This window comes from Streptomyces sp. NPDC030809 (genome assembly GCF_055572195.1).
This window is the reverse complement of sequence record NZ_JBVIDV010000005.1, coordinates 160,594-208,565: the sequence shown is the minus strand read 5'-3', so window position 1 is coordinate 208,565 and position 47,972 is coordinate 160,594. Positions and strand designations below refer to the sequence as shown.

The following is a 47,972-nucleotide window of genomic DNA, read 5'->3' as shown; positions in this document are numbered from 1 at the left end:
TTGGTGGCGGGAGACTCCTTGGCAAGCCTTTCCTTTCGCCCAACCCACCCCTTTCCTCTGTTACCCCACCCCCCCCGGGTCCCCCCCCCCCCCCCCCGGACCCGGCCGGTGACACGGTCACCGGCGGCCGTTCTCGGTGAACGTGCCGATCAGGTCCCGGGCGGTGTCGTGCTCCGAGTCGATTCCCCGTGCGCACCGTGGGGGAGGGACTCCGCCTCGTAGACCGTGGCCGGGATGCCGTGGAGGTGCAGGACGCGGGCGAGCATGAGGCCGCCGACAGCGCACCGGCAGGGCACGGGCAGCCGCCGATGGGCGCCCGACACGGGATGTCGGTCCCGGGTCGGAGGGGAGGCGTGCGTGCGGTGGCGGGGCGTTGGCCTCAGCCGCCGTTGCCACTGCCACTGCCACTGCCACTGCCACCGCTCTCGCTCGTGCCGTTGCCGTTGCCGTTGCCGTCGCCGACCGGCTCGGTCGCGTACCGGCTCATCGCGTCGATGTTGGCCTGCGGACTCAGCGGTCGGCCGCCTGCGAGCGCCTCCCGGAGGTCCCGGAAGTACTGCACGTACAGGTCGGGGGTGAAGGTGCTGAGCATGACGGCGGGCCGGTCGGTCGGGTTGGCGAAGGTGTGCGGGGTGCCGGGCGGAACGATCACGAGCGTGCCCGCGGTCGCGTCGTGGTCCGTGTCCCCCACGGTGAACCTGACCGTGCCGGAGAGGACGTAGAAGCCCTCGTCGTGCAGGCCGTGGCGGTGCTGGGGCGGCCCCTCGGTGTGCGGGGCGAGGACGGACTCGGCGATCGCGAGGCGGTGCCCGGTGTGGCTGCCGTCCTCCAGGACGCGCATGCGCGTGGTGCCCAGGACGATCGTCTCGCCCTCGCCGGGACCCACCACCGACAGGGCGGATCCGGTCTGCGGGGCGCTGTTTCGTGCTTCTCCGGTCATGCCCACCAGTGCACGCCCCGGCCCGCCCCGGCGTCCAAGACCCTTTCCGCGGCGCCGATACCCGCTGGGTATCGTTGCCGCGTGGAGCTACGCACCCTGCGCTATTTCGTCGCGGTCGCCGAGGAACTCCACTTCGGCCGGGCCGCCACCCGACTGCACATGAGCCAGCCGCCGCTGAGCCGGGCCATCAGGCGACTGGAAGCCGAAACCGGCGCCCCGCTCTTCGACCGCTCGCCCACCGGGGTCGAGCTCACCCCGGTGGGCACCCTGCTGCTCGACGAGGCCAGGGCCCTGCTCGGCCAGGCCGACCGCGTCCGGGCACGCGTACGCGCGGCCGCCGGCGCCGCGTCCCTCGCCGTCGGCATCCTGGGCGACGGCACCGACCCGGGAGTGTCCCGGCTGGCCGCCGCGTACCGCCGGAACCGCCCCGGCACCGGCATCCGCATCCGCGAGGCCGACCTGAGCGACCCCACCTGCGGGCTGCGCGCCGGACTGGTCGACGTGGCGCTGACCCGGGCGCCGTTCGACGAAACCGCCCTGACGGTCCGTACCCTGCGGACCGATCCGGTCGGCGCGGTCCTGCGCGCCGACGATCCGCTGGCCCGCCGCGAGGGCCTGCGACTGGCCGAACTCGACGACCGCCACTGGTTCCGCTTCCCGCCGGGCACCGACCCCCTCTGGCAGGCGTACTGGAACGGCGGCACGCCGCGCGAGGGCCCGGAGGTGCGCGCCGTCCAGGAATGCCGGCAGGCGGTGCGGTGGAACGGCACGTTGGGCCTGACCCCGCTCGGGCACGCCCTGCCGGCGGAGTTGGCCGTGGTGCCCCTGACCGACATGCCGCCGAGCCGGGTGGTGGTGGCGTGGAACGCGGGCGACACCAATCCGCTGGTGCGGTCCTTCGTGGAGGCAGCGGCGGCCGCCTACCGCCACTGAGCACCGGGCGGCCGGCGCCGCCCGCCCTGCTCGGCACCGCCGGGTCCGGGGCCCGTTACGCTGCCCGGGTGAACGGTGCGAACGGTGCGAACGGTGCGAACGGAGAGCAGGACGTGCCCGACTGGCGGGTCCTCGTCGTCGGGGGAGCCTCGGGGATGGGGAAGACCGGTGTCAGCCGGGCCCTGGCACGACGCTACGGCGTCCCCGTCGTGGAGGTCGACGACATCGTGGAGGCCCTCCTCGCGGTGACGCTCCCCGAGCACCTGCCGGACGTCCACTTCTGGCGTACGCACCCGGAGGCCGCCCGCCTGCCGGCCGAGTCGGTGGTGGAGCGTCAGATCGCGGTCGCCGAGGCGCTGGTGCCCGCGGTCGAGGCGGTGATCGCCAACCACGTGGACACCGACACCCCCGTGATCCTGGAAGGGGACTACGTCCTGCCGTCGGTGGTGGCGCCCGGCACACCGGTGCGCGCCGTCTTCCTCCACGAGGACGACGAGGCCCGGGTGACGGCCAACTACCTGCGCCGGGAACCCCAGGCCGGGCCGCAGCACGACCGCGCCCGCGCCGGCGTGCTGTACGGCCGGTGGCTCGCCGCCCAGGCACGCGCGGCCGGGGTACCGGTCATCGCTCCGCGCCCCTGGGAGGACCTGCCCGGGCGCGCCGCCGAGGCGGTGAACGTCAACTGGGGCCCGGGAAAGGGAACTCCGCACGGAACGATCGCGTCCGTTGTCGGTGACACGACATACGCTGCACGGACCGCAGCGGGGGACCGTTCACGTACGGACGCGTGTTCCCGGTCACACGGCACGACGTGACCGGGAGGGTTCCCGCATGGCCCGATCCTCAGGGGGGATCTTGATGACACCGCATCGCGGACGCCTGCGCGTGCTGGCCGCCGGGGGCGCGCTCGCCCTGGCCGCCGGCGCTCTCGCCGCCGCCCCGAGCACTGCCGCCACGCACCACCGGACCTCCGGCACCGCCCTCGCGCTGCCCGCATCCGCCCCGGTGCCGGCAACGGCGCCCGAGCCGGCCTCCGATGCCGCACCGCGGCGCGCCGGCGGGCACCCGACCGTCGTCATGCCGCGCCTCGCCTCGCCGGCGCTCCGGGCGGCTGCCGCCGCCAAGCCGCGGCACGACGTCGACGGCGACGGCCGCAGCGACATGATCACCGTGGAATACGACCAGGTCACCGCCATCTACCTGTCCTCGATCCACGAGTGGAGCGAGTACGAGATCTCCAAGCTCGACCCCGCCACCGCGTTCAAGGACCTGCTGCCGGTGGGCGACGTGGGCGGGACGGCCCAGCCCGAGCTGCTCTCTCTCGGCTTCGACGGCATCCTCACGCTCTACGAGGCCGGCGTGAAGAGCACGTCCGCGCCGAAGTGGTCGGGCAGCGGCTGGCAGACCTACAACCGCGTCATGGCCACCGGCGACGTGACCGGGGACCGCCGCCCCGACCTGCTGGCCCGCGACCACACCGGCGGCCTGTGGCTGTACACGGGGACCGGGAGCGTCAGCAAGCCGTTCAACCCGCGGGTCAAGGTCGGCTCGGGCTGGAGCATCTACGACCAGATCGTCGGTGCCAACGACGTCGACGGCGACGGCATCGGCGACGTCGTCGCACGCAACCTCCTCGGCGAGCTGTACTTCTACAAGGGAGCCGGCAGCGCCACGGCCCCGCTCAAGCCCCGCGTCAAGGTCGGCACCGGCTGGAACGCGTACAACATGATCACGGGCTCGGACGACGGCGACGGCGACGGCCGCGGCGACCTGCTGGGCCGCAACAAGGACGGCGTGCAGTACTGGTTCAAGTCGATCGGCGGCGGGAAGTTCGGAGCCCCCGAGTACTTCGGCGACGGCTACGAGGAGAACAGGTTCATCGTCGGCGCGGGCACCACGCAGCTCTACGGCAAGGGTCAGAACCTCATGACCCAGACCGACAACACCCTGGCGAAGTGGTACGCCCTCGCCAACGGCGACTACCTCTCGCCGCCGACCAACGCCGGCAAGGAGACGCCCGGCTCCCGCAACGCGTACGCCACCGCGCTCAACGACCGCAACCACGCCGCCTACGTGCAGAACATCGGCAGCGACCTGTACATCCGCGGCCAGAAGGTCAGCACCTCGTGGAACTACACCATGATGGTCGGCCCCGGCGACCTCACCGGTGACGGCAAGGGCGACCTGCTGAGCCGGGACTCCGGCGGCACCCTGTGGCTGCACCCCGGCGACGGTGCGCTGTACACGAAGCTCGGCGCGCGCATCAGGATCGGCACCGGCTGGAACACGTACAACTCGCTGGTCGGCTCCGGCGACTACTCCGGCGACGGGCGGGCCGACCTGCTCGCGCGGGACACCACGGGCCGGCTGTTCCTCTACAAGGGCACCGGGACGTCCACCGCGCCGTTCGCCGCCCGGGAGCAGATCGCCAGCAACTGGAACATCTACGACGCGCTGGTCGCGCCGGGTGACATCAACGGCGACAGCAGGGGAGACGTCCTCGCCCGCCTCCCCGACGGCGTCATGTACCTGTACACCGCCACGGGCAACGCCGGCACCGCGACCTTCGCCCCCCGCACGAAGTTCGGCACCGGCTGGAACATCTACAAGAGCATGATCTGACCCCGGCGGCCACCGGCCGCGACGACCGGGGGCGCGGGCCCGTTCCACGGCACACCGGCCGGGGGCGGGCCCGCGTCCGTTGCGGCGGGTGATCAACGCGGGCCCCTGCCGCGTTCAGCGTCTGTTGACACGGCCGATCTACGGTGAGCCCCGCTCGCAGGACAGCGAGCAGACGCACCCGAGAGGACAGAGGACCACCATGAAGCGCATGCGCGGGAGTACGGTCGTGGGAGCGGTGGCGGCGGCAACCCTCCTGGGGTTCGGAGCGGCACCCGCCTCCGCGTACGACCTGACCGAAACGATCACGATCGGCGGCCTGTGCCTGGACGCGGTCAACAGCGGTACCGCCAACGGCACTCCCGTGCAGCTGTACACCTGCAACGACACCGACGCCCAGCACTGGGAGGCCCGGGTCTCCGACGGCCTCCACGGCCGCCGCACCCTGGTGAACAAGGTCTCCGGGAAGTGCCTGGACGTCCCGAACAGCGATGCGCGTCCCGGGGTGCGGCCCCAGCTGTGGGACTGCAACGGCAGCGGCGCCCAGCTCTTCGACGTGCCCTCCGACGCCGTCGGGGCCGGGACCTGGGGCCCCATCACCCACGAGCCTTCGGGTCTCGTCCTGGACGTGCCCAACAGCCGCTTCGAGGCGGGCGCCCGGCCGCAACTGTGGAGCGCCAACGGCACGAACGCCCAGCGCTGGTTCTACATGCCCTTCGACAAGACCCCCGGCGGCGACGACGGCAAGCGCCCCCCGTGCAAGCCCCGCTGCTGAGCGGGACCGCCGGATACCGCACGGCCGCGGCGGCCCCGTGGAACCGCCCGGCGGGCCGCGGAGGCCGCTGCCGCGGCGCGGGCGCCGCTCAGTCCAGGTCCTCCGCCGCGGCGCTCAGGTGGTCGGCGAGCACGTCGAGGGCCGCGGGCTGGAGGCGGGCCACTGCCTCCAGGGAGTCCTGCCGCCACGTGCCCAGGGCCAAGGCCTCGGCCACTGCGGCGCGGCGCTCCGCGTCGTCCTCCCGCCGGGCCGCCAGGCGGAGCAGGAGCCGACCGCGCTCCTCGGCATCGACGAGGGTCCGGGCGAGGCCCGCGGCCCGTGCCGCGAGGCCTCGCCGGTCGAGGGCCTCGGCCACGGCGACCAGGGCCCGCGTCCGATCGCGCAACTCCTCGTAGCGCCCGGCCATCGCCTCGGCCTCCTCGAACCGGTCGGCGGCCAGCAGGGCGGTGAGCACCTGGTCGTGCACGAAGCCCCGGTCGAGGGGGCCGTCCGGGGGCAGCAGCGCCACGGCCTCCAAGGCCAGGGCAGCGGCGTCTGCGCCCGCGGCTTCCGACGGGTGAACGCCGCCGTAGGCGTCCGGGCCGTTCGCACGGCCGCCGGCGGCTCGTCCCAGTCCTTCGGCCACCGTCGCGAGCACCCAGGCCCGCTCACCGGCCGACATCTCTGCGGCCGTGTCCCGGGCCCGGGCCGCGGCCTCGGGCGCCAGCCGGACGGCCTCCGCCGGATACCCGGCCGCGGCGAGGGCCCGTACGGCGGTGGCCGCCGCCTGCGCCCCCGTCGGCGACCCGTGGTCTTCCCGGGCGTAGTCCGACGCCTCCTCCACGGCACCGGCCCTTGCCAGTGCCCCCACCACCGCAGGTGGGATCCAGGGGTCGATGCGGCCGCGATGGGCGGCCGCGCGGGCGGACTCCATGGCCAGCCGGGCCCAGTCCCGGGCCGCCTCCGCATGCCCGCACGCCACCAGCTCCCCCACGAGATCGGTCAGCAACTGGATGCGTTCGGGCGGGCGGAGGAGGTCCGCTGCCCGCCGGGCCGCCGTGAGCTCGCCCGAGTGGATCAGCAGGCCGGCGCATTCCACCGCCCACCGGAAGCGCTCCGAGGAGTCTTCGTTGTCCCTCGTGGCGGCCAGGGCATCGTCCACCAGCAGCCCGGCCGCCCACGGCAGATCCAGGGCCCGCAAGGAATCCGCCTGGAGGACCAGATCCGGTGCGTACCTGCGGGCCTCCTGCTCCTCGCCGCCGCGGGCGGCCGCGACCGCCTCCTCGGCCAGGGCGACCGCACGGTCCCGGTGGCCTGCACGGTCGAGCAGCGCGGCCGTGTGGAGCAGGGCCGGCGCAACCGTGTCCGGGTCGGAGGTGCTCCGCACCCCTGCGCGTGCCACCTCCACCGCTCGGTCCGGGTCACCCGCGTTCACGAGGGCCGCAGCGACGGTGACGTGGGCGTGCTGCCGGTCGCCGGGATCCCCCGACTCCGAGCCCACCCGCAGCGCCAGATCGTACGCGCCGCGGTCGGCCAGGAGGCGGACGGCCAGGCGGCGGCGTGCGAACAGACCGGGCTCCGGGACGGCCGCGGTCGGCCGGGACATCCCGAGCGACCGCGCCACGAGGCGGGCCGCCGTCATCGTCTCCCCGGCCGCAGCCAGCTCCCCGGCCAGGAAGCCGAGTTGCTCGGCCAGCCACTGCCGGTGGCCGAGACCGCGCGCCGAGGCCGCCGCCTCCTCGGCGACGGCGGCCGCGGCCGCCAGGAGGTGCGGGCTCGCACAGCGGTTGCCCGTGTCCACGAGCACGTCCGCGAGCACGGTCAGGGCGGCGAGCCGCTGCGGCTCGTCCTCCAGCAGGCGCGCGGCTTCGGCCGCCTCGTCGACGAGGTCTTCGGCCGCGCGGCGGGCGGCGACGGCGCGCGCGTGGACCTCCGGCCCGGCCCCCGGCTCCGTCCGGCCGCCCCAGCCGGCCGCCGGGGCCGCCGTCACCCCGAGGCCGCAGATCACCATGGCCAGATCGAAGGCACGGTGCCGGCCCGAGGTCCTCGACCTGGCCAGGCCGACGGCGGCTTCGCCCAACCCCCAGCCGGCCAGGGCCGCCACGGCAGGGCCGAAGTCCTGCTCGTCGGAGTCGGTCCACCCCTGCGGCCGCACCAGCTCGGCCAGACGGACCCGGAGCGCATCCCGGCCACTGCTCCTCCCGGCGGACCCGGGAGACCCGGCCGCCCCGGGAGACCCGTCCGGAGCACCGGCACCGGGCAGCCCGCGGTCTCCGGCGGCCGAGGCCCCGCCGCCCGGCGGTCCGGGCAGCACAGCCCCCCACCACACCAGGGGGTCCGCCATCGGTCCCGGCGGCCCCGGGTCGGACCGGGCCAGACCCCTCGCGAGCCGCGGCACGACGAGCTCCCTCGTCCTCCCCTCCGTGGAACCGGCGGCCGCAACGGCCTCGGCCGCGAAGCGGGCGGCCTCCTGAGGAGCGCGGACGACCAGAGCACGCGCCAGGACCAGCAGCGCCTCGACTCCGCTCCCTCCCGCCCGGTCGTCGCGGGCGAGTCCCACCGCCTCCTCGACCCGGCCCGCCTCCGCGAGGGCCGCGATCACGTCCGTCCGCCGGTGCGGTGGCACCTCGGCCCCGGCCAGCTCGGCCGCGCGCAGCAGCTCGCCCGTCTCCACGTACACCTGGGCGAGCGCAGCGAAGACCTCGGAAGCGCGGTGCGTGCTGCTGCGCGCCAGCCGTTCCTGCGCCTCGGGTACGAGGGCCAGCGACTCGCTCCGGCGCCCCGCCCGGGCCAGGACCAGGGCGACGGCCGCCAGTTGCAGGGCCCCGGCCTCGCCGTCGGACTCCGCGCGCGCGTGGGCGAGCGCCCGGTCGATGTGGCCCAGCTTGGCCCATACGAGTACCAGCCCGTGGGGTACCCGGTGGGACCGGGTGTGCAGGGCGTCGCGCCGCAGCGCCAGCAGGACCGCCCGGGCCAGGTCGGTCCCGCCGGCCTCCCGCGCCGGTACCGCCGGCATCTGCTGGGCCGAGGCGATCTCCGCAAGCGCCTCCAGATCGGCACCGCTCACCGTCCACAGCCGCTCGTGCCGGGCGTCGTCCACGGCCAGTTCGGTCATGCGGGCGGTGTCACCGAGGGAGCGCAGGAGCCGGGGATATCCGCGGAGCACGTACTCGGGCGTGCCCTCGGGCCAGCCCGCCGTGCGGTACCGGTCCGCCCAGCGGTGCAGCCGCTCCCGGTACGCCGCCAGCTCCGTGCCGCTGTGCAGGGCCAGCGCGGTGCGCTGGATCTCCTCGTGTGCCAGGAGGTACACGTCGGGTGCCGAGGCAGTCCGCCAGTGCGGTCCCCGGATGCTGAAGGACCGTCCCGCCACCGATTCGAGCTGCTCGCGCACGAGCAGCGGAGCACCCCCGCTCAGCTCCGTCAGGTCCGCGGCGCTCAGCCCGCCGCCCGCCACCGCGCACAGCCCGACCAGCTCCCAGCCGAGCCCGCCGAGCCGGTGCACGCGCCGCAGGTCTGCCCGGACGAGCTCCTCACGGCCCCGGGCCCACGGGGACTGTGCCAGCGGACGCCGTACGCCCTCCTGGCGCAGCGGATGCCCCGGCGGGACGTCGGAGGGCAGCGGCGGCTCCTCGCGCCCGGCCACGATCACCCGCAGCCCGGGGGGCGGTACGGCGGGCAGCAGGGCGGCGATGCTGTGGGCGTCGGGGCCCGTGGCCCCGGTGTCCTCGTCGAGCCCGTCCACGAGAAGGACCAGGTGCCGGCCGGCCCCGGCGCACAGCGCGGCGGCCCGCCCCAGCGCGTGGAGCAGGGTCTCGTCCCGGGTGGCCTCGGTGACGAGCGGTTCCGGCTCGCCCAGCAGCACGTACAGCTGGCGCTGGACGACCTCGCAGAAGGCGGACCGGTCGCTCTGGCCCGCCAGTCGGGCGGTGATGAAGAACGGCACGACGGTCGTGCCCGGCGGCGGGCGGAGGGCGAACTCGGCCATCAGCGCGGTCTTGCCCGACCAACGCGGGGCGACCCAGCGCCAGTAGGAGCCGGCGCCGGGCGGGCCGGCGCCGCCGGCTCCGGGGCCCGCGGGCGGCGTGCCGGCGGCTGCGCCCGTGCAGAACGCCGCCATGGCGGCGAGCTCTTCCTCCCGGCCCCGGAAGTCCGCCGCTGCCAGGCGGGCCACCTGGTGCACGTAGCCCGAGGGCGCCACCCGGCCGGGCAGCTGCACCTGGTTGTGGTCCCCCGTGACGACCACGGAGGCGCTCCCACCCACCCACAGCGAGCGGGAGCCGAAGACCGCACCGTGCGCACCCCGCCGTTCCACCCAGGCGTTCAGGCCTGTCTCCGGGCCTGTCTCCGGGCCTGTCTCCGGGCCTGCGCCGGAGCTGCCCGCGCCTGCGCCGGAGGCCTCTGGGCCCGCCCCGGAGCCGTCCCGTGCGCTGCCCGTGCGCGACGGCCACCACCATCGCCGGCTCACGGCGCTGCACCGCCTCCACCGCGCGCGGCGAGTCCGTAAACCGTGCCACCGGCCCCCGCGCCGCCCTCCACGTACGCCGTCAACCCCCACCGCCTTCACGGACCTGCCCGAAGCCCCCGCTGCGCCGCCTCCTTGCCGGGCCCCCGGCGGCCCCGAGGTCATGCCCGCGGCCGGGGCTGCGCCAAACAACAGAGCCGAGTCCGAAGCCGTCCTGCGGGCGGGCATGCTGCCGGGGGCCGGCCGTGATCGACGTCCGAGCCGGGGACGGGAAGCCGTCCGGGGGGAGGCGGTGGACCGGTGGACGGGCCCGGGCATCCGCCGTGCCCCTATCCGCGTGGTCCTTCGCCCGCCGTCCCGGACTGCCTGCGGTAGGCCCCCGGCGGCACGCCGAAGTGCCGCTTGAACGCTTTGGCGAAGGCGAACTCCGAGGTGTAGCCCGAGCGTTGCGCGATGGTGCTCAGCGGGTCCGGCGACCGGTGCAGCAGCCTCGCCGCCGTGGCCATGCGCCAGTTGGCCAGGTAGGTCAGCGGCGGCTCGCCGACCACCGATGCGAAGCGGCGGGCGAACGTCGCGCGCGAGAGCCCGGCGCGGCCGCCCAGGGACTCCACCGTCCAGGGATGCCCCGGATCGTCGTGGATCGCCTTCAGGGCCGGGGCGACCGCCGGGTCGGTCAGCGCCGCCGCCCACCCCCGGGTCCGCTCCTTCGGCAGTTCGGCGTACCACGAGCGGAGGACGTACAGCAGCAGTAGATCGACGAGGGCCGTGACGACCGCGTCCGAGCCCGGCTGCGGGGCGTGGAACTCGGCGCACAGCTGGTCGACCGCCGAGCGCAGCACCGGGTGGCGGCCGGGAACCGCGGGGAGGTGGATGACCTCCGGCAGATCGCCGAACAGCGGGTGCGGGCGGTCCACGTCGATGGCGTACGCCCCGCACACCAGCACCGTGCGCGGCCCCGGCCCGTCCACGGTGACCTGGCCGATCGGCGAGGAACGGTCCACGCGCTCCGGTACGAAGTCCACCGGATCGCGGTCCGGCACGTCGCACAGGGTGTGTCCGCTGCCGCGCTGGAGGAACACGATGTCGCCCGGGGCGAGCGCGAGCGGCCGGCCGTGCGGGGGCAGCAGGTGGCAGTGCCCTTCCACGACCACGTGGAATCCGGCCCCCGAGATGGGCTGGAACTTCAGGGCCCACGGGGCGTGCGCCTCGGTGCGGGTCACCATCGGGCGTCCCGTGCGCAGGACTTCGAGGGTGTCGCTCAGGATGTCCATGGAGCCACTCTAGCGCCCGCCCAGTGAGACGATATGACAAGGGATCGAGACTTCGAGGCATTCACCGTCTCACTCCGGAGACGTACGTTCTTGCCACGGCAGTTGCCGGAACACCGGCAACTCATCGAGGAAGGAACGGGAACGGATCCCATGTCTCTCACCGGCAAGAAGATCGTGATCATCGGCGGAACTTCCGGCATCGGCTTCGCGGTGGCCCAGCAGGCCGCGGCGGCCGGAGCGGAGGTCGTGGTCGCCTCCAGCAATCAGGACCGCGTGGACGCCGCGGCCGAGCGGCTGGGCGGGCCGGCCGAAGGCCGCCGCCTGGACGTCTCCGACGGCGAGGCCGTCGCCGCGTTCTTCGATCAGGTGGGGGAGTTCGACCACCTCGTCTACACCGCGGGCGAATCCCTCCTGATCAAGCCGCTCGCCGACACCGCCCCGCACGAGGCCAGGGCCGTCTTCGAGCGCCGCTTCTGGGGCGCGTTCCTCTCCGCCAAGCACGCCGCACCGCGCCTGCGCGAAGGCGGCTCGATCACCTTCAGCTCCGGCGTCCTTGCGGTCCGCCCCCTGCCCGGAACCACGCTCACGGCGGCCATCACCGGCGGCATCGAGGCCCTGTCCCGGGCGCTCGCCGTCGAACTCGCCCCGCTGCGCGTCAACGTGGTCCAGCCCGGGGTGATCCGCACCGAACTGTGGGACGGCAGCGTCCCCGACCCGGAGGCCTTCCTCCAGGACGCCGGCTCCGCACTCCTCACGCAGCGCGTCGGCACCGCCGAGGAGGCCGCGGCCGCCTATCTCTTCGTCCTCGCCAACGCCTACGTCACCGGCACCACGCTCGCGATAGACGGCGGCGCGGCCCTGGTGTGAGCCGGCGCCGCACCCAGCAGCCCGCGCACGTGCGGGGAGCCGGCCGCCCCGGGGCCTCCTGGCGCCCCTGCTCCTCATCCGGAGGCGGGCAGGAGCGGGCAGCCCTCGGTGAACGGGACCCGGTGGACCAGGGCCTCCCAGCGGGAGCGGGCCAGCGCCCCGCCGGCCCGGCCGCACACGGCTGCGGCGGCCGCCCGCATGCCGATCTCGTACGACCGCACCCCGGTCTGGCGTCCCGCCACCAGGAGGCGGGTGCCGTCCGGGCTGTGGCGGAGCGCGGCGGGGATGTCGCCCAGCCCCGGCAGCGGGTCGCCGAGCGGGCGGCGGGTGGCCGTGTCCCACAGCTGGACCGTGCCGTCGGCCGAGGCCACGGCCAGCCGTCGGGAGTCCGGGGAGAACGCCAGGGCCGAAACGGCACGGGACGCGCCGGAACCGTCTCGCAGGAGCTCGCCCAGCCGGGTGCGGGCCTCCCCGTCCCAGAGCGTGACCCGCCCCGCCTGGTCTCCGGTGGCCAGGAGGGCGCCGTCGGGACTGAACTCCACGGCGATGAAGGTCCCGAGGCGCGCCGGCCCGGCGGGGGCCCTCCCCGAAGGCAGGAGCCGTACCTGCCCGTCGTCCGTGACGAGGCGGCTGCCGTCCGGGCTCACCGCCACGCTCGTGCCCTGGGCCCCCGGCACCGCCGTCCGCACGGTCCGCCGCCGCAGGTCCCACACGTGGACGGAGCCGGGGCTCCCCGGCCGGACCGACGGCGCCTCCATCAGCAGCAGCGAGCGGCCGTCGGGGGTGTGGGCCACGTCGCCCAGGGGACCGGTGGCGTCGAGCGGGAAATCCTGCGAGCCGGTCACACGGCGGCCTGGGACGTCCCAGGTGAACAGCCGCAGGGGTGCCCGCTGCAGCGGCCCTTCGAAACCGTAGACCAGGGTGCGGCCGTCCGGGCTGAAGGTCAGGAACGTGCTGCACCGGCTGAAGATCCGCGGCCCGTCGACCGAGACCGGGCAGGTGGTGCCCGGCAGTTCGGCGGAGACGCCGTCCGGCAGCAGGGCCTGCAGGCGGACGCGGATCCGGCGGCCCTCCGAGCGGGCCGTGGCCAGCAGGGTGCCGTCAGGGCTGAGGACGCTGCGTACGGCCGCCGTCCGGTGCCAGTCCGCATGCGGCAGTTCGGGCAGGTCGAGGGTGCGCACCGTGGCCCCGAACCCGTCGGCACCGTCGGCACCGCTGAGATACGTGAGCCTGCCCTCCCACCGGTCGAAGCGGAGTTGCGCGGCCGTCTCGCCCCGCAGCGGGTACCGCAGCAGCGGGATCCGCGGATTGCCGGTGCGCCAGACGAGCAGGTCGTCGGCGTCGGTGGCGGCCACGAAGCGGCCGTCCTCGCTGTAGTGCACCTCGCGCAGCCGGCCGTGCTCGACGGCGGGGCGTTCCCGGCCCGACGCGAGGTCCCAGCTGCGGAGCGCGTCGGGTCCGGCCAGGGCGAGCCCGCGGCCGTCGGGCGTGAACTGGACGGCCTCGTCCCGGCATTGCTCCCCGGTCACGACCGGTGCCCAGGGGGCCGGGAGCCTGCGGCGGCCCCCGAGGTCCCAGAGCTGCAGGCGGCGCCCCGGCAGGCAGTGGGCGAGGAGGCGGTCGTCCCGGCTGAGGACCACGTCCTGGGACACGGGGAAGATCCGTCCCTCCCCGTCCTGCAGGAGCTGCGCGGACCCGGCGGCTCCGTGCAGCACTTCGTCGGCGCGGGGCGTGGGCTGGGGCTGCAGGGGAAGGGAGAGCAGAACCCTCCCGTCGGTCAGGTCCCGGACCACGGCGCGCTGGTGGAGCCGTGCGGGGGGAGTGCCGCCGTGCGGTCGGCCCGCCTCGTCGACCGCCTCGTACGACACCAGGCTGCGGCCGCTGGGCCCCATCTCCACGCCGAGGCCGGCGGGCGGGAGCAGGCGGCGGGTCCGCCCCGTGGCCAGTTCGCGGACGGCGACCCGGGTCTCGTACGGACGGGCGCGGTCCAGGACGGGCAGCCAGGGCGAGTCCGCCCGCGGCGGGGCGGCGCGGGCCAGCGCCTCCCGCAGGCCGGGCAGCGTGCGGCGCGGCCGGTGGGTGTCGAGGTCCCATTCGGTGACGCTGCCGGAGCCGATGCTGAGCAGCGTGCGGCCGTCCGCGCCGAGCCGGCGCAGGGTGCTGCGGCCCCGGTCGGGATCGTGGAAGACGTCCCGCTCGGGCTGGTTGGCGGCGCTGAGCAGCCCCGCCCGGGTCTCGGGCAGGTCCGCGACGTTCCAGGCCGCCAGTTTCAGCCGCATGGACAGCACCGGATCCGACTGGCGCAGGCTCTCGGCGACGCCGACGAGCCGGCGGGCCTCGTCCTCGGTCCTGCGCCGCTCGCCCGCCCGGGACTGCTGCCACACGAGGGCCCCCGCGATCAGGGCCACGGCCAGGAGCACCGCGAGGACGGCGGTGCCGCCCCTGCGCCGCCGGGCCTCGCGGGCCCGGGCGCGCTGCCCGGCGGTAAGGAACTCCCTTTCCAGCGGGGTCAGGCCGTCGGCGCCGGGGTCCGTGCCCGGCGCCGGGAAGTGCGCCTCGGCAGCCGCCAGGCGCAACCCCCGGTACAGGGCCCCCGGATCGCGGCCCAGGGCCTCCCAGCCGGCCGACGCCTCCGTGAGGCGCCGGTGCTGGCGCAGCCGCTCGCGGTCCTCGTCGATCCAGGCGCGGAGCCGCGGCCAGGCCGCCAGCAGTGCCTCGTGCGCGAGGTCGGCGGTGTCGCGGTCCAGGGTGATCAGCCGGGCGCGGGCCAGCCGTTCGAGGACCACCGCGGCATCACCGCCCGCCCCGCCCGCCCCGGCGCCGCCGCCGTCTCCGCCAAGGCCCCGTCCACTCCCCGTACCCCCGAGCACGAGTTCGGCTCGGGGCGCGGGCCGGCGGGTGTCCCGGTCCCCCTGCCCGGGGGTGACCAGGCGCAGCAGCAGGTGGCGGGCCGTCCGGCGCTGCTCCGGGGTGAGCCGCCCGTACACGTCCTCGGCGGTCCGGGCCAAGGCCCCGGAGATCCCGCCGGCCCGGTGGTACGCGGCTTCGGTGAGGGTGCGCCCGTGGCGGCGCCGCCAGGTCTCCAGGAGGGCGTGCGACATCAGCGGCAGCCCGCCCGGCGCCCCCGCCAGCTCGTCGACGATCCGGGCGGTCAGCGACTTCTCGACGAGGAAGCCGTGGGCGGCGGCCGGTCTGGTGACGGCCTCCCGCAGCTCGCCCGGGCTCATCGGCCCCACCAGGAGCGTGCCGTCCTGCGCCGCTTCGGCCAGACCGGGATGCCGGGCGAGGTGGCCGTAGAAGTCGGTGCGGACCGCGACCACGACGCGGCTGCCGCCCGGCCCGGACCCGGCGGCGGCCAGCAGCGCGTCGAGGAAGCGGGACCGCTCCGCGGGGTCCGCGCAGAGTGTGAAGACCTCCTCGAACTGGTCCACCAGCAGGAGCGAGCCGGGCCGGGCGGCCGCCGGTTCCAGGAGCGCGGCGTGGGTGCGGGCGGGATGTGGGCCGGGGGACAGGATCCGGATCCCGGACGGGCGGAACTCCCCGTCCGCGGCCTCCTGGAGCCGGGGCACCAGCCCGGCGCGGAGCAGCGAGGACTTACCGCTGCCGGACGGCCCGGCCAGCACGGTGAGCGGCTGTCCGGCGACCAGGCCGGCGAGCCGCGCGGTGAGGCGTTCCCGGCCGAAGAACAGGTCCTTGTCACCGGTCTCGTAGCGGGCCAGGCCCCGGTAAGGGGCAGCCGCCGGCGCGTCGTCGGCCGCCTGCCGGTCCCGCTCGGCCTCGTCCTCGGCCTCGCGCCGCCGCTCCCGCCACTCGGCCTCGTCACCGCCGCACGCGCGCACGTAGGCCAGGGTCACCGCCTCCGACGGCAGGCGCTCGCCCGAGGCCGCCTCGGCGAGGGTGGCGGCGGAGTAGTGCGCCCGCTCGGCCATCGTCCGGTAGGTCAGGGGACCCGCGTCCCGGCGCAGCTTGCGCAGTTCCACGGCGAACCGGGCCACCGGCCCGTCCGCCGGATCCAGCTCCCGCTCCTTGCGTCCCACAGCCCCCCCGAGCCCGGCCCCGCGCGCCCGGTCCCGGCACGCCTCGTTCCAGCGATCCAACTGGATTGTCCGGAGCGATGAAAGGGGCCTACCGGACAACCGGACAGACCCCAAAACTCGACGTCGGAGCCGCTTCCGGGCTTCCCGGCGCTGCTGCCGGCTCCGTATCCGGCGCGCTCGTCCGGTGCCCCCGCGCCGTCGCCGTCGCCGACCGCCTCCCGGAACCCGGGAGTCCGCATGGCCGGACCTCCGCGGACCGGCCGTCGGAACACCCGTCCGCCCCGCAGAGAGGAGGGCCGCATGCGAAGCCGCCGCCCCCGCCTGTCCGTGCTCGCCACCGCCGTCGCCGCCTGCGCCGCGCTCACCGGCTGCACCGGCACCGCACCCACGCCCCCGCAGCCCCCGCGGCCCACCGCCGACGTGCGGCTCACGGACCGGCAGGAAGAGCAGCTGTCCCGTGCCGAGGAGATGCTCATCGGCACCTGTATGCGCCGCCGCGGCTGGAAGTACGTGGTCTGGAACCCGCTCACGGTCGACGAGCGGCGCACCGTGGCGTACGTGCTCGACGACCCGGCCTGGGCCCGCGAGCACGGCTACGGCAGCCGGCTCGGCGCCCGAGCGGCCCAGGCCGCCCGGTCCGACCCCAACTCCCGCTACCGCAGCAGCCTTTCCAGCGCGGACAGGCGCGCGTACCACGCTGCGTACAACGGCGGGCCGGGAACGCCGCCGACCACCGCCCGCACCGCGGGCGGCGGTGCCGTCCGCACCCGCCTGGGCGGCTGCAAGGGCGAGGCCCTGCGCCACCTGTACGGGGACCCGGCTACCTGGTTCCGCGCGGACAAGATCGCGGGCAGCCTCACCCCGCTGTACGTGCCCCGGCTGCTGCGCAACCCCCGGTTCACCGCGGCGCAGCGGGAGTGGTCCCGCTGCATGCACGGGGCCAACCACCGGTACGCCTCGCCCCCGCAGGCCCGCGAGGACCTCCCGCGCCTCACCCGCGGCCTGCCGCCGGAGCGGGCCTTCGCGCGGGAACGGGAACTGGCCGCGGCCGAAGCCGGCTGCGCCCGCCGGAGCGGACTGGGTGCCGTCGCCCGGGACCTCGAAGACCGGTACCGGGCCGAGCTGTGGGAGACGTACGGCGCGGAGCTCGGCACCCACGGCCGCCTCCTGCAGCGGGCCCTGGCCCGTGCGGCGACCTTCCCTCCGGCAGCGGGCTGACCCCGCTGCCCCCAAGGACTCCGCGGCACCGACCGGGCCGCGGACACCGCCTCAGTCGAGGCTTACACGAAGGAGCCACCACCATGCGCACGACAGCCCTGACCGCCGCGGCGGTCGCCCTGGCCGCCCTCGGCCTCATCGCGCCGGCCGCCACCGCCCAGAGCGCCACCGCCCGGGCCGCCGCCTCCCCTGCCGTCACCATCCAGGGGGAGACCTGCGACTACTGGTACCGCCGGTACGAGGACAACGGGGACGACAAGGTCCGCGCCTGGCAGCACACCGGCTGCACCGGTGACTACCTCGGGGAGTCGGCGGTGAACGTCAACGACCGGGACTGGGGCGACTCCGCGGGCGACTTCCGCTGGTCCGACAACGACTCCGCGTCCTCCATCATGAACAACAACTACAGCCGCACACGGGTGGTCGCCTTCTACCGCCTGACCGGCGGCAGCTCCAACTACAGCGGCGGCTACATCTGCCTGTCCGGCGACGAGCTGTACGCCGACGACCTCACCGACGACTACTTCACCACCGGCCAGCAGGTCAACGACCGGATCTCCTCCCACGAATGGGTCGACCGCACCGCCTGCACCCGCTGGGCACACTGACGGCCCGCCCCGTGTGCCGGAACCGCCCCGGCGGCTCCGGCACACGGGGCGGCGCGGCGCCGGGTCAGGCCCCGGCCTTGCGCTTGTTGTAGACGTCGAAGGCGACGGCCGCCAGGAGCACCAGGCCCTTGATCACCTGCTGGTAGTCGGTTCCGACGCCCACCAGCGACATGCCGTTGTTCAGCACGCCCAGTACCAGGCCGCCGGTGAGCGCACCCAGGACGGTCCCCACACCGCCGCTCGCGGAGGCGCCGCCGATGAACGCCGCGGCGATCGCCTCCAGCTCGAAGTTGATGCCGGCCTGCGGGGTGCCGGCGTTGAGCCGTGCGGCGAACACCATCCCGGCCAGGGCCGCGAGCACGCCCATGTTCACGAAGGCCAGGAAGACGACCCGCTTGCTCTTGACCCCCGACAGTCGCGCCGCCGCCTCGTTCCCGCCGATGGCGTAGGTGTGCCGGCCGAGGACCGAATTGCGCATCGCGTATCCGAAGCCCACCAGCAGGGCTCCGAGGATCAGCAGGACGATCGGCACGCCGTGGTAGCTGGCCAGCAGCAGCGTGAAGGCCGCCACGGCCGCGGTGATCGCACCGAGCTTCACCAGGAACAGCCCGGCCGGAAGCGGTTCCAGTCCGTACGAGACGGCCCGCCGCCGACCGCGCACCTCCTGGAGGATCGCCACGGCGAGCACCGTGAAGCCCAGGAGCAGGGTGAGGTTGTGGTAGTCGGTGGCGGGGCCCACCTCGGGGAGGAAGCCGCTGCTGATGTTCTGGAAGCCCTTGGGGAACGGCGCCACCGACTGGCCCTGCAGGAGGATCTGGGTCCCGCCCCGGAACAGCAGCATGCCGGCCAGCGTGACGATGAACGAGGGGATCCCCAGGTAGGCGATCCAGAACCCCTGCCAGGCTCCGGCGAGCGCCCCGATCAGCAGCCCGGCCGCCAGCGCCACGGGCCAGGCCGTGTCGTGCTCGACCATCATCACCGCGGCCGCCGCCCCGACGAAGGCGGCGAGCGACCCGACCGACAGGTCGATGTGCCCGGCGATGATGACGATCATCATGCCGATGGCGAGGATGAGGATGTAGCCGTTCTGCTGGACCAGGTTGGTGATGTTGAGCGGCTGGAGCAGGATGCCGCCCGTCCAGAACTGGAACAGCAGCACGATCAGCGCCAGGGCGAGCAGCATCCCGTACTGGCGCAGGTTGCCGCGCAGCGCTCGGGCCAGCACGCCGCCGGCCCAAGGCCGTCGGCCGGTCTCCGGTGTGCTGGTGGGGGTGGCCGGGGTGTCCGGGCTGTCCGGAGTGTCCGGGGTGGTCTTGGTCTGGGCCATGCCTCATACCTGCTTGTCGGGGGATGCCGCGCTCATGGTCATGAGCCGCATGAGGGATTCCTGGGTGGCCTCCGCACGGGTCGCCTCACCGGTGATCCGGCCTGCGGCCATGGTGTAGATCCGGTCGCACAGGCCCAGGAGTTCGGGGAGTTCGGAGGAGATGACGAGTACGGTCTTGCCCTCGGCGGCGAGTTCGGCGATGACGGAGTAGATCTCCGCCTTGGCGCCGATGTCGATGCCCCGGGTCGGTTCGTCGAGGATCAGCACCTCCGGCTCGGCGAAGATCCATTTGCTGAGGACGACCTTCTGCTGGTTGCCGCCGCTGAGCTTGCCGGTCTCGGCGAACACCGAGGGGGCCTTGATGTTCATGGTCCGACGGAACGATTCCGCGACGCGCGCCTCCTCGTGCCGGTCGACCCGGCCACGCCGGCACACCTTGCCCAGGGCGCTGAGGGAGATGTTCCGGCTGATGTCGTCGATGAGGTTGAGGCCGAGCTGCTTGCGGTCCTCGGTCACGTACGCGATGCCGTGCCCGATCGCCTCCGGAACCGTCCGGGTGCGGATCTCCCGGCCGTGCATCCGCACCCGGCCGCCGGTCCACCGCCCGTACGAGCGGCCGAAGACGCTCATGGCCAGTTCGGTGCGGCCGGCGCCCATGAGGCCGGCGATGCCGACGATCTCGCCCCGGCGGGCGTGCAGCGAGACCCCGTCGACCACCTTGCGCCGGTGGTCGATGGGGTGCCGCACGCTCCAGTCCTCGATCTCGAAGGCGACCTCGCCGATCTCCGGGGTGCGCTCCGGGTAGCGGTGTTCGAGGTCGCGGCCGACCATGCCGCGGATGATCCGCTCCTCGGAGATGCCCTCCGGACCGATCGCGAGGGTCTCGATGGTCCGCCCGTCCCGCAGGACGGTGACGGCATCGGCCACCCGGGCGATCTCGTTGAGCTTGTGCGAGATCAGGATGCAGGAGATGCCCCGGGCCTTGAGCTCGAGGATCAGGTCGAGCAGCTTGCGGCTGTCCTCGTCGTTCAGGGCGGCCGTCGGCTCGTCCAGGATGAGCAGCCTGACCTTCTTGGCGAGCGCCTTCGCGATCTCGACCAACTGCTGTTTGCCCACGCCGAGATCGGCGACCCGGGTGTGCGGGCTCTCGGCGAGCCCGACCTGGCGCATCAGCTCGGCGGCGTGGGTCAGGGTCCGGTGCCAGCTGATGACGCCCCGGGTGGCGTGCTCGTTGCCCAGGAAGATGTTCTCCGCTATCGACAGGTAGGGCACCAGCGCGAGTTCCTGGTGGATGATGACGATGCCGCGCTGCTCGCTGGCCCGGATGTCCCGGAACCGGCAGGGCTCGCCCTCGAAGTAGATCTCGCCCTGGTAGCCGCCGTGCGGGTAGACCCCGCTGAGCACCTTCATCAGCGTGGACTTGCCGGCGCCGTTCTCACCGCAGACGGCGTGCACCTCGCCGGGGGCGACGGTCAGGTTGACCTCGGAAAGGGCTTTGACACCGGGGAACGTCTTGCTGATCGACCGCATCTCGAGAACGGGTCGGGTCATGGCTGTGCGTCCGTATCGTCGGGGCGGTGCGGTGCCGCGCGTACCGGGCGCCGTACCGCCGGTTCGGTGCCTGCGGACCCGTCGGCCGGGTCCCGTGGGCTACTTGAGCTGGTCCGCGGTGTACTGCCCGCTGTCCACCAGGACCTTCCGGTAGTTCTCCTTGTCCACGCTCACCGGCTGGAGCAGGTGCGCCGGCACGGTCTTGACCCCGTTGTCGTACTGCTTGGTGTCGTTGACCTCGGGCTTGCCTCCGGTCAGCAGCGCATCGCCCATCTGGACGGCCACCTTGGCCAGTTGGCGGGTGTCCTTGTAGACGGTCTGGGTCTGCTCGCCCGCGATGATCGACTTCACGGAGGCCAGCTCGCCGTCCTGGCCCGTGACCACGGGCAGCGGCCGGCCGGCGCCGTAACCGACGCCCTTGAGCGAGGAGATGATGCCGATCGAGATGCCGTCGTACGGGGAGAGGACGGCGTCGACGCGTGCGGTCGTATACGACTTGCTCAGCAGGTTGTCCATGCGGGACTGGGCGAGACCGCCGTCCCAGCGAAGCGTGGCGATCTGGCTGAGGGAGGTCTGGCCGCTCTTCACGACCAGCTTCCTGCTGTCGATGTACGGCTTGAGGACGCTCATCGCGCCGTTGTAGAAGAACGCGGAGTTGTTGTCGTCGGGCGAGCCGGCGAACAGCTCGATGTTGAAGGGGCCCTTGCCGTTCTTCACGCCGAGCTTGTCGACGATGTAACTGCCCTGGAGGACACCGACCTTGTAGTTGTCGAAGGTCGCGTAGTAGTCGACGTTGCCGGTGCCGCGGATCAGGCGGTCGTAGGAGATGACGGGGATGTGGGCGTCGGCGGCCTTCTGGAGGACGTTGGTGAGGGAGGAACCGTCGATGGCGGCGATCACCAGCAGCTTGGCCCCCTTGGTGATCATGTTCTCCACCTGGGCGACCTGGTTCTCCACGACGTTGTCGCCGTACTGGAGGTCGGTCGCGTACCCCTTGGCCCGGAACTCCTTGACCATGTTGTTGCCGTCGTTGATCCAGCGCTCCGACGACTTGGTCGGCATCGCGATGCCGACGAGGCCGCCCTTCGCGGTGCCGCCCTCGGCCCCGCCCCCGCCTGCTCCGTTGGCGCTCTGGCCGCAGGCTGCCAGGGACAGCGTCAGACCCAGGGCGACAAGGCTCGCTGAAAGCTTCCGCACAGTTCCTCCAGTGGTGTTCCGCGACCGGCACGATGCGACCCGGCTGGGAGGACCGGAAGCGGTCGGGCGGCACCGGCCGGAAGTCGCTGCCCCGCGCTGTGCGCAGTTCGGGTCGTGCAGTGCCGCCGGCCTGGCGTTACCTGAGTGTTAACGCTCACAAGAGCGTCGTCAAGGGTCTGGACGATCAGCGATGGATCAACGGCGGTGCCGGGGACCGGCCTTGTGGCGAGGGTGGACCGGGGCTGTGCGGTGAAGGCTGTGCGGACGGGGCGGCGGCTGCGCTCGGCCCTCGCTTCCCTGGTGCCTCGCCGCTTCAATTGTTAGCGCGCACATTCTCTGGAGCGGAAGGCCGCGCTTCGTGGCCGCAGCCGGGCGGCAGGAGTGCGGGCGCAGCCCTGACGGCGGTCGTCGCGCGGCGGAGCCGGGGCCGTGGGACGCCAGGGCCCCGGCTCCCGGGCGGTGCGCCTCAGCGGGCCCCGATGAGGTGTTCGAGGGCGAGCTGGTCCAGCTGCTCGAAGGCCATGCCGCGGCGGGCGGCGGCATCGAGGCCGAAGTCCTCGAAGGCGGACCGGTCGGCCAGGAGCCCGGCCAGGCCGTCCTCGGCGGTGGGGAGGGCGAGTTCGGGCACCCGGGCGGCGGCGAGCGCGGCCCGGACCTCCGGGTCGGACCGGAAGGCGCGGGAACGCTCCGCCAGGAGCAGGTAGTTGCGCATGCAGGCGGCCGCCGAGGCCCAGACTCCGGCGGAGTCCTCCGTGCGCGGCGGCTTGAAGTCGAAGTGCCGGGGGCCGTCGTAGCCCTCCGACTCCAGCAGGTCCACCAGCCAGAAGGCCTGGCGCAGGTCCCCCGCGCCGAAGCGCAGGTCCTGGTCGTACTTGATGCCGGTCTGGCCGTTGAGGTCGATGTGGAACAGCTTGCCGTGCCACAGGGCCTGGGCGATGCCGTGCGCGAAGTTCAATCCGGCCATCTGCTCGTGGCCGACCTCCGGGTTGAGACCCACCCGCTCCGGCCGCTCCAGCTCGTCGATGAACGCCAGGGCATGGCCGATCGTGGGCAGCAGGATGTCACCGCGCGGCTCGTTGGGCTTGGGCTCGATCGCGAAGCGCAGGTCGTAGCCCTGGTCGGCGACGTACTCGCCCAGCAGGTCGAAGGCCTCCTTCAGCCGGTCGAGAGCGGCGCGCACGTCCTTGGCCGCGCCCGACTCCGCGCCCTCGCGGCCGCCCCAGGCCACGTAGACCGAGGCGCCGAGCTCCACGGCCAGGTCGATGTTCCGGATCGTCTTGCGCAGGGCGTAGCGGCGCACGTCCCGGTCGTTGGCGGTGAAGGCGCCGTCCTTGAACACCGGATGGGTGAAGAGGTTGGTCGTGGCCATCGGCACCTTCAGCCCGGCCGCGTCGAGTGCGGTGCGGAAGCGCTTGACCGCCTGCTCTCGGGCGGCCTCGCCGGCGCCGAAGGGGATCAGGTCGTCGTCGTGGAAGGTGACACCGTAGGCGCCGAGCCCGGCGAGCTTCTCCGCGGTCTCGACCGGGTCGAGGGCGGGGCGGGTGGCGTCCCCGAAGGGGTCCCGTCCCTGCCAGCCGACGGTCCACAGGCCGAAGGTGAACCTGTGCGCGGGAACGGGGGTGAGCGGGTCGCTGGTCATGAGGCGCTCCGGAGCAGGCCGAGGGCTATTTGTAATGACGAAAAACAAATTAGTATGCCGAGAGCCCAGACGGAACCCCGCCGGAGGAACGCATGACTGCCCAGCGTGTCGTGATCGGTGTCGACAGCTCCACCCAGTCCGCCAAGGCCCTCGCCGTCGACCTCGAAACCGGCGCCGTCCTGGGCGAGGGCCGCGCCCCGCACACCGTCACCACGGGCCCCGGCCGCGAGAGCGACCCCGAGCAGTGGTGGCGGGCGCTCGGCGAGGCCCTGGCGGGCACCGGCTGGGCGGACCGCGCCGCCGCCTGCTCGATCGCCGGCCAGCAGCACGGCCTGGTCACCCTCGACAGCGCCGGGCGGCCGGTGCGCCCGGCGCTCCTGTGGAACGACGTCCGCTCCGCCCCCCAGGCCGCCGCACTCACCGCCGCCTTCGGCCCCGCAGAACTCGCGCGCCGCACCGGCAGCGTCCCGACGGCCGCCTTCACCTCCGCCAAATGGGCCTGGCTGCAGGAGCACGAGCGCGCCGCCGCCGACCGGGTCGCGGCCGTCCGGCTTCCCCACGACTTCCTGACGGAGCGGCTGACCGGCGAGGCGGTCACGGACCGCGGCGACGCATCGGGAACCGGCTGGTGGGGCCCGGACGGCTACGACCGGGACCTCCTCGGCCGCATCGGACTCGACCCCGCGCTGCTGCCCCGGGTCCTTCCGCCGGGCGCCCCGGCGGGCACCGTCCGGGCCGGGACGCCCCTGCGCGAGGGCGCGCTCGTGGCCACCGGAACCGGCGACAACATGGCCGCCGCCCTCGGGCTGGGCCTGACCCCCGGCCGTCCGGTGCTGAGCCTCGGCACCTCCGGCACCGTCTACGCCGTCGGCCGGACCCGGCCCGCCGACCCGAGCGGAACCGTCGCCGGCTTCGCCGACGCCCTCGGCGGCTGGCTGCCGCTCGCCTGCACCCTCAACTGCACCCTCGCCGTCGACCGCTTCGCCGCCCTCCTCGGCCGCGACCGCGAAGAGGTCGAAGCGGGCGGCACGGCGGTGGTGCTCCCCTACCTGGACGGCGAGCGCACCCCGGACCTCCCGGGTGCCTCCGGCCTGGTCCACGGCCTGCGCCACGACACCACACCGGGACAGCTGCTCCAGGCCGCCTACGACGGAGCCGCCCACGCCCTGCTCGCGGCCCTGGGCGACGTACTGCGCGCCGGGGGCGAGGACCCCGCCCCCGACGAGCCCCTGCTGCTGATCGGCGGCGGCGCCCGCGGCAGGGCCTGGCAGCAGACCGTACGGCGGCTGTCCGGCCGGCCGGTCCAGGTGCCCGGGACCCGGGAACCGGTCGCGCTCGGGGCCGCCGCCCAGGCCGCCGCACTGCTCACGGGCGAACCCGCCGACGCCGTCGCCCGGCGCTGGGGGACCTCCGCAGGCCGGGTGCTGGAACCCGTCACCCGTGACGAGGACGCGCTCGAACGGATCACCAGTACGCTGCGGCGGGCGCGGGCCCTTCAGGAGGTCCCGCCGGTACGACGGTAGGAGGGACGGCTCGATGGCCGGGATCGGCAGGGCGGGCGGTGGCGCGGAGGCCTCGCCCGCCTCGCAGCAGGGCATGCGCCGGCAGAACCTCGCGGTGGTGATGGGCGCCGTCGCCGCGCACGGCCCGCTCTCCCGGGCGGACGTCGCCGGCCACACCGGCCTGACCAGGCCCGCCGTCTCCTCCATGGTCGACGAGCTCATCGGCCGGGGCGCGCTGACCGAGGCGGAGTCCGCGCCCAGCGGACGCGTCGGCCGCCCCGGTCGGGCCCTGGTCCTGAACGACCGGGGTCCCGCGGGCCTGGGACTGGAGATCGGCGTCGCCCATCTCGCCGCGTGTGTCGTGGACCTGCGCGGTGCACCGCGGGTGTGGCGCCGGGTGGAACGGTCCAACGCGGGACGGCCGCCCGGGCAGGTCCTGGCGGAGGCCGCCGCCCTGGGGGCCGAGGCGGAGGCCGAGGCCGCGGCCCTCGGCCTGCGCCTCGCGGGGCGGGTCATGGCGGTGCCGGGCGTGGTGCCGAACGCCCCGCGCGGGCTGGTGGCCCACGCCCCCAACCTCGGCTGGCGGGCCGTGCGCCCCGCCGACCACTGGCCCGACCCCGCCACCGTGCCGGAGCCGGAGAACGAGGCCAACCTGGGGGCGCTCGCCGAGCAGCGGCAGCAGGGCCACCCCGCCGAGACCTTCGTCCACGTCTCCGCGGAGGCCGGAATCGGCGCCGCACTGGTCATGGGCGGGCAGCTGTTCCGCGGCGCCCGCGGCTTCGCGGGCGAACTCGGCCACCTGCCCGTCCACCCGGAGGGCGCACCCTGCCCCTGCGGGGCACGCGGCTGCCTGGAGCAGTACGCGGGCGAGGCCGCCGTACTGCGCGAAGCGGGACTGGCAGGTACGGGCGACCCGGTGGCCCTGCTGGCCCAGCGGGCCGGGTCCGGGGACGAGGCGACCCTGCGCGCCCTGGACCGCGCCGGACGGGCCCTGGGTCTCGCCCTCGCCTCCGTGGTGAACCTGATCGACCCGGACCGCCTCGTCCTGGGCGGCGCCTACGCGGAACTCGCCGAATGGCTCCTCCCGCCGGTGCGCGCCGAACTGGCCGCCCGCGTCACGGTCCGGCCCTGGCCCCGGGAGGCGGTACGGCCGTCCGCCCTCGGCCGCCGCGGCCCGGTCCTGGGCGCGGCTTGGTCGACCGTCCAGCGCATCATCGCCGACCCCACCCTGCTGCCGCCCCTGCGCTAGGAGGCGTCGTCAGGGTCCGGCGGTGCGTCACGCTTCCGCGATCCGCGATGAGAGGCCGCTCCGCCGGCCGACCCGCCCGCCGACGCCGGCCCGGCGGCAGGGTGGAGTCCGCGGCACAGCGCTCCGAATCCCTCGACCACGGCCGACACCGCGGCGTCGCGGGCCCTCTCGGGCGCTGCGCCGGACATGATGCGGAGCCCAACCTCGACCTCCCGCCGGTCGACGGCAGCATCCCCAACGTCCTGAACGCGCTGGTCCAGGGCGTGGTCGCCGCCAAGGAGGAGGCCCGCTCCCTCGGCCGCCGCGTGGCCGTCGGCTTCAACGCCGTGCCGTCGTTCGACCCCGCCGACACCTTCTGGGCCGACCTCGGAGCCCTGGCCGGCGCTGACTTCCGGGAGAGCCTGGACTACGTCGGACTGGACTTCTTCCCCGACGTGTTCCGCCCCGTCGCCGCCGACCGGCTCGCGGACGCGGTCACCGCGGTCCTCACCTCGTACCGCCGTACCTGTCTGCCGAAGGCGGGCATCCCCGACACCGTCCCGGTCCGCATCTGCGAGAACGGCTGGCCCACCGGACCCGGACGCACCGGGCAGCGCCAGGCCGCCGCCCTGGACACCGTCATCCGGACCACGGCCGCCCTCGCCGCCGAGCTGAACATCGACGGCTACGCGCTCTTCGCCCTGCGGGATGCCGACAGCCGGGCCGAAGGGATCTTCTCCCACTTCGGCCTGCTGTACGACGACTACACCCCGAAGCCGGCCTTCGATGCCTACCGGCGGCTCGTGGCAGAGCTGGGCGGCCAGGTCTGAGGGCCTTTTCCCGGCGATCGCCTCGCGGCCCGGATGCGGCGCCCGAAGACGCACCCGCCCTGCGTCCGGGTGGCGACCCGCCGGGCCCCGAGGTGCACGCCGTGCACGTGCCGCCAGGCGGCGGAGGCGGGCAACTCCGCCGCGCCGCCCCGCCCGACGCCGCCCGGTGTCCTACACCTCGGCCGTCGGCCCCTGGGCCGCGGCGTCGGCGTGCCGGACGTTCTCCGCGCCGAGGGTGCTCTCGCCGTCGGGGAAGTCCTGGCCCCAGCCGCTGGCCATGACGCGGAGCGCGGGCCAGTCGGGGCCCCAGCCGCCGGTCCGGACGGCCGCGGTGGGGGGCGCCTGCCAGCAGTTCGGGCAGGTGTCCCGAGGGCCGGCCGGTGAGGGGGCGTCCCCGGCTCCCGGCCAGCAGCCGGTGCACACGTGCCGCGGGGCCGCCGCGGCGGGGGCGTCCGCGCCCCACCCGTTGGTGAGGGCCGGCGCGGCGGCGAGGACGCCCAGCAGGGGGGCCGTCAGGGCGAGGGCCGCGGCGGCGCGGGCGAGCGAGGTCTTCGTCATGGTGCCGATGGTGCCAGTGCCGGCGCAGCGGACGACAGGGTTCAGCGGGGCGGGCCGCGCGGGACGGCCGAGGCCCGGCGCCCCCCGTGGGCCGGGCCGGTGCCGCGCGTGCGGGGCTACGCGTCGCCGGGGGCGTGCAGCCGGCCCGTCCGGGCCACGAGGGAGTACCAGTGGGCGCTCGATTTGGGTGTGCGCTTCAGGGTGTCGTAGTCGACGTGGACGGCGCCGAACCGCTTGGCGTAGCCGTACGCCCACTCGAAGTTGTCGAGCAGCGACCAGAGGAAGTAGCCGCGCACGTCCGCCCCGTCGGAGATCGCCCGGTGCACGGCGTCGAGGTGCGCGTGGATGTACGCGGCGCGCTCCGGGTCGTGGACCGTGCCGTCCGGGCCGGGCTCGTCCTCGTACGCCGCCCCGTTCTCGCTCACCACGAGCGGCAGACCGGGGTACCGGGCGGCCGTCCGGGTCAGCAGGTCGTACAGCGCGCCCGCGTCCACCGGCCAGCCCATCGCCGTACGTGCACCCGGCGCCCGGTGGAAGGCGACGCGGTCCGCGCCCGGCCACGGGGAGTGCGCGCTGTCGCCGTGCCCGTCGTCCTGCGGCCTCTCCGCGCCCGCCGCGACGTGCGAGACCACCGTCGGGGTGTAGTAGTTGACGGCCAGCAGGTCCAGCGGCTGGTGGATGGCCGCGCTGTCGCCGTCCCGGACGAAGGACCAGTCGGTCAGGTGCGCCGTGTCCACGAACAGGTCCTGGGGGTAGGCACCCTCCAGCATCGGGCCCAGCCAGATCCGGTTGCCCACGGCGTCGATCCGGCGGGCGGCCTCGCGGTCCTCCGGCGAGGAGGTCAGCGGGCGGATCTCGTGGAGGTTGAGGGAGACGGCGAGTTGGGCGTCCGCGGGCAGCGCCGCCCGCAGCGCCCGGACGGCGAGGCCGTGACCCAGATTGAGGTGGTGGGCCGCGCGCAGCGCCGCGACCGGATCGGTACGGCCCGGCGCGTGCACTCCGGAGCCGTAGCCGAGGAAGGCGCTGCACCAGGGTTCGTTGAGCGTGGTCCAGCGCCCGACCCGGTCCCCGAGCGCCTCTGCCACCAGGCCCGCGTAGTCGGCGAACCGCTCGGCGGTCGAGCGCTCCGGCCAGCCGCCCGCGTCCTCCAGGTCCTGGGGGAGGTCCCAGTGGTAGAGGGTGAGCGCGGGCGTGATGTCCGCGGCGAGCAGTTCGTCGACGAGCCGGCGGTAGAAGTCCAGGCCGCGCTGGACGGCGGGGCCCCGGCCGGTCGGCTGGACGCGTGACCAGGAGACGGAGAACCGGTAGGCACCCAGGCCGAGTTCGGACATGAGGCGGACGTCCTCGGCGAACCGGTGGTAGTGGTCCACGGCCACGTCACCGGTGTGGCCTCCGAAGACCTTGCCCGGGGTGTGCGAGAAGGTGTCCCAGATGGACGGGGTCCGGCCGTCCTCGCGGACGGCGCCCTCGATCTGGTACGCCGCGGTGGCCGCGCCCCAGAGGAAGCCGGGCGGGAAGGCGCGGACGGTGGAGAGGGGCCGGGTCTCGGACGCAGTCATGGAAGAGGCTCCCAACGCAGGTGCGGATGAAGTCGTGCCGGACTGGACGGGACCTGTGGAGCCGGTGGCGCTGGGCTGTGGGAGCGCTCCCACGACCTGCCGGAAGGTTGCTGCCTGGCTGCTGCGGGTGTCAAGGGGCCCACGTGAATCCGTCACGAGGGCACGGCCCATGCAGGGGCTGCCTTCGCCCGGCCCGGTCGGGTGGAAAGGCGGCCATGGTGCCGGCAGAGGATGCGCAGTACGCGGGGAGCGCTCCCAACTGCCACTCCGGCGTACGGTGTTCCCCAGCTGCGGGACGGGTGCGCACCGGCTCGTCCCATCAGCCCGCCGGGCCCGCGCCCGGTGCAGCGGGAGACGGCGCCGAGGGGAGTCCAAGAGCGTGAGCGGACGGCAGAGCGGCAGACCCACCCTGGACGAGGTCGCGGCCCTGGCCGGTGTCGGCCGGGGGACGGTCTCCAGGGCCATGAACGGCTCGCCGGGGGTGAGCGAGCGGGCCCGGGCGGCGGTGGCCCGGGCCGTCGCGGAACTGGGGTACGTACCCCATCAGGCGGCCAGAGCCCTGGCCGGCAACCGGACCGATGCCGTCGCCCTGGTGATCCCGGAGACCGAGGCCCGGCTGTTCGCGGAGCCGTACTTCCTCGATCTGATCCGCGGAGTGAGCACCGAACTGGCCGCGGCGGACAAGCAGTTGCTGCTCACGCTGGTCCGCACGGAAGCGGAGCGGCAGCGGTTCGAGCACTATGCGGCCGCGCAGCGGGTCGACGGGGTGCTGCTGGCCTCGGTGCACGGTGACGACCCGCTGCCCGACCGGATCGTGCGGCGGGGGCTGCCGCTCGTCCTGAACGGGCGGCGTTCCGCAGCCGAGCCGGTGGCCTTCGTGGACTCCGACAACATCGGTGCGGGACGGGCGGCCGTCGCCCACCTGGTGGCCCGCGGCCGCAGCAGGATCGCGACGATCACGGGCTCGCCGGACATGTACGTGGCCCGGGCGCGCCTGGGCGGCTACCGCGCGGGGCTGGCCGAGGCGGGGATCCCGCCCGACGAGTCCCTGGTCGCGGCCGGGGACTTCACCGAGGCGGGGGGCCGGCGGGCGATGCGCGAACTGCTGGCGCGCGCCCCCGGGCTGGACGCGGTGTTCGCCGCCTCGGACGTGATGGCGGCCGGGGCGCTGGGGGCGCTGCGCGAGGCGGGGCGGCGGGTCCCCGAGGACGTGGCGCTGGTCGGGGTGGACGATTCCGTGGTGGCCCGGCTGACGGATCCGCCGTTGACGAGCGTGCGCCAGCCCATCGAGGAGATGGGCCGCACGATGACGCGGATGCTGCTCCGGATGATCGCGGGGAGGCCCGGAGGGGGTCCCGCGGCGGGGGAGGAGCCGGGACGGATCCTCCCGACGGAGCTGATCGTCCGGGCTTCCTCCTGAGCCGTGGGCCGTGGGCCGTGGGCCGTGGGCCCCGCGCCGTGAGCCGTGGGCCCACGGCGCGGGGCCGTACGGAACCCCGACGGTTCCGCACGGCCGCGTGTCTTCACCGGCCGTGCGTCAAAGGGCCGGGTACGCGTTCTTCATGAGCTCCTGGAACTGGGCGGAGAACCACTGCCCGGCGAGCGGAGCGTTCGGGAGGGCCCCCGACATGCTGTTCCCGTTGCGCACGTTGCCCGTGTAGGTCGGGTCGCACATCCGGTCGAACCCCTTGCCCTCGTCGTTGGGGATCTCCTTGCTCGCCCCGTCCGACTCGCCCGGCGGCTTGACCCACACGTACGCGTCGATGCCGGGCTCCGGAGCCGCCTTCGGCCGCTCGCCCAGCCCGGCGCCGGACTGGTTGCACCAGTTGCCGAGGTGGATGCGCCGGTCGTACCGGCCGCCGTTGACGTACGTGTCCACGTTGGTCAGGGCGCCGGGGCCGGTGGGCCGGGCGGTGCCGCCCCAGCCGTTGCGGGAGGTGTCGATGAGCATGCCGATGCCCGGGTCGAAGCCCAGGGAGACCAGCTTGGCGCGCATGCCCTGGGCGTAGGACAGCTCGTCGGTGTAGCGGTTCCAGTCGACCCACTTCGACTGGCGCACGGGGGTGCCGTTGACGGAGTCGTCGATCTTGAAGTGATCCTCCTTCAGCGCGCTGAAGTTGGCCGTGTTGACGACGAAGCCGTGCACCTTGGAGAGGGTGGAGCCTTCGGCGGTCGCGGCCTGCTTGAACATCTCGGCGGAGGCGCCGAGGTTGTCGTCCCAGCCCAGCCAGCCGTGGTGGCCCGCGTCCACGTAGTTGTAGACGTTGGGGATCGCGCCGAGCTTGTTCAGTGCGTAGCCGACGCCCTTGATGTAGTTGCCGTTGGCCTTCATCACGTCGCAGTTGGGGGTTGCCGTCGGGCGCCCGGAGACGTTGGTGACGAGGTTCGGCAGGGAGTCGATCTCGATCGCGGTGACGATCCGCAGCCCCGCGTACTTGGGGTCGGCGAGGATCGCGGCGATGGGGTCGATGAACTGCGTCTTGTACTTGTCGATCTCGGTGGGGCCCAGCTCGCCGTTGGAGGCGAGCGCGGAGCAGTCCCGGCCGGGCAGGTCGTATACCACGAACTGGACGACGAGTTCGCCGCTGCCCTTCTGCGCCAGGGCCGCGTCGAGGTGGTCGCGCAGCCCCATCCTGCCGCTCGTGCCGTTGACGAGCGCGATGCGGTCGAGCCAGACCGCGGTGGGCTGCTGGGACACCCTGCTGCCGCCCGGTTCGGCGGCGGCGTGGGCGGACCACTCGGGGTTCACGTACATCTTGGCGCCGGCGTAGGGGTTGTCGACCTTGCCGCCGGTGGGCGGAGGCGTGGTCGGCGGTGTCGTCGGAGGTGTGGTGGGGGGCTGGGTCGGCTCGGTGGCGCCGTTGCAGGTGACGCCGTTGAGCTTGAACGCGGCGGGGACGGCGTTCGTGCCCGTGTGCGAACCGTTGAAGCCGAAGGACGTCGAACCGCCGGTGCCCAGCGACCCGTTGTAGGACATGCTCTTCGCGGTGATCGCGGACCCGGACTGGGTGATGGTGGCGTTCCAGCCCTGGGTGACCTGCTGGCCGTTCGCGTAGGACCACTCCACGGTCCAGGAGGCCACCGGGTCACCGGTGTTGGTGACGGTCACGTTGGCGCCGAACCCGGTGTCCCACTGGTTCGAGATCCGGTACTCGACCTTGCAGCCGGCGGCGGCGGTGCCGGACGGGGTGCCGAACGCCGTGGCGGTGGCGCCGGCGGCAGTGAGGAGACTGAGTGCCGCCAATAAGGCGGTTCGGGGGATCGTGCGGCTCATGGGTGGGGTGCCTTTCCATTCGGGGTGCGCAAGCTTTCGCGCAGTCCGTGGCGGAGGGAGCGGTGCGGTGTCGCAGCCGGCGCGCGCATGGGCCCGTACGTGCGCTTGCCACTGCCTCGTGCGACCGGGGGAACCGGTCCGCGATCGGATGCGAAGGCGGGACAGGGTGGAAAGGGAGGAAGCCGGAAGGGGTGACCGGCCCATGCCCGGGCAGGCACGGCCGATCAGCGCCGAGCAGCGCCGAGAGGCGCAGGGAGGTGATGGAGCGAGTGCGTGCGGCAAGGTGCGCCCTGACGGCGCGCCGACTGGTGGAAGCGCTCCCACTGGTTGCGGCCAGACCGTAGCGCCAACGGCCGCCGAAAAAAAGAGCAGTCGGGTAAATACCTTGCGCATCGCCCCCGGCTCTCCGCGCGTCTTGACGCCGTCCCGTCACATCTGCACAGTGGGAGCGCTCCCACCGGTTCAGAACTGTGCTCGATCGTTTCTGCCCGTACCCGTCTCCCCGAGCCGCGAGGAGAACATCGGCATGTCGGCACATCCCCCACCCGGACTCCACGGACGACGCAGGCTGCTGACCGCGTCTGCGGCGGCCTTCTCCCTCTGCCTGCCGCTGGGCCTCACGGCCGTCGGCACGAGCAGCGCCGCGGCCGCGGCGGTGCAGTGCAGCGTCGACTACAAGACCAACGACTGGGGCTCGGGCTTCACCGCCGAGCTCACCCTCACCAACCGGTCCGCCACCGCGCTCGACGGCTGGACCCTCACCTACGACCACTCCGGCAACCAGCAGCTGACCAACGGCTGGAACGGCACCTGGACCCAGTCCGGCAAGAGCGTCCGCGTCGTCGCCCCGGACTGGAACAGGACCGTCGCAGCCGGTGCGGCCGTCACCACCGGCGCCCAGTTCTCCTACAGCGGGACCAATGCCGCACCCGCCTCCTTCGCCGTCAACGGCACCCCGTGCACCGGAGCCCACCAGCCCCCGGTCGCCGTCCTGACCAGCCCCACCGCGGGGGCCGTCTACACGGCGGGAACTCCCGTCCCGCTCGCCGCCACCGCTGCCGCGGCCGACGGAGCCACCATCGGCAAGGTCGAGTTCTACAGCGGCACCACCCTCCTCGGCACGGACGCCTCCGCGCCCTTCGCCTTCTCGGCCACCGGGCTCCCCGCCGGCGCCCACTCGCTCTATGCCAAGGCGTACGACAGCCTCGGGGCCTCCGCCGAGTCGGCCCCCGTCGGCATCACCGTCGCCGCCGGGCCCGCGCTCGTCGCCACCCCCGCGCAGCTCTCCGTGCGCCGCGGGGAGACGGGCACCTTCGAGCTGAAGCTGTCCAAGCAGCCGACCGCCGACGTCACGGTGGGCATCGCCCGCACGTCCGGCAACACCGACCTGTCCGCGTCGCCCGCATCCCTCACCTTCACCCCGGCGAACTGGAGCACCGCCCAGAAGGTGACGGTCGCCGCCGGGACCACCGGCAGCGGCCCGGCCGTCTTCACCGCCACCGCCCCCGGCCACACCAAGGCCGAGGTGACGGTCGCGCAGCTGGCCGCCGACTCCGCGTACCAGGCCCGCTTCCTCGAACTCCACGGGAAGATCACCAACCCCGCGAACGGCTACTTCTCGCCCGAGGGCATCCCGTACCACTCCGTCGAGACGCTGATCGTCGAGGCCCCCGACCACGGGCACGAGACGACCTCGGAGGCGTACAGCTACCTGATCTGGCTGCAGGCGATGTACGGGAAGATCACCGGGGACTGGAGCAAGTTCAACGGCGCGTGGGACACCATGGAGAAATTCATGATCCCCACCCACGCCGACCAGCCCACCACCGGCTCGTACAACGCCTCCAAGCCCGCCACCTACGCCCCCGAGCACGACCTCCCGTCCCAGTACCCGGCACGGCTCGACGGGGGAGTCGCCGCCGGTGCGGACCCGATCGCGGGCGAGCTGAAGAGCGCGTACGGCACGGACGACCTTTACGGCATGCACTGGCTGCAGGACGTGGACAACGTCTACGGATACGGCAACGAGCCCGGAAAGTGCTCGGCCGGACCGGCCGCGACCGGACCCTCGTACATCAACACCTTCCAGCGCGGCCCCCAGGAGTCGGTCTGGGAGACCGTCCCGCACCCCACCTGCGACAACTTCACCTACGGCGGCAGGAACGGCTACCTTGACCTCTTCACCGGGGACTCCTCCTACGCCAAGCAGTGGAGGTTCACCAACGCCCCGGACGCCGACGCGCGTGCCGTCCAGGCCGCCTACTGGGCCGACATCTGGGCCAAGGAGCAGGGCAAGGGCACCCAGGTCGCCGCGACCGTCTCCAAGGCGGCCAGGATGGGCGACTACCTGCGGTACTCCATGTTCGACAAGTACTTCAAGAGGGCCGGGAACTGCGTCGGCCCGACCGCCTGCCCCGCCGGCACCGGCAAGGACAGCGCGCACTACCTGATGTCCTGGTACTACGCCTGGGGCGGCGCCGCCGACACCTCGGCGGGCTGGTCCTGGCGGATCGGCTCCAGCCACGCGCACAGCGGCTACCAGAACCCGCTCGCCGCCTACGCACTGAGCACGTACGCCCCCCTGAAACCCAAGTCGGCGACCGGCGCCGCGGACTGGGCGACCAGCCTGGGCCGGCAGCTGGAGTTCTACCGCTGGCTCCAGTCCGACGAGGGCGCCATCGCCGGCGGCGCCACCAACAGCTGGCAGGGGCGGTACGCACAGCCCCCGGCCGGGACCCCCACCTTCCACGGCCTCTTCTACGACGAGAAGCCCGTCTACCACGACCCCGCCTCGAACCAGTGGTTCGGGTTCCAGGCCTGGTCCATGGAGCGGGTCGCCGAACTCTACCGGCAGACCGGCGACTCCGCGGCCAAGGCGGTGCTCGACAAGTGGGTCGCCTGGGCCCTGTCGAAGACGACGGTCAACCCCGACGGCACCTACCGGATCCCCGCCACCCTCCAGTGGTCGGGCGCGCCCGACACCTGGAACGCCTCCGCGCCGGGCGCGAACGCGGGACTGCACGTCACCGTCGCCGACTACACCGACGACGTGGGCGTGGCCGCCGCCTACGCCAAGACGCTGACCTACTACGCCGCCAAGTCGGGGCACGCCGAGGCCAAGCGGGTCGCCAAAGCCCTGCTCGACGGCATGTGGGCGCACCACCGGGACCCGCTGGGCCTCTCCGTCGAGGAGACCCGGACCGACTACAAGCGCTTCGCCGACCCGGTGTACGTGCCCGGCACGTGGACCGGCAGGATGCCCAACGGCGACGCGGTGAACTCCGCGTCCACCTTCGCCTCGATCCGCACCTTCTACCGGAACGACCCGGCCTGGCCGAAGGTCGAGGCCTACCTCGCGGGCGGCGCCGCGCCCGTCTTCACCTACCACCGGTTCTGGGCCCAGGCGGACATCGCCCTGGCCATGGGCGCGTACGCCGAGCTGCTCGAATAGCGGCCCGCCCCGCCGGGATGCGGTCCGCGCACGACGAGGCCGGGCAGCCCCTCCGGGGGCTGCCCGGCCTCCGAGCGGTTCAGAGCCCCCGGGCCAGCCGGTGGTACGCCTGGTTCCAGCGGAGGTCGCGCCGGAACTGCCGCGGGGTGGTGGCCCCGTCGATGAGGGCGAGTTCGATGCGGAGCATTTCCGCCAGGTCGTCCAGGTGCTCGGAGGTGAGGGCGGTACTGAGGACGGTGTGGTGCGGGCCGCCGGCCGTGAGCCAGGATTCGGTGGAGGTCCGCAGGTCGGGGCGGGGCCGCCAGACGGCGCGGGCCACCGGCAGCACGGGCAGCGGGTGCGGGGGTGCCACCACGTCGATGTCGTTCGCGACCAGGCGGAAGCGGTCGCCCAGGTCGGCGAGGCCGACGACCACGGCCGGGCCGGGCGCCGCGTCGAACACCAGGCGGACGGGGTCCTCCCGCCCGCCGATGGCGAGGGGGTGGATCTCGCAGGCGGGTCTGGCGGCCGCGATGGTGGGGCAGATTTCGAGCATGTGCGCGCCGAGGACGAGCTCGTTGCCGGACGTCAGGTCGTACGTGTAGTCCTCCATGAAGGAGGTGCCGCCCGGCAGGCCGGCGGCGGCCACCTTGAGGGCGCGCAGCAGGACGGCGGTCTTCCAGTCCCCCTCTCCGCCGAAGCCGTAGCCCCGGGCCATGAGCCGCTGGACCGCGAGCCCGGGCAGCTGGCGCAGTCCCCCCAGGTCCTCGAAATTGGTGGTGAAGGCTCCGAAGCCGCCCGTCTCCAGGAAGGTGCGCAGGCCGGCTTCGATCCGGGCCGCGTAGCGCAGGGACTCGTGCCGGGGGCCGCCCGGCCGCAGTTCCGGCGCCAGGTTGTACAGGTCCCCGTACTCCTCGACGAGGGACGCCGCCTCGGTCTCGTCCGCGCCGTCGACGACGGCCACCAGGTCGTTGACCCCGTAGGTGTTCACGGAGGCGCCGAAGCGCAGCTGGGCCTCGACCTTGTCGCCTTCGGTGACGGCCACGTCGCGCATGTTGTCGCCGAACCGCGCGACCCTGAGGGCGGCCAGTTCCGAGCGTGCGGCCGCCGCCCGGGCCCAGACCGCGATGCGCGCGGTCGTCGCCGGGTCGGAGACGTGGCCGGCCACGGTCTTGCGCGGTACTCCGAGCCGGGCCTGGACGTGCCCGAACTCGCGGTCTCCGTGGGCGGCTTGGTTGAGGTTCATGAAGTCCATGTCGATGGTGTCCCAGGGGAGGGCCACGTTCGACTGGGTGTGGAGGTGCAGCAGCGGCTTGCGCAGCGCGTCCAGTCCGGCGATCCACATCTTGGCCGGCGAGAAGGTGTGCATCCAGGCGATGAGCCCGATGCACCGGTCGTCGGCGTTGGCATCGAGGCACGCCCGGCGGATGGCGGCGGCGTCGGTCAGCACGGGCTTCCACACCACGCGCGCGGGAATGCCGGGGACGTCGGCCAGCGCGGCGGCGACCTGCTGCGACTGGTCGGCCACCTGCTTCAGCGTGTCCTCCCCGTACAGGCCTTGGCTGCCGGTGAGGAACCAGATCTCCTGGGCGGGAAACGTACGGCTGGTCACATGGACTCCTGGGGGTGACGTGGCGCGACGGGGCGGGGGTGAGCGGGTGGGCGGGTGTGCGGGTGTGCGGATGGGGCCGCGGGGCGGCGGTCAGTCCCCGGTGCGGGGCGTGTCGCGGATGCTCCGCAGGCGGTGCAGCAGTCCGCCGGTGCCGAAGTGGTCGTGGAGGAGCCGGTACTCGGCGAAGAGGGCGTCGTACGCGTCGGCCCGCGAGGGGTCGGGCGTGTACACGGCAGGCAGCCGGCGGCCCATGGCGGCGGTGGCGGTCCGGACGTCGGGGTGGGCGCCGGCGGCCACCGCGGCGTGGATGGCCGACCCGAGGGCGGGGCCCTGGCGGGACGCGGCGAGGGAGACGGGGCGCCGCAGCACGTCGGAGTAGATCTGCATCAGCAGTGCGTTCTTCGCCAGTCCGCCGGCGACGATGAACTCGTGCACCGGTACCCCTCCTGCTTCGAGGGCCTCCACGATGACGCGGGTGCCGAACGCGGTGGCTTCGAGCAGGGCGCGGTAGACGTCCTCGGGGCGGGTCGCGAGGGTGAGGCCCGCGATGACTCCGGAGAGGTGGTGGTCGACCAGGACCGAGCGGTTGCCGTTGAGCCAGTCGAGGGCGACCAGCCCGTGGCCGCCGACCGGCTGCCCGGCGGCCTTGCGGGTCAGCAGGGCGTGCAGGTCCTCGCCGCGGTCGGCGGCCTCGGCCAGGTAGTCCGGCGGGAGGCCCTGGTCCAGCACCCAGGCGAAGATGTCGCCGACGGCGCTCTGGCCGGCCTCGTAGCCGTAGGTTCCCTCGACGATCCCGCCGGCCACGACCCCGCAGATGCCGGGGACGTCGGCGAGGACGGGGGCGTTCACGACGTGGCAGGTGGACGTGCCCATGATGGCGAGCAGCCGGCCGTCCTCGACCGCCTGCGCGGCCGCTGCGGTGACATGGGCGTCGACGTTGCCCGCGGCCACGGCGATCCCGGGAGGCAGCCCCGTCCAGGCGGCCGCCTCCGTACCGAGCGAGCCCACGCGCGAGCCCAGGGGGGACAGGGGGAAGGCGAGGCGGGTGCGGGCGAAGTCGCCGAACCGGGGGTTCAGCGCCGCCAGGTACTCCTCGCTGGGGTACTCGCCGTCCTGGTGGATGCCCTTGTACCCGGCGGTGCAGGCGTTGCGGGACTCGGCTCCGGTCAGCTGCCACACGATCCAGTCGGCGGCCTCGATCCACCGCGCGCAGGCTTCGTAGACGACCGGATCCTCCTCCAGGACCTGGAGGGCCTTCGCGAACTGCCACTCCGCGGAGATCCGGCCCCCGTAGCGGGCGATCCACTTCTCCCCGCGGGCGTGGGCGAGTTCGTTGATGCGGTCGGCCTGCGGCTGGGCCGCGTGGTGCTTCCACAGTTTGGGCCATGCGTGCGGCCGGTCGGCGAGCCCGGTCTCGGCGAGGGGAGTGCCGTCGGCCAGCGTGGGCAGGACGGTGCAGGCGGTGAAGTCGGTGGCGATGCCGATCACCGCGGCGGGATCGACCCCGGCCGCCGCCACCGCCTCCGGGACGGCGTGGCGCAGCACGTCCCGCCAGTCCTGGGGGTGTTGCAGGGCCCAGTCCGGAGGCAGCTGTGCCCCGCCGTGCGGCAGCTGCCGGTCGATGACGCCGTGCCGGTACGTGTGCACGGCCGCGGCCAGTTCCCGGCCGTCGCGGACCCGGACCACCACGGCGCGGCCCGACAGGGTGCCGAAGTCGACGCCGACCGTGTACCGCTCCGGTTCCCCGGGAAGCGGGGCGGGTGCGTGCGCAGGGGGTGAGGTCACCACAGTGCCTTTCGAGGGAGTCGGGGGAGGGGCGCCAGGCGCGGCCCGGCATCGGGAGACGCCGTCGCGGCAAGCCCGGAGGTCGGACGGAGGGCCGACGTCGTCCGTCATTGTGAGCGTTAACAATCTCGGGAGGCAAGGGGTCTGAAGAGGCCGGGCGGGGCGCCGCAGCGGCGTGCCGGAGCCCATCACGCGGGCGGACACGCCCCGTTGGCCATCAGATAGCGTGCGCAAGGGGGTTGAGAACCGCCCTTGTTAGCGCTCACAATGCGACGGCACCCGCTTCTCAAGAGCGCCCCGCCCTCGCACGAGCGTCCCGATCCTGACGCCCCACCCCGGCCCCCGGCCGTGCGGAGCCTCTTGCGTACCCCCCGAAAGGACACCCCGCCATGGCTCGCAGAGCAGCCCTCGTCCTCACCGCCGCCCTCCTCGCATCCTCGGCACTGACCGCCTGCTCGACCGAGGGCCCCGACTCCGGCCCCGACTCCGGGGCCAAGCCGCGCTCCGGCGGCACGATCACCATGGGCTTCGCCCAGGTCGGAGCCGAGAGCGGTTGGCGCACCGCCAACACCAAGTCCGTCCGGGAGGCCGCGAAGAAGGCCGGCATCACCCTCAAGTTCTCCGACGCGCAGCAGAAGCAGGAGAACCAGATCAAGGCCATCCGCACCTTCATCCAGCAGAAGGTCGACGTCATCGCCTTCTCGCCGGTGGTGGAGTCCGGCTGGGACACGGTGCTGAAGGAGGCCAAGGACGCGGGCATCCCGGTCATCCTCACCGACCGCGCCGTGGACACGAAGGACACCTCCCTCTACAAGACCTTCCTGGGCTCGGACTTCGTCAAGGAGGGCAAGTCCGCAGGCGAATGGCTGACCGCCGCCTACGCGAACCAGCAGGGCCCGGTCAACATCGTCGAGCTCCAGGGCACCACCGGCTCCGCCCCCGCCAACGACCGCAAGGCCGGCTTCGCCGAGGCCATCCGCAACGACGGCAGGTTCAAGATCGTCGCCTCGCAGCCGGGAGACTTCACCCGCGCCAAGGGCAAGGAGGTCATGCAGGCGTTCCTGAAGTCCCACGAGGACATCGACGTCCTCTACGCCCACAACGACGACATGGCCCTCGGCGCGATCCAGGCCATCGAGGAGTCCGGCAAGAAGCCCGGCACGGACATCAAGGTCATCTCCGTGGACGGGATCAAGGACGCCTTCGTCGCCATGACCCAGGGCAAGATCAACGTCGTGGTGGAGTGCAACCCCATGCTCGGCGACCAGCTGATGGACCTGGCCAAGAAGGTCGTGGCGGGGCAGAGCGTGCCCGCCCGCGTCGAGACCGAAGAAGGCGTCTTCCCCCAGGACAAGGCCGCGGCCGCGCTGCCCTCGCGGACCTACTGAAGCGGCGGGTTCCGGTGCCGGAGGAGACCCGGCACCGGCGCCGCCCCACGATCCGGAGCGCTCCACCACCACCCACGACAGGAGGGCGGATGGCATCCCCGTCCACCCCGCGGCCGGTCCTGGAAGCCCAGGGCATCCGCAAGCAGTTCCCGGGCGTGCTCGCCCTCGACGGAGTCGCCCTGCGGCTCTTCCCCGGTGAGGTGCACGCCCTGATGGGCGAGAACGGCGCCGGGAAGTCCACCTTGATCAAGGTGCTCACCGGCGTCCACCCCGCGGACGGCGGCACCCTGCGGATCGACGGCCGGACCCATGCGTTCGCCGACCCCCTCCACGCGCAGCAGGCCGGCATCAGCACCGTCTACCAGGAGGTCAACCTCTGCCCGAACCTCTCGGTCGCCGAGAACATCCTCATCGGGCGCGAACCGCGCCGGTTCGGCCTCGTCCACGGATCCGCGATGCGGCAGCGGGCAGCCGAACTGCTCACGGAGCTCGACCTGCACCTCGACGTCACCAGCCCGCTCGGCGCGCACTCCCTCGCCGTCCAGCAACTGGTCGCCATCGTACGGGCGGTGGACGTCTCGGCGAAGGTGCTCGTACTGGACGAACCCACGTCGAGCCTGGACCGCGAGGAGGTCGCCCAGCTCTTCACGCTGGTGCGGCGGCTGCGGGACCGCGGGGTGGCCATCCTGTTCGTGACGCACTTCCTCGACCAGGTCTTCGAACTGTGCGACCGCGTCACCATCCTGCGCAACGGCCGCCTGGAAGGCGAGTACCCCATCGGCGAACTCACGCCGGTCACCCTGGTGCAGCGCATGATCGGCGGCGAACTGGCCGCCCTCGACCGGCTGTCCGACCGCTCCTTCGAGGAAGCGGCGGACCGGGCCTCCGGCGAGCCGTTCCTCCGGGCCCGGCAGCTGGCCCGCACCGGCTCGATCGAACCGTACGACCTCGACATCCACCGCGGCGAGGTCGTCGGACTGGCCGGCCTCCTCGGCTCAGGCCGCACGGAGGCGGCGCGCCTCCTGTTCGGCGCGGACAGCGCGGACTCCGGAGAACTGGCCGTCGAGGGCGAGAAGGCGGTCCTGCGCACCCCCCGCCACGCCATCGCCCGCGGCATCGCGTTCTGCTCCGAGAACCGCAAGTCCGAGGGACTCGTGGGCGAACTCACCGTCCGCGAGAACCTCGTCCTCGCCCTGCAGGCCGCCCGCGGCTGGACCCGGCCGATCGCCCGCGCCACACAGGACGAACTCACCCGGCACTGGATCGAAGCACTGGACATCCGCCCGGCCGACCCCGAAGCGCAGATCCGCCACCTCAGCGGAGGCAACCAGCAGAAGGTGCTCCTCGCCCGCTGGCTGCTGACAGCCCCCCGGCTCCTGATCCTCGACGAACCCACCCGGGGCATCGACATCGGAGCCAAGGCGGAGATCCAGAGGCTCGTGGCCCGGCTGGCGGACGAAGGCACCGCCGTGCTGTACATCTCCGCAGAACTCGAAGAGGTACTGCGCCTGAGCCACCGCATCGCCGTCCTCCGCGACCACCGGATGGTGGCCACCTTCGCCAACGACGACAGCAGTACCCCCGACCGCGTCTTCGCCGCCATAGCCACCGGAGCCGCATCATGACCACCCCGCCCGCCACGCCCGAGGCGGCCGGCGGCGCGGGGAGGCGACCGACCGGCCACCGGCTGCTGTGGCCCGCGCTCGCCCTCCTCGCCCTGCTCCTCGGCAACCTCGCGTTCCACCACGACTTCCTCGCCGTCCGCGTACGCGACGGCCACCTCTACGGCAGCCTCATCGACATCCTCCGGTTCGGCGCGCCCCTCGTCCTGGTGGCCCTCGGCATGACCCTCGTCATCGCCACCCGCGGCATCGACCTCTCGGTGGGGTCCACCGTCGCCATCGCCGGCGCCGTCGCCTGCGGGCACATCTCCACCGCCGCCCACCCCGGCAGCGTGGCCACCATGCTCACGGCCGTCGGCCTCGCGCTCGGCACCGCCCTCGGGCTGGGCCTCGCCAACGGCTTCCTGGTGTCCGGGCTGGGGGTGCAGCCCATCGTGGCCACCCTGATCCTCATGGTCGCGGGACGCGGTGTCGCCCAGCTGATCTCCGACGGCCAGATCATCACGGTGACCAGCGCCCCCTACAAGATGATCGGCGGCGGCCACTGGCTGTCCCTCCCGTTCGCCGTCCTCCTGGCGGCCGCCTTCGTCGCGCTCACCGCCCTGGTGACCCGCCGCACCGCACTCGGCCTGCTCATCGAGTCCGTGGGCGGCAACCCCGCCGCCAGCCGGCTGGCCGGTATCCGCGCCGGGGGCCTGCTCACCCTGGTCTACGTCTTCAGCGCCCTGTGCGCCGCCGTCGCCGGACTGATGATCAGCTCCAACGTCTCCAGCGCCGACGGCAACAACGCCGGCCTGTGGATCGAACTCGACGCGATCCTCGCCGTCGTCATCGGAGGCACCGCCCTGACCGGAGGACGCTTCTCCCTCGGCGGCACCGTCCTGGGCGCCCTGACCATCCAGACCCTGTCCACCACCGTCTACACCCTCGGCGTCCCGCCCGAGACCACCCTCGTCTTCAAGGCCTTCGTCGTCATCCTCGTCTGCCTCGTGCAGTCACCGGCCTTCCGGGCCAAGGCCCTGCGCCGCCGCGGCACGGCCGTTCCCCCGTCCCGGCCCACGGCGGGCGCCGCCCCCCAGCAGCAGGAGGTACGCGCATGAGTACCGGCATCGCGAGTGCCGCAGCACGGTTCACCCGCCCCTTCACGACCCCGTCCGCGCGCACCCGAACGCGCGTCCCGCTGATCGTCACCGCCGTCCTGCTGCTCGCCGTGTTCGGCGTCGGATCGGTGCGCTACGAGGGGTTCTTCTCCGCGCAGGTCGCGCTCAACCTGCTGATCGACAACGGATTCCTCCTGGTCGTGGCGGTCGGGGCGACCTTCGTCATCCTCGCCGGCGGCATCGACCTGTCCGTCGGCTCCGTGGCCGCCCTCTCGACCATGCTCACCGCCTGGCTGGTCGAGTCGCACGGCTGGCCCCTGGCCGCTGTCGTCCCCCTGGTCCTGGCGGCCGGGGCCGCCGGCGGGACCCTCATGGGCTGGATCATCCACACCTTCGAGATCCAGCCGTTCATCGTCACCCTGGCCGGGATGTTCCTGGCCCGCGGGCTCTGCTACATGATCAGCACCGAATCCATCACGATCAGCGACCCCGCGACCGTGGGGATCGCGCAGACCCGGCTGTACGGCCCGGGGGGACTCTTCGTCTCGATCCCGGTGGTCATCGCCCTGGCCGTGCTGGCGACCGCCTTCGTCGTTCTGCACCACACGCGCTTCGGCCGCAACGTGTACGCGCTGGGCGGCAACGAGACCTCGGCGCGCCTGATGGGCCTCCCGGCGGGCTCCACCAAGATCGCCGTGTACGCCGTCAGCGGCCTGTGCTCCGCACTCGGCGGCCTCCTGCTGACCTTCTACATGCTCTCCGGCTACGCCCTCCACGCCATGGGCATGGAACTCGACGCGATCGCCGCCACCGTGATCGGCGGCTCGCTGCTGACGGGAGGCTCCGGCTTCGTCCTGGGCACCGCCCTCGGCGTGCTCGTCCTCGGCCTGATCCAGACGGTCGTCAACTTCCAGGGCACGCTGAGCTCCTGGTGGACCCGCATCGTCATCGGAGCCCTGCTGTTCGTCTTCATCGTGCTGCAGCGCCTGACGGGCGGACGCCGCCCCGCCGCCGACTGACCCGAGGGAGGACCGTCATGGAACACGTATGCGAGCCCCCTGGCCGGACCACCGGGACCGGCCGGACCACCGCCGGCCCGCCGACGCACCCTCCCCTGCGCCTGGACGGCGGCGCAACGGGGGAGCGGTGGCGGTTCGGCTTCCCGGGCCGGGCCTGCGCGGAGGTCCACACCCGCGGCGCCCGCCTCCACTCCCTGCTCCTCCCGGACCGCTGGGGCCACACCGCCGACGTGGTGCTCGCCGACCGCGGCCCCGGCGCCGGGACGGGCTCCGCACGCTACTTCGGCGCCACGGTGGGCCGTTACGCCAACCGGATCGCACACGGCCGGCTCGTCGTCGACGGGGTCACCCACCGGCTCGCCACCCAGGAGAACGGGCACACGCTGCACGGCGGCCCCGACGGGTTCGACCAGCGGGTCTGGCGGTGCGAACCCTTCCACTCCGCGCACCGCACCGGTGTCCGCCTGTTCCTGCACAGCCCCGACGGGGACCAGGGCTTCCCCGGTGCCCTCGACGTCAGCGTCACGTACACGCTGGACCGGGACGACAACCTGGCCCTGTCCTACCACGCCGTCGCCGACGCCCCCACCATCGTCAACCTCACCCACCACACCTACTGGAACCTCGAAGGCGAGGGGCGCGGCAACGTGCTGGGCCACCACCTCCAGGTCGCGGCCCCCTACTACACCCCGGTCGACGCCGAGCTGATCCCCGACGGCCCGCACCGGGCGGTCACCGGCACCCCGTTCGACCTCCGCCGGCCCAGGCGGCTCTCCGAAGCCCTGACCCGGCCGGATGCGCAGCTGGCCTTGGCCGGTGGCGGATTCGACCACAACTGGGTCCTCGCCGGCGCCCGGCGGGACCGTCCGCGGAAGGCCGCCGTACTGTACGCCCCCGCATCCGGCCGCCGCATGGACGTGCTCACCACGGAACCGGGCGTCCAGGTCCACACCGCCCAGGGCCTGACCGGTGACATCACGGGGAAGGGGGGACGGCCGTACCAGGCCTACGCGGGGGTCGCGCTGGAGACCCAGCACTTCCCGGACTCGCCGAACCGTCCCGACTACCCGCCGGTCCTCCTGCGGCCGGGCGAGGCGTACCGGTCGACCACGGTCCACCGCTTCAGCACGGTCACCGCCTGAGGGGGCGGCGCCGCCCGCCGGCGGGCGCGGGTCAGCCGGCGGGGGGAGCGATCCTGCGGGCCGTGCTGGCCCGCACGATCAGCTCGGGCGCCACCACCAGGTGTGTGGACTCCTCGGTCCGGCCTTCGATGTGGTCCAGCAGGAGGCCGATGCTGTCGCGGCCGAGCGAGGCGAAGTCCTGGCGGATGGTCGTCAGCGGGGGCGGGAAGAACTCCGCCTCGGGGATGTCGTCGAAGCCGGCGACCGCCACGTCCTCCGGGGTGCGCAGGCCCGCTTCCCGCAAGGCCCGCAGCACGCCGAGGGCCATCTGGTCGTTGGCGACGAACACGGCGGTGAGGCCGGCTCCCCGCCCCCCCGACGCCAGGACCCGGCCCGCGAGCTGCTGCCCCGCCTGGTACCCCGACAGCGGACTCCAGTCCCCGCGCAGCACGGGCGGCACCTCGGCGCCGGCAGCGCGCAGCGCCTCCTCCCACCCCTGCGTACGGGCCTCGCTCTCCAGCCAGTCGGAGGGGCCCGCCACGTGCCACACGGTGGCGTGGCCCGCCGCGAGGAGGTGCTCGGTGATCATGCGGGCGCCGAGGTTCTGGTCCAGCGACACCCCGGGCAGGTCGAGGGTGTGGCCGCCCTCGACGGTGACCACCGGGCAGGGTGCTTCCAGTGCCGCGAGAGCGCGCACCGCGGCGCGTTGCGGGGTGACGGCGACGATGCCCTCCACACCCCATCCGGCGAGATGCTGCATGGCTTCGGCGAGGGCCGTCTGCGTGGCGGTCCGGAGCGTGACGGCGGAGGTCAGGTAGCCGCGGTCCCGGGCCGCCTCCTGCACGCCCGCCACGGTGCTGGCCGGGCCGTGCAGCGTGGTGTTCACGGCGATGACGCCCAGCGTGTGGGTCCGCCGGGTGGCCAGGGCCCGGGCCGCCGAGTTGCGGCGGTAGCCCAGCTGCTCGATGACCTGCGTCACCGCGGCCCGGGTCTTGGCGCTGACGTTCGGATGGCCGCTGAGCACCCGGGAAACGGTCTGGTGGGACACGCCGGCGACGCGCGCGACGTCGGTCATCGTGGGCGCTCGCGAGACGTCCGGGAGCTGGGTCAATTCTCTGCCCTTCCTCATCGAGCGGCCTTCCCTCAAGGTACCGAACCCGTCGCGGCCCGCACACACCCGGGACCGGTCGGGGGATCTGCCGGGCGGCTGGCTATGTTCGCGCTCACATTATGCCGGGTTGGTGGCACGCTGCGGGCAGGAATCTCCTCGTACATCTTGAGATTCCCGCTTGTTAGCGCTCACAATCTGCTGGGGGAGAAGCTGCGGCAACGCAGCCGCGAAGCCACTCGCGGCCCCGATCGGTCCCTACCACTCGTGCGCGACCGCGGGGTCTGCCGAACGCCGGCCCGGGATGCCGCCGCGCACGTCCGAGAGACGGTGAGAACGCAGTGAGCGAGCCCAGCCTCAAGGAACTCCGCCGCGAGGTACTCGCGGCCAACCTGCGCATACCGGAGGCCGGCCTGGCCACCCTCACCTGGGGAAACGTCAGCGGGGTGGACCGGGACGCGGGCGTCTTCGTCATCAAGCCCTCCGGGGTCTCCTACGCCGACCTCACCGAGGAGGACCTGGTGGTGGTGGCGCTGGAGGACGGCCGGGTGGTCGAGGGGCACCTCAGGCCGTCCACCGACACCGAGACCCACCGCTGCCTCTACCGGGCCTTCCCCTCCATCGGGGGAGTCACCCACACGCACTCGGCGCACGCCGTCGCCTTCGCCCAGGCGCGCCGTCCGATCCCGGTGCTGGGCACGACCCATGCCGACACCTTCAACGGGCCCGTTCCGGTGACGGCCGACCTCACCGCCGAACAGTGCGCGCAGGACTACGAGTACAACACCGGACAGGTGATCGTGGCCCGGCTCGACGGCGATCCGCGGCGGGCCGAGGAGGTCCCCGGAGCGCTGGTCTCCCGGCACGGCCCCTTCACCTGGGGTCCCACCGCGAACGCTGCGCTGGAGAACGCCGTCGTCTGCGAGGCCGTGGCGGAGATGGCCCTGCACACGCTGGCGCTCGGGTCCCACCTCGGGGGCACGTCCGAACCGCCGGGGCACCTGCTGGAGCGGCACTTCACGCGCAAGCACGGACCCGGCGCCTATTACGGCAACGGCCCTCACGTGCCGAACACCCGAGGAGAGCGGCGCAACGTGCCGTGACACGAGGGGGGTTGACGGGTCTTCCGGCTGCTGGCTTGATGGGAGCGCTCCCACGTCCGTCGCCCACCCACCACGGAAGGCTTCGACCGTGCCTCCTGCCACCTCCCCCCGCGGCGTGCCGCGCCGCGCGGCCGCCGTCCTCGCCGGCTGCGCGCTCGCCGTCGGCGCCCTGTCCACCACGGCCCTGAACACCCCGGCCGCGGGGGGGGGAGAACAGAGAACGGAGAACGAAGGAGAAAACCTACGAAGGGCAGACAAACCCCGAAAAGCCCCGAGATACAAAACGGGGAAAAGAGGGAAACGCTCGAAA

The 47,972-nt window shown here is 73.6% G+C and carries 31 protein-coding genes and 1 pseudogene; 18 read left to right on the top strand and 14 right to left on the bottom strand.

Annotation, left to right across the window (positions count from 1 at the left end):
- Window positions 1-379: 379 nt before the first annotated feature.
- A complete protein-coding gene (locus ACZ407_RS09320; protein ID WP_468126879.1) occupies window positions 380-940 on the bottom strand; it encodes a cupin domain-containing protein in 561 nt (186 codons plus the stop codon).
- 81 nt (window positions 941-1,021) lie between these two features.
- Here ACZ407_RS09320 and ACZ407_RS09315 point away from each other — a divergent pair, with 81 nt between their 5' ends.
- The 4 genes from ACZ407_RS09315 (at window position 1,022) to ACZ407_RS09300 (ending at window position 5,267) form a co-directional block, all read left to right on the top strand.
- Entirely contained in the window at window positions 1,022-1,873 is an 852-nt protein-coding gene (locus tag ACZ407_RS09315; RefSeq protein WP_468126878.1) for a LysR family transcriptional regulator, read from the top strand.
- 68 nt (window positions 1,874-1,941) lie between these two features.
- A complete protein-coding gene (locus ACZ407_RS09310; protein WP_468126877.1) occupies window positions 1,942-2,688 on the top strand; it encodes a hypothetical protein in 747 nt (248 codons plus the stop codon).
- 43 nt (window positions 2,689-2,731) lie between these two features.
- Window positions 2,732-4,495 (top strand): FG-GAP repeat domain-containing protein, encoded by a 1,764-nt coding sequence (locus tag ACZ407_RS09305; protein WP_468126875.1) that lies wholly within the window; start codon window positions 2,732-2,734, stop codon window positions 4,493-4,495.
- Between the two features lie 208 nt (window positions 4,496-4,703).
- A complete protein-coding gene (locus ACZ407_RS09300; RefSeq protein WP_468126874.1) occupies window positions 4,704-5,267 on the top strand; it encodes an RICIN domain-containing protein in 564 nt (187 codons plus the stop codon).
- An 88-nt stretch (window positions 5,268-5,355) separates the two neighbouring features.
- Here ACZ407_RS09300 and ACZ407_RS09295 read toward each other — a convergent pair whose 3' ends face one another.
- Together ACZ407_RS09295 and ACZ407_RS09290 are read right to left on the bottom strand one after the other, a co-directional pair.
- A complete protein-coding gene (locus tag ACZ407_RS09295) occupies window positions 5,356-9,489 on the bottom strand; it encodes a hypothetical protein (protein ID WP_468126872.1) in 4,134 nt (1,377 codons plus the stop codon).
- 548 nt (window positions 9,490-10,037) lie between these two features.
- A complete protein-coding gene (locus ACZ407_RS09290; protein ID WP_468126871.1) occupies window positions 10,038-10,979 on the bottom strand; it encodes an AraC family transcriptional regulator in 942 nt (313 codons plus the stop codon).
- Between the two features lie 150 nt (window positions 10,980-11,129).
- Between ACZ407_RS09290 and ACZ407_RS09285 the strand changes: the two genes are divergently transcribed.
- The gene (locus tag ACZ407_RS09285; RefSeq protein ID WP_468126869.1) at window positions 11,130-11,846 is read left to right on the top strand and encodes an SDR family oxidoreductase; all 717 of its coding nucleotides are present in this window, start codon (window positions 11,130-11,132) and stop codon (window positions 11,844-11,846) included.
- 74 nt (window positions 11,847-11,920) lie between these two features.
- Here ACZ407_RS09285 and ACZ407_RS09280 read toward each other — a convergent pair whose 3' ends face one another.
- Complete coding sequence (locus tag ACZ407_RS09280; protein WP_468126867.1) at window positions 11,921-15,883, bottom strand: nSTAND1 domain-containing NTPase; 3,963 nt, start codon at window positions 15,881-15,883, stop codon at window positions 11,921-11,923.
- A 300-nt stretch (window positions 15,884-16,183) separates the two neighbouring features.
- Between ACZ407_RS09280 and ACZ407_RS09275 the strand changes: the two genes are divergently transcribed.
- Window positions 16,184-17,101 carry a hypothetical protein gene (locus ACZ407_RS09275; protein ID WP_468126865.1) on the top strand — a complete coding sequence of 306 codons (918 nt, stop codon included), beginning with the start codon at window positions 16,184-16,186 and terminating at the stop codon, window positions 17,099-17,101.
- Between the two features lie 83 nt (window positions 17,102-17,184).
- Window positions 17,185-17,709 carry a hypothetical protein gene (locus tag ACZ407_RS09270; protein ID WP_468126863.1) on the top strand — a complete coding sequence of 175 codons (525 nt, stop codon included), beginning with the start codon at window positions 17,185-17,187 and terminating at the stop codon, window positions 17,707-17,709.
- A gap of 64 nt (window positions 17,710-17,773) precedes the next feature.
- Here ACZ407_RS09270 and mmsB read toward each other — a convergent pair whose 3' ends face one another.
- The 4 genes and pseudogenes from mmsB to xylA form a co-directional block, all read right to left on the bottom strand.
- On the bottom strand, window positions 17,774-19,036 hold the full coding sequence (gene mmsB / locus ACZ407_RS09265) for a multiple monosaccharide ABC transporter permease (RefSeq protein ID WP_468126861.1): 1,263 nt from the start codon (window positions 19,034-19,036) through the stop codon (window positions 17,774-17,776).
- Window positions 19,037-19,039: 3 nt separating this feature from the next.
- A pseudogene (mmsA, locus tag ACZ407_RS09260) lies at window positions 19,040-20,515 on the bottom strand (multiple monosaccharide ABC transporter ATP-binding protein); the annotation flags it as partial.
- Between the two features lie 171 nt (window positions 20,516-20,686).
- Complete coding sequence (gene chvE, locus ACZ407_RS09255; RefSeq protein WP_468126859.1) at window positions 20,687-21,784, bottom strand: multiple monosaccharide ABC transporter substrate-binding protein; 1,098 nt, start codon at window positions 21,782-21,784, stop codon at window positions 20,687-20,689.
- Window positions 21,785-22,250: 466 nt separating this feature from the next.
- The gene (xylA, locus tag ACZ407_RS09250; protein ID WP_468126857.1) at window positions 22,251-23,423 is read right to left on the bottom strand and encodes a xylose isomerase; all 1,173 of its coding nucleotides are present in this window, start codon (window positions 23,421-23,423) and stop codon (window positions 22,251-22,253) included.
- Between the two features lie 92 nt (window positions 23,424-23,515).
- Between xylA and xylB the strand changes: the two genes are divergently transcribed.
- The 3 genes from xylB to ACZ407_RS09235 all read left to right on the top strand — a co-directional run bounded on the left by xylB (window position 23,516) and on the right by ACZ407_RS09235 (window position 26,983).
- Window positions 23,516-24,946: a xylulokinase gene (gene xylB / locus ACZ407_RS09245; RefSeq protein WP_468126855.1), complete on the top strand. Its 1,431-nt coding sequence runs from the start codon at window positions 23,516-23,518 to the stop codon at window positions 24,944-24,946.
- A 13-nt stretch (window positions 24,947-24,959) separates the two neighbouring features.
- Entirely contained in the window at window positions 24,960-26,174 is a 1,215-nt protein-coding gene (locus tag ACZ407_RS09240; RefSeq protein WP_468126853.1) for an ROK family protein, read from the top strand.
- Between the two features lie 101 nt (window positions 26,175-26,275).
- The gene (locus tag ACZ407_RS09235) at window positions 26,276-26,983 is read left to right on the top strand and encodes a hypothetical protein (RefSeq protein WP_468126851.1); all 708 of its coding nucleotides are present in this window, start codon (window positions 26,276-26,278) and stop codon (window positions 26,981-26,983) included.
- Window positions 26,984-27,154: 171 nt separating this feature from the next.
- Here ACZ407_RS09235 and ACZ407_RS09230 read toward each other — a convergent pair whose 3' ends face one another.
- Together ACZ407_RS09230 and ACZ407_RS09225 are read right to left on the bottom strand one after the other, a co-directional pair.
- Window positions 27,155-27,541, bottom strand: a complete 387-nt coding sequence (locus ACZ407_RS09230) for a hypothetical protein (RefSeq protein WP_468126849.1) — start codon at window positions 27,539-27,541, stop codon at window positions 27,155-27,157.
- A gap of 116 nt (window positions 27,542-27,657) precedes the next feature.
- Window positions 27,658-29,100: a GH1 family beta-glucosidase gene (locus tag ACZ407_RS09225; protein WP_468126847.1), complete on the bottom strand. Its 1,443-nt coding sequence runs from the start codon at window positions 29,098-29,100 to the stop codon at window positions 27,658-27,660.
- Between the two features lie 379 nt (window positions 29,101-29,479).
- On the opposite strand from ACZ407_RS09225, the gene ACZ407_RS09220 reads away from it, so the two are divergent.
- The gene (locus ACZ407_RS09220) at window positions 29,480-30,520 is read left to right on the top strand and encodes a LacI family DNA-binding transcriptional regulator (protein ID WP_468126845.1); all 1,041 of its coding nucleotides are present in this window, start codon (window positions 29,480-29,482) and stop codon (window positions 30,518-30,520) included.
- Between the two features lie 117 nt (window positions 30,521-30,637).
- On the opposite strand, the gene ACZ407_RS09215 is transcribed toward ACZ407_RS09220, so the two are convergent.
- A complete protein-coding gene (locus ACZ407_RS09215) occupies window positions 30,638-32,374 on the bottom strand; it encodes a glycoside hydrolase family 6 protein (RefSeq protein ID WP_468126843.1) in 1,737 nt (578 codons plus the stop codon).
- A gap of 526 nt (window positions 32,375-32,900) precedes the next feature.
- Here ACZ407_RS09215 and ACZ407_RS09210 point away from each other — a divergent pair.
- Window positions 32,901-35,825 carry a glycoside hydrolase family 48 protein gene (locus ACZ407_RS09210; RefSeq protein ID WP_468126841.1) on the top strand — a complete coding sequence of 975 codons (2,925 nt, stop codon included), beginning with the start codon at window positions 32,901-32,903 and terminating at the stop codon, window positions 35,823-35,825.
- Window positions 35,826-35,904: 79 nt separating this feature from the next.
- Here ACZ407_RS09210 and araA read toward each other — a convergent pair whose 3' ends face one another.
- Together araA and araB are read right to left on the bottom strand one after the other, a co-directional pair.
- Window positions 35,905-37,416: an L-arabinose isomerase gene (gene araA / locus ACZ407_RS09205; protein ID WP_468126839.1), complete on the bottom strand. Its 1,512-nt coding sequence runs from the start codon at window positions 37,414-37,416 to the stop codon at window positions 35,905-35,907.
- A 90-nt stretch (window positions 37,417-37,506) separates the two neighbouring features.
- A complete protein-coding gene (gene araB / locus ACZ407_RS09200; protein WP_468126837.1) occupies window positions 37,507-39,201 on the bottom strand; it encodes a ribulokinase in 1,695 nt (564 codons plus the stop codon).
- A 389-nt stretch (window positions 39,202-39,590) separates the two neighbouring features.
- Here araB and ACZ407_RS09195 point away from each other — a divergent pair, with 389 nt between their 5' ends.
- From ACZ407_RS09195 to ACZ407_RS09175, 5 genes are all read left to right on the top strand, one after another.
- Complete coding sequence (locus ACZ407_RS09195; RefSeq protein WP_468126835.1) at window positions 39,591-40,589, top strand: ABC transporter substrate-binding protein; 999 nt, start codon at window positions 39,591-39,593, stop codon at window positions 40,587-40,589.
- Between the two features lie 89 nt (window positions 40,590-40,678).
- Entirely contained in the window at window positions 40,679-42,214 is a 1,536-nt protein-coding gene (locus ACZ407_RS09190; protein WP_468126833.1) for a sugar ABC transporter ATP-binding protein, read from the top strand.
- Complete coding sequence (locus ACZ407_RS09185; protein ID WP_468126831.1) at window positions 42,211-43,311, top strand: ABC transporter permease; 1,101 nt, start codon at window positions 42,211-42,213, stop codon at window positions 43,309-43,311. Before ACZ407_RS09190 ends, ACZ407_RS09185 begins: the two co-directional genes overlap by 4 nt.
- A complete protein-coding gene (gene yjfF / locus ACZ407_RS09180; RefSeq protein ID WP_468126829.1) occupies window positions 43,308-44,330 on the top strand; it encodes a galactofuranose ABC transporter, permease protein YjfF in 1,023 nt (340 codons plus the stop codon). The genes ACZ407_RS09185 and yjfF overlap by 4 nt, the downstream gene beginning before the upstream one ends.
- 17 nt (window positions 44,331-44,347) lie before the next feature.
- Window positions 44,348-45,472, top strand: a complete 1,125-nt coding sequence (locus tag ACZ407_RS09175) for an aldose epimerase family protein (protein WP_468126827.1) — start codon at window positions 44,348-44,350, stop codon at window positions 45,470-45,472.
- 31 nt (window positions 45,473-45,503) lie between these two features.
- Here the strand turns inward: ACZ407_RS09175 and ACZ407_RS09170 are convergent, their stop codons facing one another.
- Window positions 45,504-46,580, bottom strand: coding sequence for a LacI family DNA-binding transcriptional regulator (locus tag ACZ407_RS09170; RefSeq protein WP_468126825.1), 1,077 nt, complete (start codon window positions 46,578-46,580; stop codon window positions 45,504-45,506).
- A gap of 320 nt (window positions 46,581-46,900) precedes the next feature.
- Between ACZ407_RS09170 and araD the strand changes: the two genes are divergently transcribed.
- Window positions 46,901-47,662: an L-ribulose-5-phosphate 4-epimerase AraD gene (gene araD / locus ACZ407_RS09165; protein WP_468126823.1), complete on the top strand. Its 762-nt coding sequence runs from the start codon at window positions 46,901-46,903 to the stop codon at window positions 47,660-47,662.
- Window positions 47,663-47,972: the final 310 nt, after the last annotated feature.

What these genes read in the sequence shown, in the direction of transcription:
- ACZ407_RS09275 (WP_468126865.1), top strand. Translation starts at nt 16,184, where the DNA reads ATGCGAAGCCGCCGCCCCCGCCTGTCCGTGCTCGCCACCGCCGTCGCC.
- ACZ407_RS09175 (WP_468126827.1), top strand. Translation starts at nt 44,348, where the DNA reads ATGGAACACGTATGCGAGCCCCCTGGCCGGACCACCGGGACCGGCCGG.
- ACZ407_RS09230 (WP_468126849.1), bottom strand. Translation starts at nt 27,541, where the DNA reads ATGACGAAGACCTCGCTCGCCCGCGCCGCCGCGGCCCTCGCCCTGACG.
- ACZ407_RS09270 (WP_468126863.1), top strand. Translation starts at nt 17,185, where the DNA reads ATGCGCACGACAGCCCTGACCGCCGCGGCGGTCGCCCTGGCCGCCCTC.
- ACZ407_RS09190 (WP_468126833.1), top strand. Translation starts at nt 40,679, where the DNA reads ATGGCATCCCCGTCCACCCCGCGGCCGGTCCTGGAAGCCCAGGGCATC.
- ACZ407_RS09320 (WP_468126879.1), bottom strand. Translation starts at nt 940, where the DNA reads ATGACCGGAGAAGCACGAAACAGCGCCCCGCAGACCGGATCCGCCCTG.
- ACZ407_RS09300 (WP_468126874.1), top strand. Translation starts at nt 4,704, where the DNA reads ATGCGCGGGAGTACGGTCGTGGGAGCGGTGGCGGCGGCAACCCTCCTG.
- ACZ407_RS09285 (WP_468126869.1), top strand. Translation starts at nt 11,130, where the DNA reads ATGTCTCTCACCGGCAAGAAGATCGTGATCATCGGCGGAACTTCCGGC.
- ACZ407_RS09290 (WP_468126871.1), bottom strand. Translation starts at nt 10,979, where the DNA reads ATGGACATCCTGAGCGACACCCTCGAAGTCCTGCGCACGGGACGCCCG.
- ACZ407_RS09185 (WP_468126831.1), top strand. Translation starts at nt 42,211, where the DNA reads ATGACCACCCCGCCCGCCACGCCCGAGGCGGCCGGCGGCGCGGGGAGG.
- ACZ407_RS09195 (WP_468126835.1), top strand. Translation starts at nt 39,591, where the DNA reads ATGGCTCGCAGAGCAGCCCTCGTCCTCACCGCCGCCCTCCTCGCATCC.
- ACZ407_RS09170 (WP_468126825.1), bottom strand. Translation starts at nt 46,580, where the DNA reads ATGAGGAAGGGCAGAGAATTGACCCAGCTCCCGGACGTCTCGCGAGCG.
- mmsB (WP_468126861.1), bottom strand. Translation starts at nt 19,036, where the DNA reads ATGGCCCAGACCAAGACCACCCCGGACACTCCGGACAGCCCGGACACC.
- xylB (WP_468126855.1), top strand. Translation starts at nt 23,516, where the DNA reads ATGACTGCCCAGCGTGTCGTGATCGGTGTCGACAGCTCCACCCAGTCC.
- ACZ407_RS09225 (WP_468126847.1), bottom strand. Translation starts at nt 29,100, where the DNA reads ATGACTGCGTCCGAGACCCGGCCCCTCTCCACCGTCCGCGCCTTCCCG.
- ACZ407_RS09210 (WP_468126841.1), top strand. Translation starts at nt 32,901, where the DNA reads ATGTCGGCACATCCCCCACCCGGACTCCACGGACGACGCAGGCTGCTG.
- ACZ407_RS09305 (WP_468126875.1), top strand. Translation starts at nt 2,732, where the DNA reads ATGACACCGCATCGCGGACGCCTGCGCGTGCTGGCCGCCGGGGGCGCG.
- ACZ407_RS09215 (WP_468126843.1), bottom strand. Translation starts at nt 32,374, where the DNA reads ATGAGCCGCACGATCCCCCGAACCGCCTTATTGGCGGCACTCAGTCTC.
- xylA (WP_468126857.1), bottom strand. Translation starts at nt 23,423, where the DNA reads ATGACCAGCGACCCGCTCACCCCCGTTCCCGCGCACAGGTTCACCTTC.
- ACZ407_RS09240 (WP_468126853.1), top strand. Translation starts at nt 24,960, where the DNA reads ATGGCCGGGATCGGCAGGGCGGGCGGTGGCGCGGAGGCCTCGCCCGCC.
- yjfF (WP_468126829.1), top strand. Translation starts at nt 43,308, where the DNA reads ATGAGTACCGGCATCGCGAGTGCCGCAGCACGGTTCACCCGCCCCTTC.